The organism is Kitasatospora sp. NPDC058184 (genome assembly GCF_042883725.1).
Classification (GTDB): Bacteria; Actinomycetota; Actinomycetes; order Streptomycetales; family Streptomycetaceae; genus Kitasatospora.
This window is the reverse complement of sequence record NZ_JBHVVE010000025.1, coordinates 1-57,671: the sequence shown is the minus strand read 5'-3', so window position 1 is coordinate 57,671 and position 57,671 is coordinate 1. Positions and strand designations below refer to the sequence as shown.

The window sequence follows — 57,671 nt, the reverse complement described above, 5'->3', positions numbered from 1 at the left end:
TGGCTGATGGCACCAAGGCGGTCGTCGACACGTCAGCAGCTGACGCGGCGACGGACGAGGCCGCGCTGGCCGCGGCGATCGACGAGCTCGCGGGCTCGGACGACGCCGGCGAGAGCACCTCCGCGGACGCCCGCGAGGGCGCCCCCGCCGCCCCCACCGCTGCCGCCGCCCCCGGGCGCCCCGACGCGGACGAGAACACCGACCAGGACGGGGAGAAGGGCCGGGACGAGGACCGGGACCGCGACGACGCGCCGACCGCGGGCCCGGAGCCCGCCGCCGGCGAGGAGACCTCGGAGATCACCGCCCCGCTCTCGGTCCAGGAGCTGCGCGCCGAACTGGCCGCCGGGTCCCCCCGGAAGAAGCCCGCCCCCGAGCCCACCCGCCCCGCGCGCCGCCCCACCGACCCGCAGCCCACGGTCGACCCGCGCGACACCGCCACCCTCCCGCGCACCCTCCCCGCCCCGCAGCGCCGCAGCGGGGACATGATCGGCCACCGGTACCGGCTGGAGGAGTGCATCTCCCAGACCGAGACCTTCAGCAGCTGGCGCGCCGTCGACGAGAAGCTGCGCCGGGCGGTCGGCGTCCACCTGATGGCCTCCGGCCACCAGCGGGCCCGCAAGGTGCTGGCCGCGGCCAAGTCCGCCGCCCTGCTCGGCGACCCGCGCTTCGTCCAGGTGCTGGACGCCGTCCACGAGGGCGAGCTGGTCTACGTCGTGCGGGAGTGGCTGCCGCACTCCTCCGACCTGGCCAGGCTGCTCGCCAACGGCCCGATGGAGCCGCACGAGGCGTACCAGATGGTCCGCCAGGTCGCCGACGCCGTCGCGGCCGCCCACCGGCGCGGCCAGGCCCACCTGCGGCTCACCCCGCGCTGCGTGCTGCGCACCGACAGCGGCCAGTACCGGATCAACGGCATCGCGGTGGACGCCGCCCTGCGCGGGCTGCCCGCCGAGGACGCCGAGGACGCCCAGCGGGCCGACACCCGCGCGATCGGCGCACTGCTGTTCGCCGCGCTCACCCACCGCTGGCCGTACCCGGAGGACCGCTACGACCTCCAGGGCCTGCCCAAGGGCCTCCAGAACGCCGCGCCGGACCAGGTCCGCGCCGGGGTCCACAAGGGCCTGTCCGAGCTCGCCGCGCGGGCCCTGTTCGACCAGCCGCCGCACCACGCCCAGCCGATCACCACCCCGGAGGAACTGGTCCGGGCGATCGCCAAGCTGCCCAAGATCCGCCAGCCCGCGCCGGAGCTGCCCGCCTTCCCGGCCCCGCCCCGGCACAACACCCACGCGCTGCCCACCGCGCCCAACCCGACCCGGGTCGCCGACACGACCGTCTCCCCGCTGCCGGCCTCCTCCCGCCCGGCCCCCTCCCGGCGCACCCGCACCCGGCGGCGGCTGCGCCGGGTGGTCAAGGCCACCGCGTGGACGGTCGCGCTGGGCGCGATCGGCGTCGCCTCCTGGCAGTTCGTCGACAGCCTGCGCCACACCGGGGCGGCCACCGCGTCCCCGCTGACCTCGGCCAGCAGCACCGCGCCGAGCCCCCAGGCGAGCACCCACAACCCGGTGTCGATCGCCATCAAGGAGGCGCAGTCGTACAACCCGCTGGGCGACGGGCCCGAGGGCACCGAGAGCATCGGGAAGGCGATCGACAACGACGCGAACACCTCCTGGACCACCGGCTGGTACGTCGACCAGCTCGGGCCCAAGCCGCCCGCGCTCAAGTCCGGCACCGGTCTGCTGATCGACCTCGGCTCACCGCAGCCGGTCTCCTCGGTGAGCGTCCTGTTCTCCGGCGGCGAGCAGTCCGCGGAGCTGCGGGTGCCCACCGCGGCCGCCGCCGGCAACCCGCTGCAGGCCAAGCCGGACGCCTTCACCGTCGTGGGCAAGAAGACCGGGACCAATGTCGAGTACGCCCTCGACTCCCCGACCACCACGCGGTACCTCTTGATCTGGCTGACCGGTCTGGCGAAGGATGCCGACGGCAAGTACCGGGGCCACGTCGCCGAGGTCAAGGTCTCCGGCTGACCCGGGGCGGACGGCCCCGGCACGACGGCACGACGGCAGAGGGGGGTGACGGTGGCGGACGACGACGCGGCGCTGCTCGCCCGGCACGTCGCCGGCGACCCGGCGGCCTTCGGCCTGCTGGTGGACCGCCACCGCGACCGGCTCTGGGCGGTCGCCCTGCGCACCCTGGGCGACCGCGAGGAGGCCGCCGACGCGCTCCAGGACGCCCTGGTGTCCGCCTTCCGCGCCGCCGCCGGCTTCCAGGGCCGCTCGGCGGTCACCACCTGGCTGCACCGGATCGTGGTCAACGCCTGCCTGGACCGCGCCCGGCGCAGCGCCACCCGGCGCACCACCCCGCTCGACGATGACCCGCAGCGGCTGGACACCCTGGTCGGCACCGCCGAGCCGGCCGACTCCCCGGTGGTCCGGGCCGAGCTGCACCGGGAGCTGACCTCGGCGCTCGCCGAACTGCCCGCCGAGCAGCGGGCCGCCCTGGTGCTGGTCGACATGCAGGGCTACCCGGTGGCCGAGGCCGCCGAGCTGCTGGGCGTCCCGGTGGGCACGGTGAAGAGCCGCTGCGCGCGCGGCCGGGCCCGGCTCCTCCCCCTGGTCCGGCACCTGCGCGAACCCGATGTTTCACGTGAAACACCGCCCGCCCCCGGCTCGGCCCCGCCGCGCCGGGACACGCCCGGGAACCCGAAGCGCCCCGGCTCCGTCACAGGGACGGGGCCGAGCACCGGCACAGGGACGGGGCAGAGCACCGGTCGGACGATGCTGGAAGGAGACGTGAGCACCCGATGAACGCCCATCCCTCCTTCCCCGACCCCGCCGACGACCACCCCCCGGTCGAGCAGCTGGCCGACCTCGCCGAGGGCCTGGTCGACTCCCCTTCCACCGTCGAGGCGCTGCGGCGGCACCTGGACGGCTGCGCCGAGTGCCGGGAGACCGTCGACGCGCTCGCCGAGGTCCGGGCCCTGCTCGGCGACGTCGAGACCCCGCCGATGCCGGCCGACGTCGCCGCCCGGCTGGACGCGGCACTCGCCGCGGCCGTCGCCGAAGCCGCCGGGAGCGCCGGCGAGGCCGTCGAGCGGCCGCAGGAGGCCCCCGCGGCCGACCGTCGACCCGAGGCCCCGGCCCGGCCCGTACGCACCGCCACGGCGCCCCTCACGCCGTCCTCCGCCCCGCTCTCCAGGCCCGCGGGGCGTCCCGCCGGTCGGCCCGGCCCGGTCGGCGGCCCCGGCCGCCCCCGGCGGCGGCGGTTCGCCCTGCTGGTCGGCACGACCGCCGCCCTGGCCGCCCTCGGACTCGGCGGGGCGCTGCTGCTGCAGCCCGACGACCGGTCCGGCACGGTGACGGCGAGCGCGGGCGGCACCCCGACCGCCACCGCCGACAGCCACGACGCCCGGGCCCCGCACACGGCCGCCGGCACCGACTACCGCGAGGACGAACTCGCCACCCAGGTCCAGCGGTTGCTGGCCCGCTCGGAGAACGTCCCGGGGCTGCGGGCCACCGGGCCCGCCATGTCCGAGGGCGCCCTGCCCGCCGCCGGCGGCCGGCCGGAGTCCGACCCGCCCTCCCCCGCGGGCTCCCCCACCGGCTCCCCCACCGCGCCGGGCTGCCCGGCCCCGGCCTCCGGCACCCCGCTGGCCACCGACCGGGGCACCTTCCAGGGCGCCCCGGTGGACGTCCTGGTCTACCCGCTGCCCGGCCGGCCCGGTTTCGTCGACGTCTACCTGCGCTCCCCCGACTGCGGCCCGACCGTCCTGCACCAGGCCGTTCCCAGCCACTGACCGGCGGTTTCCATGCGATCCACGCCAACTCCGCCACGCCGCTTCCGGACTTCGGGCGGCTGGTACTGATCCGCCTGGGAATGCGAGACACTGGTCAGTCGTTGTCCCGGGCGGCGGAGCAGGACCGCCCTCCCCGCAGCAAACGCGGGTCGCGATGCGAACCAGGAGAAGCAGTGAGCGACGTCCGTAACGTGATCATCATCGGTTCCGGCCCGGCCGGGTACACGGCCGCGCTCTACACGGCCCGTGCCTCCCTCAAGCCGCTGGTCTTCGAGGGGGCCGTCACCGCCGGTGGCGCGCTCATGAACACCACCGAGGTCGAGAACTTCCCGGGCTTCCGGGACGGCGTCATGGGCCCCGAGCTGATGGACAACATGCGCGCCCAGGCCGAGAAGTTCGGCGCCGAGCTGATCCCCGACGACATCGTCGCGGTCGACCTCACCGGTGACGTCAAGACCGTCACCGACTCCGAGGGCAACGTGCACAAGGCACGCGCCGTGATCGTCACCACCGGCTCCCAGCACCGCAAGCTCGGCCTGCCGAACGAGGACAAGCTCTCCGGCCGCGGCGTCTCCTGGTGCGCGACCTGCGACGGCTTCTTCTTCCGCGACCAGGACATCGCGGTGGTCGGCGGCGGCGACACCGCGCTGGAGGAGGCGACCTTCCTCTCCCGCTTCGCCAAGAGCGTCACGATCATCCACCGCCGGGACTCCCTGCGCGCCTCCAAGGCGATGCAGGAGCGCGCCTTCGCCGACCCGAAGATCCGCTTCGAGTGGGACAGCGCGGTCGAGGCCATCCACGGCGACCCGAAGCTGACCGGCGTCACCCTGCGCGACACCACCACCGGCGAGACCCGCGAGCTGGCCGTCACCGGCCTGTTCATCGCGATCGGCCACGACCCGCGCACCGAGCTCTTCAAGGGCCAGCTGGACCTCGACGCCGAGGGCTACCTCAAGGTCGACGCCCCCTCGACCCGGACCAACATCCCGGGCGTGTTCGGCGCCGGCGACGTCGTCGACCACACCTACCGCCAGGCCATCACGGCCGCCGGCACCGGCTGCTCCTCCGCCCTGGACGCCGAGCGCTACCTGGCCGCGCTGGACGACCTGGAGGCCAAGGCCGCCGCCGTCGCGGTCTGAGCCCATCCCGCTCCACCCGCGGGGGTGTTCCACGTGAAACACCCCCGCCCCGGCCGGGCAGAAACAGAACGGGCCCACCCGTTGTTCTCCTGGCAGCAGCCCCCTCCGTCCGAACCCCGAGGAGTTCCCGTGGCCGGCGCCACCACCACAGTCACCGACGCGACGTTCGAGAAGGACGTCCTCGAGAGCGAGAAGCCCGTACTGGTCGACTTCTGGGCCACCTGGTGCGGCCCGTGCCGCCAGGTCGCCCCGGTCCTGGAGGACATCGCGGCCGAGCACGGCGACAAGCTGACCATCGCCAAGCTCGACGTGGACGCCAACCAGGCGACCGCCGCCAAGTACGGCGTCATCTCGATCCCGACCCTGATCGTCTACCAGGGCGGCGAGCCGGTGAAGTCCATCACCGGTGCCCGTCCGAAGGCCGCGCTGCTGCGCGAGCTGGCCGACTTCATCTAGGTCTTCCGGTCGTCGACCGCGCGGAGGCGGGGCTCCCCTCGGGGGGAGCCCCGCCTCCGTCGTTCCCGGCCCTCGAAGGGCGTCTCCGGCCCCTCGAAGGGCGTCTCCGGGCCCTAGAAGGGCAGCACCGGCTCCTTGCGCCCGCCGCCCAGCAGCCGCTCCAGCGCCCCCTCCACGTCGCCCCGCCAGGAGAGCGTGGTCCGCGCCTCCAGCCGCAGCCGCGGGTAGCGCGAGTGCGGGCGGACGGTCCTGAAGCCGACCGCGAGCAGATGGTCGGCCGGCAGCACGCAACTAGTCGGCGCCCGCCCGGAGGAGCCGAAGGCCTCGATCGCCCGCACCCCGCGGCCGATCAGGTCCTTGGCCACGGTCTGCACCAGCACCCGGCCGATCCCCTGGCGCTGGTAGCCCGGCAGCACCCGGCTGACCATCAGCTGGACGGCGTCGGGCGAGACCGGACTGGTCGGGAAGGACTGCGAGCGGGGGACGTAGGCGGGCGGCGCGTACAGCACGAACCCGGCGGGCCGGTCGTCCACGTAGACGATCCGGCCGCAGGAGCCCCACTCCAGCAGCACCGTGGAGATCCACCCCTCCTTCTCCAGCTCCGGCTTGCCCGACTCCACCGCTTCCTTCGCACTGACCGGGTCCAGCTCCCAGAACACGCAGGAGCGGCAGCCGGCCGGCAGGTCCCCGAGGTTGTCCAGCGTCAGCGGAACGATCCGCCGTCCCATGGCCGCACCTCCTCCTCCCTCTCACGGTCGAGCATTCCCCCACGAACGCCGATGGGTGCATGTTTCACGTGAAACAGCGCTCACGTGGAACACGCACCCATCGGGTCGTCGCCCTCGGCCGGCCGGGCCGGCTCAGCCCTGCGACAGCCGCAGACCGTCCTCCCCCGGGGCCATGCTGTCCAGGATCCGGTTCAGGTCCTCGACCGAGCCGAACTCCAGCACCACCTTGCCCTTGCCCAGCCTGCCGCCGCGCTGCGACACCTCGACCTTGACCCGGGTGTCGAAGCGGTCGGACAGCCGGCTCGCCAGGTCGTTGAAGGCCGGGGAGTTCAGCTTGCCCGCCTTCGGCGCCTGGCGCCTGGGCTGCTCCGGCTCCTCCGAACGCATCAGCACGACGAGCTCCTCGACGTTGCGCACCGTGAGGCCCTCGGCGATCACCCGCGCGGCCAGCCGCTCCTGCTGCTCCGGGTCCGACAGGCCGAGCAGCGCCCGGGCGTGCCCGGCCATCAGCGTCCCGGCCACCAGCCGGGTCTGGACGGAGGGCGGGAGCTTCATCAGCCGCAGGGTGTTGGAGACGTGCGTCCGCGAGCGGCCGATCCGATCGGCCAGCTCCTCGTGGGTGCAGGAGAAGTCCCGCAGCAGCTGGTCGTAGGCGGCGGCCTCCTCCACCGGGTTCAGCTCGGCGCGGTGCAGGTTCTCCAGGAGGGCGTCCAGCAGCAGCTTGTCGTCCTCGGTGGCCCGGACGATCGCCGGGATCCGCTCCAGCCCTGCCTCCCGGGAGGCGCGCCAGCGGCGCTCGCCCATGATCAGCTCGAAGCTGTCCACGCCGACCTGGCGGACCACGATCGGCTGGAGCAGACCGACCTCCTTGATGGAGGTGACCAGCTCGGCCAGCTTGTCCTCGTCGAAGACCTCACGCGGCTGGCGCGGATTGGGGGTGATCGCGTCCAGCGGCAGCTCGGCGAAGTACGCGCCGGCCGGCTGCGCCTGCTCGGCCCGCTTCTCGGCCGCCGCCCTGGCCGCCACCGTGCCGCGGACACTCGGCAGCGGCGTCACCGGGGCCGGTGCGGGCACGGCTGCCGCAGTCTTCGCCTCCACCCCGCCGTCCACCGGCGCGGCGGGGCGGATCAGCGCCTCCAGCCCTCGACCCAGACCAACCCTGCGAGCACTCACTGATGACCCTCCGTCGTACCGTGCTGTGCCACCGGGGCGCCGTGCCCCTGCTGGCCGTCCCGCTGCTGACCCACCAGTGAGCCGCCCGGGCCCACCGCACGCTGCGCGAGCTCGCGGGCGGCCTCCAGGTAGGAGAGCGCCCCGGTCGACCCCGGGTCGTAGGTGAGCACCGTCTGCCCGTAACTGGGCGCCTCCGAGATGCGCACCGACCGCGGGATCGCCGTGCTCAGCACCTCTTGGTGGAAGTGGGTCCGGACCTCCTCGGCGACCTGGGCGGCCAGCCTCGTCCGGGCGTCGTACATGGTGAGCAGGATGGTCGACACGTGCAGTGCGGGGTTGAGGTGCGCGCGCACCAGCTCGACGTTGCGCAGCAGCTGGCCGAGGCCCTCCAACGCGTAGTACTCGCACTGGATCGGGATCATCACCTCCTGGCCGGCGACCATGGCGTTGACCGTCAACAGGCCCAGCGAGGGCGGACAGTCGATCAGGATGTAGTCGAGCGGCTGCTCGTAGGCGGTGATGGCGCGCTGGAGCCGGCTCTCCCGGGCCACCAGGGAGACCAGCTCGATCTCGGCGCCGGCCAGGTCGATGGTGGCGGGGACGCAGAACAGCCCCTCGACGTCGTGCACCGGCTGCACCACGTCGGCCAGCGGCTTGCCCTCCACCAGGACGTCGTAGATGGACGGCACCTCGGCGTGGTGGTCGATGCCGAGCGCCGTGGAGGCGTTGCCCTGCGGGTCGAGGTCGACGACCAGGACGCGCAGGCCGTGCATGGCGAGGGAGGCGGCCATGTTCACGGTGGTGGTGGTCTTGCCCACCCCACCCTTCTGGTTGGCGACCACGATCACCCGGGTGGCGGCCGGCCGGGGCAGTCCCTCACCCGCTCGGCCGATCGCCCGGACCGCGGCCTGGGCGGCCCGCGCGATGGGCGTGTCATCGATCTGGTCGACGGTCTCCGAGTCCTGCATGGGGGTCAGTGTTTCACGTGAAACCGGAGCGGCAACAGTCGCCGCCCGGTCACGGCGGAGGATGCCCGAGAGCAAGGAGCGACGTTTCACGGGAAACACCATGCCCGCTATGCCGGAAATCTGACGTTGCGACACTCCGGTGTCCCGGCGTCGACCCCACCGACACCTGAACGACGACGGGCGGACGTTCCCCCCTCGCAGGAGGCCCGTCCGCCCGTGGTCGTCAGGTGCCCGACGTCACGCCCGATCAGCGTCCGCGGCGCCGTCCGCCCCGGCCGCGCTCGCCGTTCCGGACGCTCGCGGTGCGGCCCGCCCGGGCCGCCTTGGCGCGCCGGGTGGCCGCCTTCACCCCGCCGGGGCTCTCCCCCGCCTTCACCTGGACCACCCGGGTCGAGGTCTCCAGGGTGCCCTCGCCGACGGCGATGACGCTCCACTCGACCGCACCCAGCTTGGCCAGTCCGGCCCGCGAGTCGGCCAGCTCCTGCTCCGCGCTGTCCCCCTTGAGCGCCAGCATCTGCCCGTGCGGGCGCAGCAGCGGCATGCCCCAGCCGGCCAGCCGCTCCAGCGGCGCCACCGCCCGGGCGGTCACCACGTCCACCGCGAGCTTGCCGACCATCTCCTCGGCGCGGCCGCGCAGCACCGTGACGTTGTCCAGCCCCAGCTCCCGGACGACCTCCTCCAGGAAGGTGGTCCGGCGCAGCAGCGGCTCCAGCAGCGTCACCGAGACGTCCGGACGGGCCAGCGCCACCGGGATGCCCGGCAGCCCGGCCCCGGAGCCGACGTCGCACAGGGTGATGCCGGAGGGCAGCAGCTCGGCCAGCACCGCGCAGTTCAGCACGTGGCGGTCCCAGAGCCGGGGCACCTCGCGGGGCCCGATCAGCCCGCGCTGCACGCCCGCGGTGGCCAGCAGCTCGGTGTAGCGGACCGCGGCGTCGTAGCGCTCCCCGAAGACCTCCCGGGCGGCAGCCGGTGCCTCGCCAGGGTGCTCCAGCTCGGTGGCCGGCCCCTCAGCGGCCGGGTCCACGTCCGCCCCCGGCCGGCCGGCAGCCGCGTTCTCCGTGTCCATCTCGACCTCTCCGATCCCCGGATCCACCGACCCGCTCAACGCACTGTTTCACGTGAAACATCCCAGAAGGGACGACGACCCCGCCCGCACGAGGCGGACGGGGTCGCGTCCGGTGAAGCTCTCCGGCCGCCGCGGCGGCCGGTCGTCGACCTGTCGGCCTCAGACCGGCAGCACGACCACGAACCGCTGGGGCTCTTCGCCCTCGGACTCGCTGCGCAGGCCGGCCGCGGCGACCGCGTCGTGGACGACCTTGCGCTCGAAGGGAGTCATCGGCCGCAGCTTGACCTGCTCGCCGCTGCTCTTGGCCTGCTCGGCGGCCTGGGCGCCGAGCACCGCCAGCTCCTCGCGCTTGCGGGCCCGGAAGCCGGCAATGTCCAGCATGAGGCGGCTGCGCTCGCCGGTCTCCCGGTGGACAGCCAACCGGGTCAGCTCCTGGAGGGCCTCCAGCACCTCGCCGTCCTGGCCGACCAGGCGCTGCAGCGCACGGTCGTTGCCGTCGCTGACGATGGAGACCAGGGCGCGGTCGCCCTCGACGTCCATGTCGATGTCACCGTCGAGGTCCGCGATGTCGAGCAGACCCTCCAGGTAGTCCGCCGCGATGTCGCCCTCCTGCTCCAGGCGGGAGATGAGGCTCTCGTCGGCGCTGGCGGCGGCCTCGGCCTCGACGGCGGAGGTGGTGCCTTCCGTCACTGATGGACTCCTTCGGAGATGGGCCCGTCTGTCGGGCCGGGGACGAAGCTCTTCGCGGCGGTCACAACGGGCTCGGGACCGGTCAGGACTTCTTCTTCGGCCGCTGGCCGCCACCGCGCTTCGGCTGCTGCCGGGTGCCCTGCTTGGTACCGGCGGGCTTCGCCGCGGCCTGCTTGGCGGCCGCCGGCTTGGCACCGGAGTCGGACGGCACGCTGTCGGACGGAGCCGTGTCGGCGGCTTCCTCCGCCTGGCTGTCCTTGTCCGGCTCGCCGGTCGGCTGTCCGACACCGGCCTGCTGGCGCTGGGCCTTGCTCTGCCGACGGGGCTGCTGCCGGCGCACCTGCACCGACTCCTCGACCACCGCGGCGGCGCTGGCCGCCTCGCTGACGGCCGCCTTGGACGGGGGCAGCATGCCCCAGAGCGCGCCCTTGATCTCCGTACCGTCCGGACGCAGCCGGCCGGCCTTCTTCAGACGGGCCTGACGCTCCTCGAAGGCCTTGCTGCCCGGGGTCGGGTTGTTGTGGATCACGACCAGCTGCTGGCCCATCGACCAGACGTTGGTGGTCAGCCAGTAGACCAGGACACCGACCGGGAAGTTGATGCCCATCACGGCGAACATGATCGGGAAGACGTACATCAGCATCTTCTGCTGCTGCATGAACGGCGTCTTCACCGAGAGGTCGACGTTCTTGGTCATCAGCTGGCGCTGGGTGACGAACTGCGACAGCGACATCAGGATGATCATCACGGCGGTGACGATCTTGACGCTGGTCTCGGGGCTGCCCACGAAGGTCGCGGAGAGCGGGGCACCGAAGATGTGCGCCTTGCCGGCGCTCACCAGCAGGTCGCCGTGGATGACGCCGATGTCCTGGCCCTTGGCGACCTTGGCGAGCACCCCGTAGAGCGCGGTGAAGAACGGCGCCTGCACGATGATGGGAAGGCAGCTGGAGAACGGGTTGGTACCCGCCTCCTTGTACAGCTTCATCATCTCTTCGGACTGGCGCTGCCGGTCGTTCTTGTAGCGCTCCTGGATGGCCTTCATCTTCGGCTGGATCGCCTGCATGGCCCGGGTCGCCTTGATCTGCTTCACGAAGAGCGGGATCAGGCAGATCCGGATGACGACCACCATCGAGGCGATGGCGAGACCCCAGGCCCAGCCACCGTCCGGGTTGAAGATGTGGCTGTACAGCGAGTGGAACTGGACGATGATCCAGGACACCGCTGTGTACAGGGGATTCAGGAAGGAGAAGGTCACCGGTCAGGCTCCTTGGACAGGTGGATTGGCCGCACGGGGCCAATGGTCGCCGGGCCCTCGGGGTCCGGACCGGCGGGGGTGGCGGTCACCGGGTCTCCGGTGGCGGACCGGCTCTTCAGCCAGTCTCGCAACCGCCGGTGCCACACCGGATGCTTGCGCGGCGGGACATGATCGACCCCACCGGGCGTCCACGGATTGCAGCGCAGGATGCGCCACACGGTCAGCCCGCCGCCCTTGACCGCTCCGTGCACCTTCACGGCCTCGTAGCCGTAGTGCGAGCAGGAGGGGTAGTAACGGCAGACCGGACCGAGCAGTGGGCTGATGGTCCACTGGTAGACCCTGATCAGACCCATCAGCAGGTACTTCATCGACCTGCTCCCGTCGGCGCCGTGGCGGCGGGCTCCGTCCTCAGCAACCGCTTCAGTGCCGCGTCCAGGTCACGTTCGAGGTCCTGGTACGAGGCGGTCGCGGCCTGGGGCAGCGCACGCACCACTATCAGGCTACCGGCGGGCAGCCTGGAGAGACGATCACGAACGAGATGGCGCAACCGGCGCTTGACCAGGTTGCGAACGACCGCCGGGCCAACGGCCTTGCTCACGACGAAACCCGCACGCGCCGAAGGAGTCCCCTCGGCGACGTGCGGGCGGGAGTCGCTGGTCCGGTCGGTCTGCCCCTGCGGGTCACCGTCTCTGCTGAGATGGACGACCAGAAGGGGCCGGCCGGCCCGGCGACCGCGTTTCACCGCGGTCGCGAAGTCCTGGCGCCGCCGCAGCCGATTCTCGGAGGGCAGCACAACAGACTCTGGCGCGGATCAGGCGGACAGGCTGCTGCGGCCCTTGCCACGGCGGGCGGCCAGGATGGCGCGGCCGGCGCGGGTACGCATACGCAGCCGGAAGCCGTGGGTCTTCGCGCGACGACGGTTGTTCGGCTGGAAGGTGCGCTTGCTCACTCGGGGGCTCCTGAGGTGAATCGTAGGATGACGGGGAATCGCTTGGCCGTCACCGTGCGTCCGCGTGATCTCCCCTGATTCGGAAATCCGGCCCATCGCCCCAGTTCGGCTGGGGTTTGAGGCAATCCACGGCGCCCGTGCTGCGCGCCTTATGGAGCGGGTGGACCCGCGGACATGCGGCAGCGGCCATCGACAACTCGACCTGGTTACGGTACGCGGGACGGGGCACGGGGGTCAAACCAGCCGTCTCTCGCCCGTCTTACCCACAGCCTGTGGACAACGACTTGATCCGTCCCTGTTCGCTGACTACCGTTGCAGAACTTGTCTGGTTTGTTCTTGGAAAGCGTGCACCAGTGGCTGATGTCAACAGCGACCTCGTCCCGGTCTGGGCCAGGGTCGTCGAGCGGCTGGTCGCCGACCCCGATGTCGGGGAGATGGACAAACAGTGGGTGCAGCGCACCCAGCCGATGTGGATGATGCACGACACCGCCCTGCTGGCGACCCCGAACGAGCGGGCCAAGCAGGTGCTGGAGGGCCGGCTGCTGCCGCAGCTGACCGAGGCCCTCAGCCGTGAGCTCAGCCGCCCGGTCCGGATCGCCGTGATGGTCGACGCCAACGCGGTGCCGACCACCCCCGCACCCGCCCCCCAGGCCCCCGCCGAGCCCTACCCGGGCCCGGCCGAGGACGACGCCCCCGGCTACGGCGGCCAGGGCTACCAGCAGCCGTACGAGCACGGCCAGCCCTACGAGCAGCCGCAGCCGTACGAGCAGGGCCAGGGGTACGAGCAGGACTACGAGCGCCCCCGCTACGACACCGGCGGCTACGAGCAGCGCCAGGCCCCGTACGGCGGCCCCGGCGGCGGGCCCGGCTGGCAGGGCTACCAGGAGCAGCCGCCCGGCTACCGCGACGCGGAGGAGCCCGCGTCCCGTCCGGCGCCGCGGCCCGTCCCCGGCCCGCCCGCGACCACCCAGGGCGACCTCTTCGGCGGCGCCTACGGCCCCGGCCCGAACGAGCAGCCCCGCACCGGCGCCGGCCGTCGGGCCGGCGGCTCCCGCCCCACCGGCGGCCGCCCGGCCGAGAAGGCCGCCCCGGAGCGCTCCGCCGAGCGTCCCGGCGTCCCCGGCGTGCCCGCCCCGCCCGGCGCTCCCCCGGCCGGCGGCTCCCGCAAGGACGAGCCGGCCGCCCGGCTGAACCCCAAGTACCTGTTCGACACCTTCGTCATCGGCGCCAGCAACCGCTTCGCGCACGCGGCGGCGGTGGCGGTCGCCGAGGCCCCGGCCAAGGCGTACAACCCGCTCTTCATCTACGGCGAGTCCGGGCTGGGCAAGACCCACCTGCTGCACGCCATCGGGCACTACTCGCGCAGTCTCTTCCCGGGCACCCGGGTGCGCTACGTGTCCTCGGAGGAGTTCACCAACGAGTTCATCAACTCGATCCGGGACGGCAAGGCGGACACCTTCCGCCGCCGCTACCGGGACATGGACATCCTGCTCGTGGACGACATCCAGTTCCTCGCGAGCAAGGAGTCCACGCAGGAGGAGTTCTTCCACACCTTCAACACCCTGCACAACGCGAACAAGCAGATCGTCCTCTCCTCGGACCGGCCGCCCAAGCTGCTGACCACGCTGGAGGACCGGCTGCGCAACCGCTTCGAGTGGGGTCTGATCACCGACGTCACCCCGCCGGAGCTGGAGACCCGGATCGCGATCCTGCGCAAGAAGGCGATCCAGGAGCAACTCAACGCTCCCGCCGACGTATTGGAGTTCATCGCCTCCCGGATCACCCGCAACATCCGGGAGTTGGAGGGCGCGCTGATCCGGGTGACCGCCTTCGCCAACCTCAACCGGGCCCCGGTGGACCTGGAGTTGGCCGGGATCGTCCTCAAGGACCTGATCCCGGGCGGGGACGAGGACGCCGGCCCGGAGATCACCGCGCAGGTCATCATGCAGCAGACCGCCGCCTACTTCGGCCTGGGCGTGGACGACCTCTGCGGGTCCTCGCGCAGCCGGGTGCTGGTGACGGCCCGGCAGATCGCGATGTACCTCTGCCGCGAGCTCACCGACCTCTCGCTGCCGAAGATCGGCGCGCAGTTCGGCGGCCGCGACCACACCACGGTGATGCACGCGGACCGCAAGATCCGCTCGCTGATGGCCGAGCGGCGCTCGATCTACAACCAGGTCACCGAACTCACCAACCGCATCAAGAGCTAGCCGGAGCAGGCACGGCGGGGCCCCGGGTCCGAAGACGGGCCCCAAGGGCGTCAGGAGCGAATCCTGACGCCCTTTCTCGTGTCCACAGGTGTGCGTCGCGCGCCGGCTGGGCAGGGATGCCCTCGACGGACGGTCCGCCAGTCCACAGCCCGCGCCGAACAACTGACCGGTGATTCGAAACCCGGGGGCGCGCAAGGCCGTTGTCCACAGGACGGGCCCCTCCGCCGCCGTCCACAGGGTGGGGAGTGCGGAGTTATCCAGAATTCGTCCACAGGCCCGTCGCCGCTACGCTCTTCCGCGCAGGTCAGGTGCCTGTGGACTTGTGCACAACGGTTATCCACAGGGTGTGGACAATTGACGGGTCCACAGTGGGCCGTCCGGGTTATCCACCGGTTGTCCCCAGGGGAGGGCCGGTTATCCCCAGGTTGTCCACAGCGGCGTCCACAGTTCGACAACCGTGGGCTGGCGTTCATACCCTGGTGTGAAAGGCGTCACGTAAAGTTGACCGGCGCCCGTGGATAACCGGGCCCGGATCTGGGGACAGCCCTGGGGATAACCTGTGGATACCCTGCGTGCCCTGTGGGTAACGCTCGGCTGTCCACAGCGCGGCCTGCCCGTCCACAGCCGCCGTCCACACCCGCTGTGGACAAAATTCGGGCTCTGACCTGCGGAAACAGGGTTATCCACGGTTTCCACAGGCCCTACTACTACCACTACACATTTAGACCCCGGACTTGCTTTCAAAGTGGGTGGGCCCCGAATCTGTGGACAACCGGGCCCCGACAACAGTTCGGGTCGCTTCCGCCCGTCTGCCCCGTCTGTCGGCGGAGTACGTCAGACTGTCCTTGCGACTGGAAGCGGAGTGACCGAGCTCGGTGGACAGCCGAACCGACGATCAAGATCAGACGAACCAGAGTGCGAGCGGGAGCGCTCGATCCAGGAGGCGGTTACCGGTGAAGTTCCGGGTGGAGCGTGACGTCCTCGCGGAGGCGGTGGCCTGGGCTGCCCGCAGCCTCCCGGCACGGCCGCCGGTGCCGGTGCTGGCCGGCCTGCTGCTGACCGCGCAGGAGGGCAGCCTGGCGCTGTCCGGCTTCGACTACGAGGTCTCGGCCCGGGTCGAGCTGGAGGCGGACGTCGAGGAGCCCGGCACCGTCCTGGTCTCCGGCCGGCTGCTGAACGACATCTCCCGCAACCTCCCCAACCGGCCGGTGGAGATCTCCACCGACGGCCAGCGGGTCAGCGTGGTCTGCGGCAGCTCCCGGTTCACCCTCCCCACCCTCCCGGTGGACGAGTACCCGGCGCTGCCCCAGATGCCGACCGCCACCGGCACCGTCTCCGGCGACGTCTTCGCCTCGGCCGTCAGCCAGGCCGCGGTCGCCGCCGGCCGGGACGACACCCTCCCGGTGCTCACCGGTGTCCGGGTCGAGATCGAGGGCGACCGGATCACCCTGGCCGCCACCGACCGCTACCGCTTCGCCGTCCGCGAGCTGCTGTGGAAGCCCGAGCAGTCGGACATCTCCGCCGTCGCGCTGGTCCCCGCCAAGACCCTCCAGGACATCGCCAAGTCCCTGGGCAGCGGCGACAACGTCTCCATCGCGCTCTCCTCGGGCGGCGCGGGCGAGGGCCTGATCGGCTTCGAGGGCGCCGGCCGCCGGACGACCACCCGGCTGCTGGAGGGCGAGTTCCCCAAGTTCCGCAGCCTCTTCCCGACCGAGTTCAACGCGATCGCCGCGATCCAGACCCAGCCCTTCCTGGAGGCGCTCAAGCGCGTCTCGCTGGTCGCCGAGCGCAACACCCCGGTCCGCCTCAACTTCGAGGAGGGCGTGCTGACGCTGGAGGCCGGTTCGGGCGACGACGCCCAGGCCACCGAGCGGATCGAGGCCTCCCTGGAGGGCGACGCCATCTCGATCGCGTTCAACCCGGGCTACCTGGAGGAGGGCCTCAAGGCCATCGACTCCCCCTTCGCCCAGCTCAGCTTCACCACCCCGACCAAGCCCGCGCTGCTCAGCGGCAAGGTCTCGGTGGACGCCGAGGAGGACAAGGCCTACCAGTACCTGATCATGCCGGTCCGCCTCTCCGGCTGATCCCGCCCGTCCTTCGTCCACAGGCTGTGCACACCCGCTGTGCACAGCCTGTGGCCGTCTCCCCCGGCCGGCCCCGACCGCAGCCGGGCGGGGCCGCTCCAGCGCGTAGGCTCAAGGAGTGCGGCAACGGCGCCGCCGGCAGGCACGTCACCACAGGTAAGGACTTGGTCATGGAGCTCGGCCTCATCGGTCTCGGCAAGATGGGCGGCAACATGCGCGAGCGGATCCGCCGCGCCGGCCACACCGTCATCGGCTACGACCGCAACCCTGACATCTCCGACGTCGAGAGCCTCCAGGAGCTCGTCAGCAAGCTCCAGGGCCCGCGCGTGGTCTGGGTCATGGTCCCGGCGGGCGCCGCCACCCAGGCGACCGTCGACGAGCTCGCCGAGCTGCTCTCCCCCGGCGACGTGGTGGTCGACGGCGGCAACTCCCGCTGGACCGACGACGTCAAGCACGCCGAGGCGCTGGCCGCCAAGGGCATCGGCTTCGTGGACTGCGGCGTCTCCGGCGGCGTCTGGGGCCTGGAGAACGGCTACGCGCTGATGTACGGCGGCGACGCCGAGCACGTCGCGAAGGCCCAGCCGGTCTTCGACGCCCTCAAGCCCGAGGGCGAGTTCGGCTCGGTGCACGCGGGCGCGGTGGGCGCCGGCCACTTCGCCAAGATGGTCCACAACGGCATCGAGTACGCGATGATGCAGGCCTTCGCCGAGGGCTGGGAGCTGCTGGAGGCCGCCCCCGAGGTCACCGATGTGCGCGACGTCTTCCGCAGCTGGCAGGAGGGCACCGTCATCCGCTCCTGGCTGCTGGACCTGGCCGTCCGCGCCCTGGACGAGGACGAGCACCTGGACAAGCTGCGCGGCTGGGCCGCCGACTCCGGCGAGGGCCGCTGGACCGTCGAGGCCGCGATCGACCACGCCGTGCCGCTGCCGGCGATCACCGCCTCGCTGTTCGCCCGCTTCGCCTCCCGCCAGGAGGACTCGCCGCAGATGAAGATGATCGCCGCGCTGCGCAACCAGTTCGGCGGCCACGCGGTCGAGTCCAAGTAACCAGCAGGTCCTCCCCAAGAAGGCGGGCGCAGTCCACAGCCATGCACGTCGCGCACCTGTCGCTCGCCGACTTCCGGTCGTACGCCCGGGCCGAGGTTCCCCTCGACCCGGGCGTGACCGCCTTCGTGGGGCCCAACGGCCAGGGCAAGACCAACCTGGTCGAGGCGATCGGCTACGTGGCCACCCTGGGCAGCCACCGGGTCGCCACCGACGCCCCGCTGATCCGGCTGGGCGCCGAGCGGGCGGTGGTCCGCACCTCGGTGGTGGACCGCGGCCGGTCCACCCTGATCGAGCTGGAGCTCACCCCGGGCAAGGCCAACCGGGCCCGGATCAACCGCTCCGACAACGTCCGCCCGCGGGACGTCCTGGGCCTGCTGCGCACCGTGCTGTTCGCCCCCGAGGACCTCAGCCTGGTCAAGGGCGACCCGGGTGAGCGGCGGCGCTTCCTGGACGAGCTGCTGACCGCCCGGGCACCCCGGCTGGCCGGGGTGCGGCAGGACTACGAGCGGGTGCTCAAGCAGCGCAACGCCCTGCTGAAGACCGCCGCGATGGCCCGCCGGGCCGGCGGCGGCAAGGGCGCGGACCTGTCCACCCTGGAGGTCTGGGACGGCCATCTGGCCCGCGCCGGCGCCGAGTTGACGGCCTTCCGGATCCAGCTGGTGGCCGCCCTGCAGCCCCTGGTGGCGGCCGCGTACGGGCAGCTGGCCCCCGGCGGCGGCGAGACCGCCCTGGAGTACCGCAGCTCCTTCGAGGGCGAGCTGCCGACCAGCCGTGAGCAGGCCGAGGAGCAGCTGCTGAACGCGCTGCAGGCGGTCCGCAAGCAGGAGGTCGAGCGCGGTGTCACCCTGGTCGGCCCGCACCGCGACGAGCTGGGGCTCAAGCTCGGCCCGCTGCCCGCCAAGGGCTACGCCAGCCACGGCGAGTCCTGGTCGTTCGCGCTGGCGCTGCGGCTGGCCTCGTACGAGCTGCTGCGCGCCGACGGCGGCGAGCCGGTGCTGATCCTGGACGACGTGTTCGCCGAGCTGGACGCCGCCCGCCGGGACCGGCTGGCCGAGCTGGTGGCCGGCGGCGAGCAGGTGCTGGTGACCGCGGCGGTCGCCGAGGACGTGCCGAAGGCGCTGGCCGGCGCCCGGTTCGCGGTCTCCGACGGCGCGGTGCGCCGGGTCGACGCCTGACCGCGCCCCCGCGCCCGCACCGCTGCACACCCCTCCACCCGCACCACCACACCGCCGTCACCGGACCGCGACCGCTTCCGCGCACCGCGCGCCCCCGCCCCGGCCCGAGGGGCCCGGCGGCTCCCGTAGGCTGGACGGCTCGGCGGGCGCGCGACCGCGACCGTTGTCCACAGGCTGGGGAAAGGAGATCGCCGTGAGCGAGCCGGCGGAGCACTCCCCCGAGCCCGGTGCCCCGGCGCCGACCGGTGCCGACCTCGCCCGCTCCGCGCTGCGCGCGGCCCGGGCCCAGGCCCGTCAGCGCGGCGAGCAGGTCCGGGAGAAGCGCGAGGCGAAGCGGCACGGCCTGCGCAGCGGCGCCCGCTCGGACGGCCGCGACCCGGTCCCGCTGGGCGCGGCGCTCAACCGGCTGCTGACCGAGCGCGGCTGGGAGTCCTCGGCCGCCGTCGGCGGGGTGATGGGCCGCTGGCCGCAGATCGTCGGCCCGGACATCGCCGCGCACTGCCACCCCTCCTCCTACGACGAGGCCGCCGCGGTGCTCACCGTGCAGTGCGACTCCACCGCCTGGGCCACCCAACTACGCTGGCTGGCACGGCAGTTGGTGGCCCGTCTGAACCACGAACTGGGCCACGGGACGGTCCGGACCATCAAGGTGCTCGGCCCCGCGGCGCCCGCCCGCGGCTACGGCCGGCTGCGCGCGCCCGGGAGCAAGGGGCCGGGCGACACCTGGGGCTGACCGGGACCTCGGACGGCCGGCGGGGGCACGGATCGGATGGCGATCTTCCGGAACCCCTGACAGCCCTTCCAGGCGCCCTGGGCCCCCCGGGCGAGTATCGGGACATGTCCCGAGGGGATTCAGGGCGGCATATCTGCCCTCAAGGGCTGCCAAACGCCCATCTCTGTCAGTCGTACCGGTAGACTGAAAGCCAAACACTGTTGCTAGTGGCAACCGAGTCGAAACGCTGTGGTCGCACGCCCGCCCGTACGGGGTGGGCATGCGACCCGTGCTGTGCCAGAGAGGGCGCTTCGTGGCCGATTCCGGCAACCCCAGCCAGACCCCAGACCAGTCCGAGCAGGCTTCCTACACCGGTAGCAACATCCAGGTGCTGGAAGGCCTCGACGCCGTCCGCAAGCGCCCCGGCATGTACATCGGTTCGACGGGCGAGCGCGGCCTGCACCACCTGGTGCAGGAGGTCGTGGACAACTCCGTCGACGAGGCGATGGCCGGGCACGCCGACACCATCGACGTCACGATCATGGCCGACGGCGCCATCCGCTGCGTCGACAACGGCCGCGGCATCCCGGTGGACATCGTCCCCGGCCAGGACAAGCCCGCCGTCGAGGTCGTGCTCACCGTCCTGCACGCCGGCGGCAAGTTCGGCGGCGGCGGCTACGCCGTCTCCGGCGGTCTGCACGGCGTGGGCGTCTCCGTGGTGAACGCGCTGTCCACCCGGCTCTCGGTGGAGATCCACCGGGACGGCCACATCTGGACCCAGGACTACAAGATGGGCGCGCCGACCGCCCCCCTGGTCAAGGGCGCGGAGACCGACCGCACCGGCACCACGGTGACCTTCTGGGCCGACGGCGACATCTTCGAGACCACCGTCTACTCCTTCGAGACGCTCTCCCGGCGCTTCCAGGAGATGGCCTTCCTCAACAAGGGCCTGTCGATCTCGCTGACCGACGAGCGCCCCGAGCACGCGGACGAGGAGGGCAAGCCGCTCACCGTCACGTACAAGTACGACGGCGGCATCGCCGACTTCGTCGCCCACCTCAACTCCCGCAAGGGCGAGGTCGTCCACCCCTCGGTGATCGACTTCGAGGCGGAGGACAAGGACAAGGCGATCTCGGTGGAGATCGCGATGCAGTGGAACTCCTCCTACACCGAGGGGGTCTACAGCTTCGCCAACACCATCCACACCCACGGCGGCGGCACCCACGAGGAGGGCTTCCGCGCCGCGCTGACCGGCCTGGTCAACCGCTACGCGCGGGACAAGAAGCTGCTCCGCGAGAAGGACGACAACCTCTCCGGCGAGGACATCCGCGAGGGTCTGACCGCGATCATCTCGGTCAAGCTCGGCGAGCCCCAGTTCGAGGGCCAGACCAAGGACAAGCTCGGCAACACCGAGGCCAAGACCTTCGTCCAGAAGGTCGTCCACGAGCACCTCAACGACTGGCTGGACCGCAACCCCAACGAGGCCGCGGACATCATCCGCAAGTCCATCCAGGCCGCCACCGCGCGCGTCGCCGCCCGCAAGGCCCGCGACCTGACCCGCCGCAAGGGCCTGCTGGAGTCCGCCTCGCTGCCGGGCAAGCTCTCGGACTGCCAGTCCAAGGACCCGTCCGAGTGCGAGATCTTCATCGTCGAGGGTGACTCCGCCGGCGGCTCGGCCAAGCAGGGCCGCGACCCGCGCACCCAGGCCATCCTGCCGATCCGCGGCAAGATCCTGAACGTCGAGAAGGCCCGGATCGACAAGGTCCTCCAGAACACCGAGGTCCAGGCGCTCATCTCGGCCTTCGGCTGCGGCATCCAGGAGGACTACGACGAGTCCAAGCTGCGGTACCACAAGATCGTCCTGATGGCCGACGCCGACGTCGACGGACAGCACATCCGCACCCTGCTGCTCACCCTGCTGTTCCGCTTCATGCGGCCGCTGGTCGAGTCCGGGTACGTCTACCTCGCCATGCCGCCGCTGTACAAGATCAAGTGGGGCAAGGACGACTTCGAGTACGCCTACTCCGACCGCGAGCGCGACGCGCTGATCGCGGCCGGGGTGGAGGCCGGGCGCCGGCTGCCCAAGGACGACGCGATCCAGCGCTTCAAGGGTCTCGGCGAGATGAACGCCGAGGAGCTCCGGGTCACCACCATGGACGCCGAGCACCGCCTGCTGCTCCAGGTCACCCTGGAGGACGCCGCCCGTGCCGACGAGCTGTTCTCCGTGCTGATGGGCGAGGACGTCGAGGCGCGCCGCTCCTTCATCCAGCGCAACGCCAAGGACGTTCGCTTCCTGGACGTGTGACGCCTGCACCGCAGGCCCCGCACGTTCCAGTCCGCGTGAAAGGAAACTGACCACCAGTGGTCGACGACAACCGTCCCGAAGGCGAACAGCCCGAGACCCCCGCAGCCGAGGGCACCGCCCAGGTGACCATGCGGATCGAGCCGGTCGAGCTCGAGACCGAGATGCAGCGCTCCTACCTCGACTACGCGATGAGCGTGATCGTCAGCCGGGCGCTCCCCGAGGTCCGCGACGGCCTCAAGCCGGTGCACCGCCGCGTGCTCTACGCGATGTACGACGGCGGGTACCGGCCCGAGAAGGGCTACTACAAGTGCGCCCGCGTCGTCGGCGACGTCATGGGCAACTACCACCCGCACGGTGACACCTCGATCTACGACACCGTGGTCCGCCTGGCCCAGCCGTGGTCGCTGCGGATGCCGCTGGTGGACGGCAACGGCAACTTCGGCTCCCCGGGCAACGACCCGGCGGCGGCGATGCGCTACACCGAGTGCAAGCTGATGCCGCTGGCCATGGAGATGATGCGCGACATCGACGAGGAGACCGTCGACTTCGCGCCCAACTACGACGGCCGCTCGCAGGAGCCGACCGTCCTGCCCGCGCGCATCCCCAACCTGCTGGTCAACGGTGCCACCGGCATCGCGGTCGGCATGGCCACCAACATCCCGCCGCACAACCTCCGCGAGGTCGCCTCCGGCGCGCTCTGGTACCTGGAGAACCCGGAGGCCTCCGCCGAGGAGCTGCTGGACGCCCTGGTCGAGCGGATCAAGGGCCCCGACTTCCCGACCGGCGCGCTGATCGTCGGCCGCCGCGGGATCGACGACTACTACCGCACCGGCCGCGGCTCGGTCACCATGCGGGCCGTGGTCGAGGTCGAGGAGATCCAGGGCCGCCAGTGCCTGGTGATCACCGAGCTGCCGTACCAGGTCAACCCGGACAACCTCGCGCTGAAGATCGCCGACCTGGTCAAGGACGGCAAGATCGCCGGCATCGCCGACGTCCGGGACGAGTCCTCGTCCCGCACCGGCACCCGCCTGGTGGTCGTGCTCAAGCGCGACGCGGTCGCCAAGGTCGTGCTGAACAACCTGTACAAGCACACCGAGCTGCAGACCAACTTCGGCGCCAACATGCTGGCCCTGGTCGACGGCGTGCCGCGCACGCTGTCGCTCGACGCCTTCATCCGGCACTGGGTCAACCACCAGGTCGAGGTCATCGTCCGGCGCACCACCTTCCGGCTGCGCAAGGCCGAGGAGCGCGCCCACATCCTGCGCGCCCTGCTGAAGGCCCTGGACCTGATCGACGAGGTCATCGCGCTGATCCGGGCCTCGGCCAGCGCCGACGCCGCCCGCACCGGCCTGATGGGCCTGCTCGACATCGACGAGCTCCAGGCCAACGCGATCCTGGAGATGCAGCTGCGCCGACTGGCCGCCCTCGAGCGCCAGCGGATCATGGACGAGCACGACGAGCTCCAGCGCAAGATCGACGAGTACAACGCGATCCTGGCCTCGCCGGTCCGCCAGCGGGAGATCATCTCCGAGGAGCTCACCGCGATCGTCGACAAGTACGGCGACGAGCGGCGCTCCACCCTCATCCCCTCCGACGGCGACCTCTCCATCGAGGACCTCATCGCCGAGGAGGACATCGTCGTCACGATCACCCGTGGCGGCTACGTCAAGCGGACCCGCTCCGACCTCTACCGCTCGCAGAAGCGCGGCGGCAAGGGCGTGCGCGGTGCCCAGCTGAAGCAGGACGACATCGTCGACCACTTCTTCGTGACGACGACCCACAACTGGATCCTGTTCTTCACCAACAAGGGCCGGGTCTACCGCGCCAAGGGCTACGAGCTGCCGGACGCCGGGCGCGACGCCCGCGGCCAGCACGTCGCCAACCTGCTGGCCTTCCAGCCGGACGAGCACATCGCCCAGGTGATGGCCGTGCGGACGTACGAGGACAAGCCGTACCTGGTCCTCGCCACCCGGGCCGGCCTGGTGAAGAAGTCCGCGCTCAAGGACTACGACTCGCCGCGCTCCGGCGGCCTGATCGCGATCAACCTGCGCCAGGACGAGGAGGGCCAGGACGACGAGCTGATCGGCGCCGAGCTGGTCTCCGCCGAGGACGACCTGCTGCTGGTCTCCAAGAAGGCCCAGTCGATCCGCTTCACCGCGACCGACGACGCCCTGCGCCCGACCGGCCGCGCCACCTCCGGCGTCAAGGGCATGGCCTTCCGCGAGGACGACGAACTGCTCTCGATGAACGTCGTCCGTCCGGGCACCTACGTCTTCACCGCCACGGACGGCGGCTACGCCAAGCGCACCGGGGTGGACGAGTACCGTGTCCAGGGGCGCGGCGGCTACGGCACCAAGGCGGCGAAGATCGTCGAGGGCCGGGGCTCGCTGGTCGGCGCGCTCGTGGTCGACGAATCCGACGAGATCATGGCGATCACCCTCTCGGGTGGGGTGATCCGCACGAGGGTTTCCGAGGTTCGTGAAACCGGACGTGACACCATGGGCGTCCAACTGATCAACCTCGGAAAGCGCGACGCGGTCGTGGGCATGGCCCGCAACGCGGAGGCCGAGGACGAGGAGACGGCGGAGGACGAGGTGGCGGGTACCGAGTCCACCGAGACGGCCGAGGGAGCGGAGACGGCGGTCGACGGAGACGTCGAGGCCTGAACCGAACCGCAGACCGGTGCCGCCGCGTCCAGAGTATGGATGCGGCGGCACCGGACGCCGACCAGTTCCGGGCAATCCCGCCGGGCGCTGGATGACGAGTGACGAAGCAGGGCGGCGCCGCCGTCCTGGTGGGAAGTGCGGGAGGACCAGGTGAGTGGAGCCACGGGTGCTGCGGGAGGAACCTCCGGCGGCCGTCCGGGCGCGCAGGGCGGGGGTGCGTACGGCGTTCCGCAGCCGCCGACCGAGCACTCGGCCGCGTCCACCTCGCTGATGCCGCCGGCCGGTGGAGCGGGCCAGAGCGGTGCGACCTACGGGGGGCAGACGCCCGCGCCGCCGAGCGGCCAGGCCGGCTTCTCGCAGCCGACCACGTACGCCAAGGGGCAGCCGACCCCGGCCCGGGGCACCCGGAGCCCGGGCCACACCCCGGCGGGCGGGACCCCGGTCGGGGCGACCCCGGCCGGCGGCACCCCCACCGGGGCGGCGCGCCGCCCCGCCGGTGCCCCCGCGGCCGCGACCGGGGGGGCCGGCCTCGGCCGGACCCGCAAGGCCCGGCTGCGGGTGACCAAGGTGGACCCGTGGTCGGTGATGAAGGTCAGCTTCCTGCTGTCGCTGGCCGTCGGCATCATCATCATCGTGGCCGCGGCCGTGCTGTGGATGACGCTGGACTCGCTCGGCGTCTTCGACTCGCTGACCAAGACCCTCAAGGACGTCACCGGCTCGGACAGCAGCGGCGGCCTCAACCTGATGGACTACGTCGGCTTCGGCAAGGTGATGACCTTCACCACGCTGATCGCCGTGGTCGACGTCGTCCTGCTGACCGCCCTGTCCACGCTCTCCGCGTTCATCTACAACGCGGCGGCCGGCTTCACCGGCGGTGTCGAGCTCACCCTGGCCGAGGAGGACTGATCCCGGCCGGATCCTGACGCTCGCTCAGCTCCCCGTCCACGGACGGAATGCACGGGCCCCACCCGCTGTTGCAGCGGGTGGGGCCCGTCGGCATTTCGGGTGACAGCCGGCCGCCCGCGGCGTGCCACCCGGAAACCGGGCGGCCGCGGTGGGACAAGCTGGGTGCCGCCCGTCCCGCGCCTGGGAGTGCCGCAGGCCGCCCCCGGTCCGCCCGACCGGGTCAGCTGAGGTTCCGCAGGACGACTGGACGGAGGCGCGCGGTGGCGAAGCTCGCAGGTCAACTGGTCGAAGCCCTCGAAGGGCTGTTGGGGGTCCCGGTACCGCTGCGGGTACAGGCCTGGGACGGCAGCACCGCCGGGCCGCCGGGCGCGCCCACCGTGGTCCTGCGCAACCGCCGGGCGCTGCGCCGGCTGGTCTGGCAGCCGGGCGAGCTGGGCCTGGCCCGGGCCTACGTCGCGGGGGACCTGGAACTCGCCCCCGGCACCGACCTGTACGAGACGCTCTCCGCCGTCGCCCGCTTCGCCGAGCGGCCGGAGGTCCGCACCCTGGCCCTCGGGCCGCGCGAGGCGCTCGGCCCCAAGGGCCGCCGGGTGCTCGCCGCCGCGCTGCGGGCCGGGGCGGTCGGCCTCGAGCCCGAGCCGCCCCGCGAGGAGGTCCGCAGGGCCCCAGGGCGGCTGCACAGCCGCAGCCGCGACCGCGCGGCCATCAGCCACCACTACGACGTCGGGAACGACTTCTACCGGATCGTGCTGGGCTCCTCGATGGTCTACTCGTGCGCCTACTGGGCGCCCGAGGCGAAGAGCCTGGAGGCGGCCCAGGAGGCCAAGCTCGACCTGATCTGCCGCAAGCTCGGCCTGCGCCCCGGGATGCGCCTGCTGGACGTCGGCTGCGGATGGGGCTCGCTGCTGCTGCACGCGGCGAAGCACTACGGGGTCACCGCGGTCGGCGTCTCCATCTCCACGGAGCAGGTCGCGCTGGCCCGCGCCAGGGTCGAGGAGGCCGGGCTGTCCGACCGGGTCGAGGTCCGGCTCCAGGACTACCGGGAGATCACCGACGGGCCCTTCGACGCGATCTCCAGCGTCGGGATGGCCGAGCACGTCGGCTCCGAGCAGTACCGGGTCTACGCCGAGGGCCTGTACCGGCTGCTGGTGCCCGGCGGCCGGCTGCTCAACCACCAGATCGCCCGCCGCCCCGACATCCCCGGGGTGCCGCACCGCACCAGCCCCTTCATCGACCGCTACGTCTTCCCGGACGGCGAGCTCTCCCCCGTCGGGTCCACGGTGGCCCGGCTGGAGGAGGCCGGCTTCGAGGTCCGGGACGTCGAGTCGCTGCGCGAGCACTACGGGCTGACCCTGCGCGAGTGGGTGGCCAACCTGGAGGCGCACTGGACGGAGGCGGTCCGGCTGGTCGGCCGCGGCCGGGCCCGGGTCTGGCGGCTGTACATGGCGGCCTCCGCGCTCGCCTTCGAGCAGAACCGGATCGGGATCAACCAGGTCCTCGCCGTCCGCAGCACCGAGGAGGGCGCGGCGGGCCTGCCGCCGACCCGCGAGGAGTGGCTGCTGCGCCCCTCCGTGGGCGCGCCGCAGCTGGTCGCGGGGGGTGCCGCCGCAGCCCCGGCCGACCCGGATTTGGGAGATCGGCCGTCGGTCCGCTAATCTTTCAGTGCGGCAAGGGCCTATAGCTCAGACGGTTAGAGCGCTTCCCTGATAAGGAAGAGGCCACAGGTTCAAGTCCTGTTAGGCCCACCACCGCGAAGGGCCCGGAGTGATCCACTCCGGGCCCTTCGACAGTTCTTGAGATCGGGCGGGGCCGTGGATCGGCCGGCATCCGGTACGATCTCTCATCGGTGAGGGCCTATAGCTCAGACGGTTAGAGCGCTTCCCTGATAAGGAAGAGGCCACAGGTTCAAGTCCTGTTAGGCCCACCTCCCCGAAGGGCCCGGAGTGATCCACTCCGGGCCCTTCGACGTTTCCCGCCGCGCTGCCTCCGCGCGTCCCGCCGCGTTCCCACCGCGTTCCCGCCGCCGGACCGGGAACCGCGCGCCCCTCCCGACGGTTCTCGGGGGAGGGACGGTGGAGGGTTGGTGACGGCATGGCGGTGTTCTGGGCGATGAGCATCCCCGGACTGGTCTGCGCCCTGGTGGTGCTGGCCGCGCTCGATCAACTGGCACTGCGGGCGCGCCGCGCCCGCTGGGTGCCCTGGCGGGGGACGGGCCGGGAGGGGCAGATCTCGGCCACCGGGTTCGAGCAGCTGCACGCGCAGTTCGCCGCGGGCAAGCAGCACGAGCTGGACGAACGTCGCAGCACCCTGATGCTGCGGGACGAGGAGGGCGAGGGGGCGCCGCCGCGGACCAGGGTGGACCTGGCGAACGGCACCGCCGTGGTGGTGGCGCCGGGCCGCCCGGCGGACGGGACGGCGGGCGGACCCGCGGACGGCTCGGCGGGCCGGGTCTGATCCGCGGGCGCGCGGGACGGTCCGGGCACGGTCGGACCGCCCGCCAGGAGGTGCGGCGTCAATCCTGGGACCGGACCGCCGGGTTGGCCGCACCGGTGGCTGGTCACGATTGGGACACCGGTGTGTATCATCGGCCGCAAGGGCAGTCTGGCACCCGGCCGCCCGTTCGCGCTCGAAACACAACTGGACTCGTCGGCCCGGTCAGTCCGGCCGGATCCGGCTCTTGAGTCCACCAACGCAAGAAGGACGAGGTCCCGCGGTGAAGAAGCTTCTCCTGGTCGCCCTGGTCGCCCTCGGCGGCTTCTTTGTCTACCGTCAGGTCCAGGCGGACCGCGCCGAGCAGGACCTGTGGACCGAGGCCACCGACCCGGTCCCGGCCGGTCGCTGAGCCCCCGGCGATCTGACGATCGACGAACTCCGGAGGCGCCCGTCGGCGCCTCCCGGGCCGGCCGGCCCGGTCGACGAACCGGACCGGCCGACCCCTTGGAACGGCACCGTTCCGGGGGGACGGCGCTGGGAATCGCGCCGGAAACCGGTACGCTAGTGCCCGTTGGCACGCGCGCGGTGCCGTCGAGGGGCATTAGCTCAGTTGGTAGAGCGCTGCCTTTGCAAGGCAGATGTCAGGAGTTCGAGTCTCCTATGCTCCACAGCCCACAGCAGTAGCCGATCGGCCGCCGACCAGGATCCTGGTCGGCGGCCGATCGGCGTTTCCGGGCGCTCGCCCGTACGGTCAGCGCGACCCGGGGCCGTCCTCGGCGGCGGGGCCGTCCTTCCCGGCGGTCGGGGACCCGTCCGTCGACTCGGCGACGGCCTCCGGGCCGGAGCCGTTCACCGGCGTGGAGGCGGCGTGCGCGCCGGCCGGCCGGGGCTCCTGCGGGGCCGGGGGCTCGACCAGCCACTCCGGGTTGCTGTGCCGGCGCCACCACTGCCAGGCCACGATGCCGCCACCGATCGCCAGCAGGCCGGCCACGGCGAGGCCGGTGGCCAGGCGGTTGCACTGCTCCTTCCTGGCGTTCCGGGCGGCCAGCTCGCTGATCTCGGCCGAGCTGACGTTGCCCTGGAGGGCGGTCAGCGCGGCGGCGCCGCGGGCCTGGGCCTCGTGGGCGACCGGGCCGACGGTGGCGCGGGCCTCCTCGACCGCCTGGGCGACCCTGGGGCCGACGGTGGCGCGCGCCTGGTCCGCGGCCCGGGCGGCGGACAGGCGGGCCGCCAGAGCGGCCTCCTGGGCCCGGTGGAGGGCCTTCAGGGTGTTCTGCTGGGCCTCCGGCGGCAGGTTGGCGAAGGCCTGGCCGAACTGGGGGGCGAGGTGCCGGTCGTACTGGCAGCGGAGGTGGTGGGCGGCCTGTGCGGCCTTCGGACCGAAGGCGTCCAAGGCGGGGCCGAGGCGCTGCTTGGCGCCGTCCGCGAACTGTGCGGCGGTGTCCCGGGTCCTGGTGGCCGTCTCACGGGCCGAATCCGAAAAGCTCACGAGTCTCTCCTCCTGGGTGGTGTCCTTTATGCACATATCCACCTGAATGCTGATCATGCATGCTGATTTGTCCGGAGGCATGTCGGGGTGGGCCGTACGCGGGGCCCCTGCCGGGGCGGGCCGGATGGGGCGGGCGTGAGGACAGGGCCCCCGGCGGGGCGGAGAAAGCCGGGTCCGGCTGTGGGGGAGCCGGTCCGGGGGCGGGGGCGCGGCAGTAGGCTGGCGGTTTCGGAGGTCGTGTACGGGAAGGGGACCCGCTGATGCTCCCGGACGAGCCGAGGCCGTCGGTCGACCGGTCCCCGGAGGCCGGACCGCCCGACTGCTACCGGCACCCGCAGACCCCCACCGGGGTCTCCTGCACCCGCTGCGAGCGGCCGATCTGCCCGCAGTGCATGGTGACCGCCTCGGTGGGCTTCCAGTGCCCCGAGTGCGTCGGCAACGGCCACACCGGGTCGCGGCAGGCGACCACCCGGTTCGGCGGGGCCCTGGCCGCCGACGGCGGGCTGGTCACCCGGGTGCTGATCGGGCTCAACATCGTGGTCTGGGTGCTGGCCGCCTTCGTGCTCACCCCGCGGCTGGGCCAGACCTGGTCGCTGTTCAGCGCCGGGCGGGACATCCTCGGCGGCCCGGCGGGCATCGCCGACGGCCCGGACCAGTGGTACCGGCTGCTGACCGCCACCTTCCTGCACCTGGAGTGGTGGCACGTCGGGATGAACATGCTGGTGCTGTACTGGCTCGGCCCGTCGCTGGAGGAGGCGCTCGGCCGGCTCCGCTTCCTGGCCCTCTACCTGGTCTCCGGCCTGGGCGGCAGCACCTTCGCCTTCCTGGTGGCCGGCGGCTGGATGAACTCGGTGGGCGCCTCCGGGGCGGTCTTCGGGCTGATCGGCGCCACGATCGTGCTGCAGCTGCGGAACAAGGGCCCGCTCGGCCCGGCGATGGCGTTCCTGGTCTTCAACCTGGTGGTCACCTTCTCCCGCCCGGGCGTCGACTGGCGGGCGCACGTCGGCGGCCTGCTGCTCGGCTCGCTGACGGCGGTCGGCCTGATGTACGCCCCGCGCGAGCGCCGCGGCCTGGTGCAGGGGCTGACGGTGGCGGGCGCGGTGGCGGTCGAGGCGGGGATGCTGCTGGCCGGGACGGCCCTCTACGGGGCCTGACCCCTCGGACGTTTGTCCACAGCGGGTGCGGGGTTGTGCACAGGCTGTGCGACCACCCGGGTGTGGACTGTTGTTCTACGCGTGTCCTGCTGTGCGGTTCTCCTGTTCCCGGGGAGTTGTGCACAGCTGTGGACGGGCCCGCCGGGGAAAGTTATCCACAGGCTCGGGGGACTTTTCCCCAGTGTGGATAACCATGTGGATAAGCCCGACAGTCCGATGGTGGGGATAACCGACCGGATTCCGGTGCGCTCCCGCCCGGCTCCGGGCACGCCTGACCGCCGCCCCGGGACGAGCGATCCGGAGCGGCGGGAAACGGCTCGAAGCCGAGCCTCAGGACGGGCGGAGCGTCACTTCCACTGGGTGGAGACGCCGAAGCCGGCGGCGATGAAGCCGAAGCCGACCAGGATGTTCCAGTTGCGCCAGCTCTCGACCGGGTAGGTGCCGCTGGTCACGTAGTAGGTGACGATCCACACCAGGCCGATCAGGAACAGCGCGAGCATCAGCGGCGCGACCCAACCACGGCCCGAACTGATCTTCACCGCGGCCGTGGTCGGCGGGGTGTAGTCGGACTTCTTGCGGAGTCGAGACTTCGGCACGAGGAGCTCTCCTGTCGATGCGCTGTGAGACCGCGCAGGGTGCAGCGGGTGGAATCGGCCGCGGTCGGCTGTGGAGAAACGTCCTGGGGACCGCTCCGCCACATGCCACCGGCGTCCGTTAGCGTAGTGGCTCGGCGGGTCTAGAGGAGATAAGGGTACGGTGACTAATTTGTCGATTCCCCCTGAGCCGGCCCGTACCCGCCGTTCCGGCACCCGAATTGTCGGACGTGCCCTGACCTGCGCCGTCTTCGCGCTCGCCGGACTGCTCTTCTACATCAGCGCGCAGACCGCCCGCGGCACCGACCTGCGGACCGACAACTCGTTGCTCAGCCTCGGCGACGTGGTCCGCCAGCGCAGCGCCCAGAACCAGCAGGCGCAGTCCCAGCTCGCCGACCTCCAGGCCCGCGCCCAGCAGCTCACCGAGCAGCAGGGCCACGACCCCGCCAACGCCGCGCAGCTGGGCGGCCTGCGCTCCGGCGCGGCCCTGGAGCCGCTCCAGGGCGGCGGCCTGACCGTCACCCTCAACGACGCCCCGCCGAACGCCACCGCGCGCATCCCGGGGGTGCCCGAGCCCGGCGTCAACGACCTGGTCATCCACCAGCAGGACATCCAGGCCGTCGTCAACGCGCTGTGGCGGGGCGGCGCCGAAGGGGTACAGGTGATGGACCAGCGGCTGATCTCCACCAGCGCCGTCCGCTGCGTCGGCAACACCCTGCTGCTCCAGGGCCGGGTCTACTCCCCGCCGTACGTGGTCAGGGCGGTCGGGCGGACGGACACCCTGCGCTCGGCCGTCGAGGCGGACCCGACGGTCCGCAACTACCTCCAGTACGTCCAGGCGTACGGGCTGGGCTGGAAGGTCCAGGAGAGCGGCGAGCTGAGCCTGCCCGGCTACTCCGGCACCACCGAGCTGCGTTCGGCGGGCGGCCAGCAGTAGCGGACCGGCCCCGCGGGCGCGCATGGCGGGTCTACTCTTTAACCCAGTCCGCTACGTCGAGGGAGCACCATGTACGGCTGGATCTGGCGTCACCTCCCGGGGAACACCCTGGTCCGGGCCGTCATTTCGCTGCTCCTCGTGCTGGGGATCGTCTACCTCCTCTTCACCTACGTCTTCCCGTGGGCGGAACCGCTGCTCCCCTTCGGCGACGTCACAGTGGACGGCGGCGACGGCGCCGCGACCGGCTGAGCCGGCGGGCCCGGCACTCCCTTCCCGCACCGCACCCCACGGAGACCACGCGCGCATGACGACCCGGCCGACCACTCCGCCCCGCATCCTGGTGGTGGACAACTACGACAGCTTCGTCTTCAACCTGGTCCAGTACCTGTACCAGCTCGGCGCCACCTGCGAGGTGGTGCGCAACGACGAGGTGACCGTCGAGCACGCCGTCCGCCGCTCCGGCGACGAGGGCTTCGACGGGGTGCTGCTCTCCCCCGGGCCCGGCGCCCCGGAGGAGGCCGGGGTCTGCATCGAGATGGTGCACCACTGCGCGCGGATCGGGCTGCCGGTGTTCGGCGTCTGCCTGGGCCTCCAGTCGATCGCGGCCGCGTACGGCGCCGTGGTCGGCCGGGCGCCCGAGCTGCTGCACGGCAAGACCTCGCCGGTCGAGCACGAGGACGGCGGGGTGTTCGAGGGCCTGCCCTCGCCGCTGACCGCGACCCGCTACCACTCGCTCGCGGTCGAGCCGGCCACCGTGCCGGCCGAACTGGTGGTCACCGCGCGCACCGGGAGCGGCGTGATCATGGGGCTCAGGCATCGTGAACTGCCGGTCGAGGGCGTGCAGTTCCACCCCGAGTCGGTGCTCACCGAGGGCGGGCACCGGATGCTCGCCAACTGGCTCGCGGAGTGCGGCTTCCCGCAGGCGGTCGACCGGTCGGCCGGGCTCGCCCCGGTGATCGGCCGGGGCTGACCGGCGTGACCTCGCTGCGTCCGGAGGGGCGTTTCCAGCCGGAGGCGGACCCGTACGGCACCGCGCAGCAGTACGGCGGGCCCCGGTACCCGGGCCAGGGCGACGGCACCGGCGGTGCGCCGTACCGGCAGGGGATCCCGGTGCAGACCGTGCCCGAGGACGCCTGGGGCGTGTACGAGCAGGCCCAGGAGCCCATCGTGGACGGGCCCGAGTACCCCTGGCTGCCCGACCAGACCCTCCAGCTGCGGCTGCCCCTGGACCTCGGCGCGCCGGCCGCCGAACCGGCCCCCACCGGTGGCCGGGCCGAGCGCCGCCGCGCCGCCCAGGGCCGCACCTCGCTGCGCTCCGGCAGCGGCCGGCGCCGGTCGAACGGCCGCGGCGCCGGGCGGGTGCGCCCCCGGGAGTCCGTGCTCGTGGTGGCCGCCCGGAGCGTCGGCGAGCTGTGCATCACGCTCGGCGTGGTGATGCTGCTCTTCGTCGCGTACCAGCTCTGGTGGACCAACGTGCAGGCCGACGCGGCCGCCGACGGGGCCCGCAACCAGCTGGAGCAGCAGTTCAACGCGGCCGTCGCGCCCGTCCAGCCGGGGCAGCCGGCCCCGGCGCCGGACAAGCCCGAGGTGTTCGAGCCCGGCAAGGGCTTCGCCATCATCTACCTGCCCAAGCTGGGGCTGAAGTTCCCGATCGCCGAGGGCACCTCCAAGTCGGGGGTGCTCGACAACGGCCTGGTCGGCCACTACACGGGAACCGGGATGCCGGGCGACAAGGCGGGCAACTTCGCGCTGGCCGCCCACCGCAACACCCACGGCGAGCCGTTCCGGTACATCAACCAGCTCGGCAAGGGCGACAAGATCGTGGTGGAGACCGCGGCCGGCTACTACACCTACGAGGTCACCGGGGGCATCCCGGAGACCTCCCCCAACAACGTGAGCGTGATCAAGCCGGTGCCGAACGGCGCGGGGTACGCCGGTCCGGGCCGCTACATCACCCTGACCACCTGCACGCCGGAGTTCACCTCCAAGTTCCGCCTCATCGTCTTTGGCAAGATGATCGAGGAACGGCCGCGTGCCCAGGGCAAGCCGGCCGCGATCACGGGCGGGTAGCCGCCCGGCCGCCCGGCCCGGAGGGGGAGCACCGCAGATGCAGGACGAGAGCGCGCGATCGGCCGAACCGGCGCAGGAGGCCTTCGCCCCGCCCGAGCCGCGGGCCGGGCGGGGCCGGAGCCGGGCGCTGGCCGCGCTCGGGGTCTTCGGCGAGCTGCTGATCACCATGGGCCTGGTGCTCGGCCTGTTCGTGGGCTACTCGCTCTGGTGGACCAACGTGCAGGCGGACCGCTCGGCCTCGGCGGCCGCCGACCGGCTGCGCGGCAGCTGGGCCGCGGGCCCGCGCCCCGGCCCCGGGGCGACGCCCGGCGCCGCCCCGGCCCCCGGCGCGTCCGCTGCTCCCGGCGCCCCCGGTGCCGAGCCCGGGTCCGTGCCGAAGCAGTTCGCGGCCGGGGACGACGTCGGCTTCCTGCACGTCCCGGCGATGGGCCGGGACTACCAGGTGCTGATCCGGATGGGCACCTCCACCGAGGTCCTGGACGACGGCGTCGCGGGCGTCTACGAGCAGCCGTACCGGGCCGCGATGCCGTGGGACCAGCAGGGCAACTTCGCGCTGGCCGCCCACCGGGACGGCCACGGCGCCAAGTTCCACGACCTGGACGCCGTCCACCGGGGCGACGCCGTCGTGGTCGAGACCCGGGACAAGTGGTACGTCTACAAGGTCGACAGCACCCTGGCGGAGACGTCCAAGTACGACACCGGCATCGTGGCGCCCGTCCCGGCCCGCTCCGGCTACGAGGGCCCCGGCCGCTACATCACCCTGACCACCTGCACGCCGGTGTACACCTCGCGCTACCGGATGGCCGTCTGGGGGAGCCTGGTGCGGGTGGACGACATGGACGCCAAGCGCACCCCGCCGCCGGAGCTGCGGCACTCCTGAAGCCGCCCACGGGCCTCCTGGAGCCCGTACGGAACGCCCGAGGGCCCGCCGCGTTCGTCGCGGCGGGCCCTCGGGCGTGCTCCGTGCTGCTCGTTCCCCGGCTCAGCCGAACCAGGGGAATACCGGAGGCCTAGTGGTCCCCTTTGGGGGGTGTGGTGGTGGGGTCGCTCCCTTTCGGGGGCTCGGCCGCCTTGGTGTAGAGCTGGATCTGGGTGTTCGGGTCGACCTGGGTGCCGGCCGGCGGGTTGCTCTGGAGGATCGTCGCGTTCGGGTCCGGGGGACCGCTGACCACGACGTAGGTCAGGCCGAGCGCCTTCAGCTGGTCCGCGGCGGCGCCCAGCTTGACGTTCGCCAGCGGCGGGACCTGGGGCTTGTCCTGCGCCTTGAAGATCGTCAGCGAGATCTTGCTGTTGGCCGGGGCCTTGGTGTTGGCCGGGATCGACTGCGAGGCGACGGTGTTGACCTTGCTCGGGTCGGGGGCCGGGGCGGTCTTCGAGACGTCCACCTGGAAGCCGAGGCCCTGGAGGGTCGCCTGCGCGTCCTCCTTCTGGGCCCCGGCCACGTTCGGGACGGTCACCTTGGCCTTGCCCTGCGACACGGTCAGCTTGATCGGGGCGCTCGGGTCGACGGCCGCGTTGGGCGCCGGGTCCTGGGCGGTGACGGTGTCCTGCGCGGCGGTGTCGTCGTCCTTGTACTCGGTGGTCACGTTGGTGAAGCCGAGGTCGGCGAGCGCCTTGGTGGCCTGGTCCTTGGGCTTGCCGACCACACCGGGGACCTGCGCCTTGGCCGGGCCCGAGGAGACCTGCACCGTGATGGTGGAGGTCTCGGCGACCTGGGTGCCGGACTGCGGGGTCTGGGTGCAGACCTGGTCCTTCTTGATGTTGGTGTCCGGGCAGGCGATCTTGTCGCCCTCGGTCACCACGAGCTTGGCACCGGCCGCGGCGGCGGCCGTCTTGGCCTCCGCCAGGGTCTTGCCGACCAGGTTCGGCGCGGTGACCTTCGCGGTCTCCTTGGTGCCCTTGTCGGCGAACATCGCCTGGGCGACGAAGAAGGTGCCGACCAGGACCAGCACGGCGGCCACCGCCAGCACGATCCAGGAGGTGTTGCTCTTCTTCGGCGGGTCCTCGCCCCGCCGGCCCCCGCCGCGGCCGTAGCCGTCGTCGTAGCCGTCGTTGCCGCCCGCCTGGCCGGCGTAGGTCTGGCCGTAGCCGTCGTCCTGGTAGCCGCCCTGCTGCCCGTAGCCGGGCTGCCCGGAGGCCTGCGGCAGGACGGTGGTCGGGCCGCCGGGCTGCTGCGGCAGCACGTTGGTCTGGCCGTACGGGTCGTGCTGCTGCGGGTAGCCGTTCTGGTCGTAGCCGTAGCCGCCCGGGCCCATGCCGTACGCGGCCTGCTGGGCGGCGGCCACCGGCAGGCCGTCGAGGAAGCGCTCGATGTCGTCGCGCATCTCGTCGGCGCTCTGGTAGCGGTAGTCGCGGTCCTTGGCGAGCGCCTTCAGCACGATCGCGTCGACCTCGGGGCGCACCTCGGGGTCGAAGACCGACGGCGGCTGCGGCTCCTCCCGGACGTGCTGGTAGGCCACCGCGACGGGCGAGTCGCCGACGAACGGCGGGCGCACGGTCAGCAGCTCGTAGAGCAGGCAGCCGGTGGAGTAGAGGTCGGAGCGGGCGTCGACCTGCTCGCCCTTGGCCTGCTCGGGGGAGAGGTACTGGGCGGTGCCGATGACGGCCGAGGTCTGCGTCATGGTCATCCCGGCGTCACCCATCGCACGGGCGATGCCGAAGTCCATGACCTTGACGTTGCCCTGCCGGGTCAGCATCACGTTGGCCGGCTTGATGTCGCGGTGCACGATGCCGGCCCGGTGCGAGTACTCCAGGGCCTGGAGGATGCCGATGGTCATCTCCAGCGCGCGCTCGGGCAGCAGCCGGCGGCCGGAGTGCAGCAGCTCGCGCAGCGTGGACCCCTCGACGTACTCCATCACGATGTACGGGATGGAGATGCCGTCGATGTAGTCCTCGCCGGTGTCGTACACGGCGACGATGGCGGGGTGGTTCAGGGACGCCGCCGACTGCGCCTCGCGGCGGAACCGGGCCTGGAACGACGGATCCCGGGCCATGTCGGCCCGGAGCGTCTTCACAGCGACGGAGCGGCCGAGTCGGGTGTCATGGGCGAGGTACACCTCGGCCATGCCGCCGCGTCCGAGGACGCCGCCGAGCTCGTACCTGCCGCCGAGGCGACGAGGCTCTTCCATAGTTCCGACCCTCTCCCTCACCCGCCGGTGAGGTTGTGACGTAGGTGTCCCCGCACGCTCTGGGTGACGCCGCGCGGTCCGCGACCGGTTCTCCGGCCGGGCCGTGCGGTGCCTCGCGGGCGGCAACGGGCACACCCGCTGCTGGCGGATACGCTACCGGTCGGACCGCAGCGGACCGGAGTCAGCCGTCGGCCGATACCAGACCGGTATCCGGACGGGGCTGCCCATCGTGACATTCCCCTCACCCCGGACCCGCGCTCCTACTTGCCGAGTGCGGCCTGCATCACCGCCTTGGCGATCGGGGCGGCGAGGCGGCCGCCGCTGATGCCGTCGCGGTTCTGGGAGCCGTCCTCGACCACCACCGCGACCGCGACCGACTGGCCGTCCGGGGTCTTCGCCCAGGAGGTGAACCAGGCGAACGGGAGCCCGGCGTTGTCCTCGCCGTGCTGCGCGGTGCCGGTCTTGCCACCGACCTGCAGGCCGGGGATCTTGGCGTTGGTGCCGGTGCCGTTCTCGACCACCGAGACCATCAGGTCCTGCATCTTCTGCGCGGTGGCCGGGCTCATCGCCTGGGAGAACTGCTTCTCGGTGTGCTTGGAGACGGTGGTCAGCGTGGCCGAGCGCTCCTGGTCGACCATGTACGGCTGCATCAGGCTGCCGTTGTTGGCGATCGCGGCGGAGACCATGGCCATCTGGAGCGGGGTGGCGCGGGTGTCGTGCTGGCCGATCGAGTCCTGGGCGGTGCCGTCCGGGCTCGAGCTGTCCGGGAAGACGCTCTTCTCGGAGCGGACCGGGGTGTCGATCGTGCTGTTGAAGCCGAACTTCTCGGCCTGCGCCCGCATCCGCTCCTTGCCCAGGTCCGCGCCCATCTTGGCGAAGACCGTGTTGCAGGACTGGTCCATCCCGGACTTGATCGTGGCGTTCTCGCAGCGCTCGTTCGGGCTCTCGTTCTTCAGCTGGGTGGTCGTGCCGGGCAGGACGTACGGCTCCGGGGTGTCCGTGGCGTCGTCGATGCTCTGGTAGCGGCCGTTCTCGAACGCCGCGGTCGCGGTGACCAGCTTGAAGGTCGAGCCGGGCGGATAGGTCTCCTTCAGCGCCCGGTTGAGCGTCGGCTTGTTCGGGTCCGCGTCGAGGGCCTTCCAGGCGTTCTGGTCGGCCGTCTCGCCGCCGGCGAAGGTGCCCGGGTCGTAGGACGGGGTGGAGACCAGGCCCAGGATCGCGCCGGTCTTCGGGTCGAGCGCGACCACCGCGCCCTTCTTGTTGCCCATCGCGTCGAAGGCGGCCTTCTGCACCTTGGCGTTGATGGTGGTGACGACGTCGCCGCCGCGCTTCTGCTCGCCCGTCAGCATGTCCAGGGTGTTGCGGAAGAACAGCCGGTCGTCGGTGCCGGAGAGGATGCCGTCCTCCAGGTTCTCCAGCTGGCTGGAGCCGTAGGCCTGGGAGGAGTAGCCGGTCACCGGGGCGTACATCGGGCCGTCGACCCAGGACCGCTTGTACTTGTAGCGCAGGCCGTTGACGAAGTCGGACTTCGTGACCGGCTGGCCGCTGACGATGATGTTGCCGCGCGGGTGGGCGTACCGGTCGTACAGCTGGCGCTTGTTGTTCTTGTTGGTGGCCCAGGACTCGGCCTGGACGCCCTGCACCCAGTTGGTGCGCACCATCAGGGCCAGGATCAGGACGAGGCAGAAGATCGATACCCGGCGGATCGGCTTGTTCATCGGGCTGGTCCCTCCTGGCCCTCGGTGGCCGGGGCCGGTTCGGCCCCCGGTCGGCGGGCGCTGTCGCTGATCTTCAGCAGGATCGCGACCAGCGCCCAGTTGGCGACCACGGACGAACCGCCCTGCGCGAGGAACGGCATGGTCATACCGGTGAGCGGGATCAGCCCGGTGACACCGCCGGCCACGACGAACACCTGGATCGCCATCGCCGAGGAGAGGCCGACGGCGAACAGCTTGCCGAACGGGTCGCGGGCGGCGAGCGCGGTGCGCAGGCCGCGCTGCACCAGCAGGGCGTACAGCAGGAAGATCGCCATCAGGCCGGTCAGCCCGAGCTCCTCGCCGAACGAGCCCAGGATGAAGTCGCTCTTGGCGGCGAAGGCGATCAGCCAGGAGCGGCCCTGGCCCAGGCCGGAGCCGGTGACCCCGCCGGAGCCGAGCGCCATCAGCGACTGGCCGATCTGCTCGGTGGCGCCCTTCGGCGGGTTGGCGCCGAAGGCGGCCATCGGGTCGAGCCAGGCGTCGATGCGGACCTTCACGTGGCTCGCGGTCGAGGCGACCGCGACCGCGCCGCCGACCGACATCAGCAGGCCGAACAGGATCCAGCTGGTCCGCTCGGTGGCGACGTAGAGCATCACCACGAACAGGCCGAAGAACAGGAAGGACGTGCCCAGGTCGTTCTCGAAGATCAGGATCAGCAGGCTGAGCAGCCAGATCACGATGATCGGGCCGAGGTCGCGGCCGCGCGGCAGGTACAGGCCCATGAACCGGCGGCTGGCCAGCGCCAGGGCGTCCCGCTTGACCATCAGGTAGCCGGCGAAGAACACGGTCAGGACGATCTTGGCGAACTCGCCCGGCTGGATGGAGAAGCTGCCCATCCGGATCCAGATCTTGGCGCCGAAGTCCTCCGCCCGGGACGGGAAGAAGGCCGGCGCCGCGAGCAGGACCAGGGCCACCACCATCGAGATGTAGGTGTAGCGCTGGAGCACCCGGTGGTCCTTCAGCAGCACCATCACCCCGATGAAGCCGGCGATCCCGAGGGCCGACCACATCAGCTGGTTCTCGGCCGCCGGGTAGTTGCCCCGGAGCAGCTTGCCCGCCTTGTCCAGCCGCCAGATCATCACCACCCCGAGGCCGTTGAGCAGGGTGGCGATCGGCAGCATCAGCGGGTCCGCGTACGGCGCGAAGCGGCGCACCAGCAGGTGCGCGACCAGTGCCAGGGCGCCCATGCCGAGCCCGTAGCCGAGCATGCCCGCGGGCAGCTTGGCGTCCATCGCGAGGCCGACGTTGGCGTACGCGAGGACCGGCAGCAGCACCGCGAAGACCAGCAGGGCCAGCTCGGTGTTGCGCCGGTTCGGTGCCTCCTGCGGGGAGATCGTGGTGTTGCCCCGCCGACGGGGGATCGTGCGTTCGGCCGCCGCCCGGCGTCGGCCGGACCGGGTGGTTTCCTGGCTCAGGTCGTAGCTGCTCACGTGGTGACCGCTCCCTGACGGCCGGCAAACCCGCTCGGGGCGGTCCTATGTCGGATCACGGACGTCACTGCTTCGGGCAGGAGTTGGCCCGGCTGAGTTCCTCTTCGGTCAGTGGGGGGGCCTGGTCGCCCTGCGCGCCGGTGGCCGGAGGGGTCGCGTTCGGCGCCGGGGCGGGTGCCGTCGGGGCGGTCGGCGAGGCCGGGGGCGCGGTGGTCGGCGTGGTGGCGGCCGGACCGCGGTTCTTCTCGGTCGGGGTGGGCGTGCTGGCCAGGTACGCGGCCTGCGTCGCCTGGGTGGCGGGCGGTACGGCCGGGGCCGTCGCCTTGGCGGCCTTCTGGCAGAGCTGGACCCAGCCGTCGAGCTCGTTGACCGTCGACTGGGCGTCCTTCATGCTGCCGACCGAGATGGTCTTCTTCACGTGGACCTGCTGGTCCTCGGGCAGCCACTTCAGCTGGATCCTGCTGTACGAGGAGTGCACCGAGGACAGGCTCACCCCGGCCAGGTTCTGGTTGATGCCCTGGTAGATCGCGACGTGGTCGTCCTGGGTGCCGACGTAGTACTGGTCCTGGGTCCACTGGTAGCCGAAGTAGCCGGCGCCGCCGAGCAGGCCCAGCGTGACCAGGGCGGCCAGCGAGACCGTCAGGCCCTTGCGCTTGCGCCTCGAGGGCCGCTCCTCGTCGAAGTCCTCGGTGCCGTACACCGAGGGCTCGCCGGAGCCGGGGCCGTACTCGCCCTCGTAGCCCTCGGCGGGACCGAAACCGTTCTGCGCGGGGCCGAAGCCCTCCGCGTAGCCCTCGGCCGGGCCGAAGGCGCCCTGCGGGCCGCGGCCGAGGCCGGCGGCGCGGCCGGCCGGGGTGTCCGCGATCGAGCGGTCGGCGGCGGCCGAGGACGGCGGGGCGTCGGCGACCGCGCCGACCACCACCGGGACGTCGTTGAACTGGCCGCTCATGGTGTCCGTGGCGCCGACGTCGATGACGTCCGCCACGATGCAGGTGATGTTGTCGGGACCGCCGCCGCGCAGCGCGAGCTGGATCAGCTCCTGCACGGTCTGCTCGGGCGCGTAGTAGCTGCCGAGGGTGTCCTGGAGGGTCTGGTGGCTGACCGGGCCGGAGAGGCCGTCGGAGCAGATCAGGTAGCGGTCGCCGGCCCGGACCTCGCGGATCGACAGGTCGGGCTCGACCTGGCCGCGGCCGTCCAGCGCCCGCATCAGCAGCGAGCGCTGCGGGTGGGTCTCGGCCTCCTCGGGCGTGATCCGGCCCTCGTCGACCAGGCGCTGCACCCAGGTGTGGTCCTGGGTGATCTGCACCAGGGAACCGTCGCGCAGCAGGTAGGCGCGGGAGTCGCCGACGTGCACCATGCCCATCCGCTGGCCCGTCCACAGCATGGCGGTGAGCGTGCAGCCCATGCCCTCCAGCTGCGGGTCCTCCTCGACCATCTGCCGGAGCCGGTCGTTGGCGCCCTGGACGGCGTCGCCCAGCAGGGTCAGCAGGTCGGGGCCGGGCACGTCCTCGTCCAGCCGGACGATCGAGCCGAGCACCTCGGAGGAAGCGACCTCGCCGGCCGCGGCGCCGCCCATGCCGTCGGCCACGGCCAGCAGCCGCGGCCCGGCGTAGCCGGAGTCCTCGTTCCCCTCCCGGATCAGTCCCTTGTGGGAGCCGGCGGCGAAGCGCAGCACCAGGGTCATGCGACCTGTGCCCCCCTCTGGGTCATGGACGGGATGCTGTCCCTCATGCGCTACTACTTCCGCAGTTCGATGACGGTCCTGCCGATACGGATCGGCATGCCCGGCTGGAGCGGAGTGGGCGCGGTCAGGCGCTGCCGGTCCAGATAGGTGCCGTTGGTGGAGCCTAGATCCTCGACCGTCCACTGCCCAGTCTGATCCGGATAGATCCTGGCATGCCGGGAGGACGCGTAGTCGTCGTCCAGCACGATGGTGGAGTCGTGCGCGCGGCCGAGCGTGATGGTCTGGCCCTGGAGCGCCACCGTGGTGCCGGCCAGCGAGCCCTGCACCACGACGAGCTGGGTCGGACCGCCGCGGCGGCGCCCGCCGCCGCCCTGGGTCTGGGCCGCCGCGGGGCCGGCCTGGGTCGGCGCCGCGGCGCGTGCGGCGGTCGAGGTGGCCGCGCCGCCGCCGGTCGTGGCGCTCGCGCCCCGACGGGAGGAGCGCGGGTTCACCTTGGTGCCGAACAGGTCGCTGCGGATCACCTGGATCGCGACGATGACGAACAGCCACAACACGGCCAGGAAGCCCAGCCGCATGACCGTGAGGGTCAGTTCTGACATGACCGTCCCGCCAGTCGGTGAGCGAGGCGCGCGAACAATTCGGACACTACCCTTCGACCTGCCGGTAGACGATGGTGGTGGAGCCCACGACGATTCGCGAGCCGTCGCGGAGCGTAGCGCGCTGGGTGTGCTGTCCGTCCACCACGATGCCGTTGGTGGACCCCAGGTCGAGCACCATCGAAGGGGTGCCGGGCCGGATCTCGGCGTGCTTGCGGGAGACCCCGGGGTCGTCGATCCGCACGTCCGCCTCGGTCGAGCGGCCGAGCACGCAGGCCGAGCCGGTGATCTGGTGGCGGGCGCCGTTCACCTCGATCCAGCGGCGCGTCCCGGCGCCGCCGTGGCCCGCGCCGGGGAACGCCCGGACGTTGCCGCCCGCGGGCGCCGGCTGACCGGGGGGCATCGCGGGGGGCGCGGCCGGCGGCGGGGGCGCGTTGTACTGGCCGGCGCCGGGCTGCTGCCACGGTGCGCCGGGGGCCGGGGCGGCCGGCGCACGGTCGTAGCCGGGCTGCGGCGGCGCGTACTGCTGCTGCTGCGGGGGCTCCTCGGCGGCGAGGGTGCGGCTGCGCACCCGGTACAGCCCGGTGTCCAGGTCGTCGGCCTTCTCCAGGTTCACCTGGAGCGGGCCCATGAAGGTGTACCGCTGGGCCTCCGCGTACTCGCGGACCATGCCGGCCAGTTCGGTGCCGAGCTGCCCGGAGTAGGGGCTCAGCCGCTCGTGGTCGTGCGGGCTCAGTTCGACGATGAAGTCGTTCGGCACGACGGTGCGGTCGCGGTTCCAGATGCTCGCGTTGTTGTCGCACTCGCGCTGCAGCGCTCCGGCGATCTCCACGGGCTGGACCTCGGACTTGAACACCTTGGCGAAGGTGCCGTTGACGAGACCCTCGAGCCGCTGCTCGAACTTCTTCAGCACTCCCATGGGGCACCCCCTTCCAGGGTTCGTTCGCCTGCCTGCCGGCCGGATCCCGCCCGGGACCCGGTCGCGCCTCCTACTTGCGGTACTTCCGTACTGATCGTATCCACGCCGGGCCCTTCCGTACGGTTCCCGGACCGTGTGGTGCCCGGGGGTGGGCTCGGACACACAGGGTGACGCATGTCGGGTACGGCACGCCAGGTGTGCCCGTCGGAGCACCCTTCCGGCAGTCGCACGGGCGTGCGTCGGGCATCGGTTCGGGTGCCGTGGGCCTCCCCGGACAACGGATTCGGAGCAGCCCCCCAGGTCGTGCTAATGTTTTCCATGTCGGAAGGGCCGCCCGAAAGGGAGGCCGGTCCAGGAAGCGCGAAGTACCGATGGTACCGAGTGGTTCGGAAGACCGGTCGGCAACGAGGACAACACCCATGCGCGGGTGGCGGAATAGGCAGACGCGCTGGATTCAGGTTCCAGTGCCCGAAAGGGCGTGGGGGTTCAACTCCCCCCTCGCGCACAGCGAAGCCCCGCAGATCTACGGATCTGCGGGGCTTTTTTGTCGTCCGCTCCCCGGTGGCGTGGATTTCGGGGGCGGGCGGGATCAGCCGCGGCTGGCCGGGAGTTCGGCGCGGACCTCGAAGCCGCCGTCCTGGGTCGGCCCCGCGGTGAGGGTGCCGCCCAGCAGCTGGGCGCGCTCGCGCAGGCCGACCAGGCCGTGGCCGCCGCCCGGCAGGGTCTCGGCCGGCCGCACCGGCGGGGCCTCGTTGCGGACCTCGACCCGCAGCCGGCGGCCCTTCGCCCGGACCCGGACGTGCACCGCCGCCTCCGGGGCGTACTTGGTGATGTTGGTGAGCGCCTCCTGGACGGTGCGGTAGGCGGCCCGCTCGACCGCCTCCGGCCACGGGCGGTCGCCGGGGACCAGCTCGGTGTCCGCGGCCAGGCCGCTCTGCTCGATCAGCCGGGGCAGGTCGGCCAGCCGGGGCTGCGGGGCGAGCGGGGCGTCCGGCAGTCCGCCGGTGCCGCGCAGCACCCCGACCATCTGCCGCAGCTCGTCCAGGGTCCGTACGGACAGTTCGCGGATGGTGCGGGCGGCGGTCACGGCGGCCGGGTCGGGGCTGCTCACCTGGAGCGCGCCCGCCTGGATGCTGATCAGGCTGACCTGGTGCGAGACCACGTCGTGCATCTCCCGGGCCAGCCGGCCGCGCTCGCTGATCAGCACCCGCTCGGCCAGCAGCCGGCTCTCCCGCTCCTGGCCGCGGGTCAGCTCGTCCAGCCGGGCGGCCAGCTCCCGCCGGGTGCGGGCGAGCAGACCGGTGGCGGCCGGGCCGGCCGCCAGCATCACGGCCTGGATGGCGTCCAGCGCGGTGGCGCGGCTGAGGTCGAGGACGTCCTGGGGCAGCGGCCAGTGGAAGAACTCGACCAGCGCGAACAGGACGCCGCAGGGGATCACGACCCGGGGGCGGGGGCGCTCGGCGGCCACCGAGTAGACGGCCGTGATCGGGGCCAGCCAGATCTCGTCCACCCAGCTGCCCGGCATGGTGAGGAGCAGTGCCACCACCGGGAAGCGGCGGCGCCAGAACAGGGCGACGGCGGCCAGCGTGGACAGCGCCACCTGCCACCAGGCGGCCTCCCGGGCCACCAGGGCGGCGTCCAGCAGGCCGTACAGGACGGGCAGCAGCAGCATCAGCCAGGGGGCGGTGCACCAGGCCGGCAGCCGTCGGGACGGCAGTTGGTCGGCGGTCGTCATGCCCCGTCGCCGGGCTTGGGCCGGACCAGACCGGCCCGGTGGGCCAGGACGGCGGCCTGGACCCGGTTGGCGGCGCCGAGCTTGCCGAGGATCGCGCTGATGTGGTCCTTGACCGTGCCGGTGCCGAGGAACAGCCGGTCGGCGATCTCGGCGTTGGACAGGCCCTCGCCGAGCAGCGAGAGCACGTCCAGCTCGCGGCCGGTGAGGGTGCGGGCGAGCGCGGTGGCCTCGGCGTCCGGGCCGCCGCCGTCCACGTAGCCGCCGATCACGGTGCGGGTGACGGTCGGGGAGAGGATGTTGCCGCCGGCCGCGAGTACCCGGACGGCGTGCACCAGCTGGTCGGGGGCGGTGTCCTTGAGCAGGAAGCCGGCCGCGCCGGCCCGCAGCGCGGTGCCGATGTACTCGTCGGTGTCGAAGGTGGTGAGCATCGCCACGGCGGGCGGGTCGGGCAGGGCGCGCAGGCGGCGCAGCACCGAGATGCCGTCGAGGTCGGGCATCCGGATGTCGAGCAGCACCACGTGCGGGCGCAGCCGCTGGACGTGCTCCTCGGCCTGCCCGCCGGAGCAGTCGCCGACCACCTCCAGGTCGGCGGCGGAGCCGACGATCAGCCCCAGGCCGGAGCGGACCAGGATCTCGTCGTCGACGATCAGCACGCGGGTGGTGGTGATGGTGCCTCCTCGGTTCGGGCGGCCGGGTCGGGGCGGTCCGCGTGGGTCGTTTCGAGGGTAGGGGTAGGCGGGGCGGGGTGCCGAACGTGCGGCGGGCGGTCACCCCCGCCGTTCGGCGGGGGTGGGAATCCGCTACCCGGTTCACGCAATTCTCAGGCTGGGTGGGGAAACATGGAGTTGGCTGACTCTTTTCCGGCCGCTTCTCCATTTCGGGCGGTCGGCCGGGCGAGGTCGCCGGTCAGTCCGTCGGGCCCGAGCGGGCGCCCGGCGCCGGGCCGTTCGCGGATGCGCCCCACCATCTGATCGTTTGGAATTGAGCTGTGTCGTCCACTGTGAAGTCGGAGCCGTCCGCCACGTCCCCCGGGCCCCGGCCCGTCGACGAGCCCGGGCGCTGGCGTCCGAGGGCCGCCGCGGCCTCCGTCTGGTACCTGCGGCTGATCGCGCTGCTGAACGTGGCGACGGTCCTGCTGGTGCCCTTCCGGAACCAGGTCAGCGAGCACAACGAGGGTGAGTACTTCACCCCGTACCTGATGACCTCCGGGCTGGCCAGCGCGGTGCTGTCGGTCTTCCTCGCGATCGCGATGCGGCGGCGCAAGCGGGCCGCCTGGATCTTCAACACGGCGCTCGGCGGTCTCTTCGCGCTGCTCTACCTGGCGTTCATGCTGGTGCCGGACGAGCGCTTCAACAGGCACCCGCTCAACTACTTCTCCACCGTCCTGACCTGCCTGTTCGTCCTGGCGCTGCTGGTCGGGCGGAAGGAGTTCACGTCCAAGGGCGACAGCTCCAACCCGAAGACCGCGGCGGCCACCTTCGTCGGCGGGCTGGCGTTCGGCGGCGGGGTCGGCGCGCTGCTGGTCTGGATGACCAACGAGCTCTCCGGCGCCGGCTTCTGGGACCTGTTCCGGTACTCGGTCGGCCGGATGATCACGATCACCCCGACCGAGCACCTGCGCTCGGTGATCGCCGCGCCGACCTGGGTGAACGCCGCGATCAACGCGATGGGCGCGGTGCTCTTCCTGCTGGTGCTGTACGTCGCCTTCCGCAGCCCGCGCGGCAAGGAGCTGCTCACCGCCGAGGACGAGGCCAGGCTGCGCGGCCTGCTGGACAAGCAGGGCGAGCGGGACTCGCTCGGCTACTTCGCGCTGCGCCGGGACAAGGCGGTGGTCTTCTCCCCCAGCGGCAAGGCGGCGGTCACCTACCGGGTCATCGGCGGCGTCTCGCTCGCCTCGGGCGACCCGATCGGGGACCCGGAGGCCTGGCCGGGCGCGATCGACGCCTGGCTGTCCGAGGCCCGCGAGCACGCCTGGGCGCCGGCCGTGATGGGCGCCTCCGAGGAGGCCGGGGTGATCTACGCCCGGCACGGGCTGGACGCGCTGGAGCTGGGCGACGAGGCGATCGTCGAGCTGGACGAGTTCTCGCTGGACGGCCGCGCGATGCGGGTGGTCCGGCAGGCCTACAACCGGGTCAAGCGGGCCGGGTACACGGTGCGGATCCGCCGGCACGAGGACATCTCCGAGGCGGAGATGGCCGAGCTGGTGGCCAAGGCCGACGAGTGGCGCGACGGGGCGACCGAGCGCGGCTTCTCGATGGCGCTCGGCCGGCTCGGCGACCCTGGCGACGGCCGCTGCGTGATGCTGGAGTGCCACGACGGGGACGGCGAGCTCAAGGCGCTGCTGAGCTTCGTGCCGTGGGGCCCGGACGGGCTCTCGCTGGACCTGATGCGCCGGGCCCGGGACACCGAGAACGGCCTGATGGAGTTCATGGTCATCGAGCTGCTGCAGCGCGCCGACGAGGTCGGGCTGAAGCGGGTGTCGCTGAACTTCGCGATGTTCCGTTCCGTCTTCGAGCGCGGTTCGCGCCTCGGCGCCGGCCCGGTGCTGCGGCTGTGGCGCTCGATCCTGGGATTCTTCTCGCGCTGGTGGCAGATCGAGTCGCTGTACCGCGCCAATGCCAAGTACCGCCCGATCTGGGAACCGCGTTACCTGCTCTTCGAGAAGAGCAGCGAGATTCCGCGGATCGGTATCGCGAGCGCGCGCGCCGAGGGTTTCATCGTCGCGCCGAGCCTGCCCGCCCTGTTCCGCCGCCGGCACGCCCGGGCCGCCGTGGTGGCGCCGCGGGTCCCGGTGGCGGCCCGGGACGGGAAGGGGTAGCCCTCCGTCGGGGGGCGGAGGGGACCGGCCGGTCGAATTGGGGGGCTGATGGGGGGATTGCCTCCCCCCAGAGGATGACCCGACTCCCCATCCGTGCCGATGTGGCTTTGTTAACTGGCTTCTAATGTTGGAGTAGTAGAGCGTTCGGGGATTCGGAGAAACTGTTGTGATGCACAGGACCCACGCGGGGGGCGTGCGAAAGGGGCCGCTGGCAATCGCCGGAGCGGCCGCTGTCGCCGAGTGGGGAACGCTGTTCGCGACGGTCCGGGACGCGGTGGTGCGAAAGAAGTTCGCCGCCGTTCCCCTGGCCACCGTCGCGACGTTTCTGATCCTGCTGTTCAGCGTCGTCCAGCACCTGCCGGGCGGCGAGCGTTTCGTGAACAACATCGGGGTGGTGCGGGCGGCGCTGCCGCTGGACGTCTCGCTGCTGCGGACCCCGCTCTCGCTGTACGTGCCGGCGCTGGACCTTCCGGTCTGGGGGGCGCTGGCCCAGGTGTTCGTGGTCTTCTCGATCGCCGAGATCGTGCTCGGCCGGCGGATGACCCTGGTGGTCGCCTACACCTGCACCCTGGCGGGCACGCTGTTCGCCCGGGTCGGCGTGGCGATCGGGCCGCACCACCTGTTCGGCTTCCCGAAGTGGGTCGCCTACGTGCGGGACACCGGGCCCTCGGCCGCGGTGGTGGCGCTGGCGATCTGCATCGCGTTCCGCTGCCGGGCCTGGCTCACCGCCGGCCTGGTGGTGGCGGTGATGATCGGCGAGGCGGTCGTGCTGCCGAACCTGGCCGGTCTGGAGCACGTGGTCGCGGTGATCACCGCGCTGCTGATCGCCGTCTCGGTCGAGGTCTTCGGGGACTTCTGGCCGCGGGTGCTGGCCGGGGTCGGCGCCGCCGCCTCGGTGGCCGCGGCCGCCTCGCGGGAGGTCGCGGTGGAGGCCCGTCGACGCACCTCGGCGGGGGCCGTCATCCCCTGACGGGCGCCGACCGCGCTCAAGCCGGCCGCGTACGGGTGTCCGTACGCGGCCGTTCGACGTCCGGGGCCCGTCGGTGCGGCCGTCAGGCGTGCGGGAGCGGGAGCTCGAACCAGACCACCTTGCCCACCGCCTTGCGGGCGGTGCCCCAGCGTTCGGCGAGCTTGGTGACCAGGGTGAGGCCGCGGCCGGTCTCGCCGAGCTGCTCGGCCGGCTCCAGCGAGGGCAGGTTGTGGTTGTCGTCGCTGACCTCGACCAGCAGTTTGTCCACCCGGATCAGCTGGAGCTTCACGGTGTCCCGGGCGACCCGGACGGCGTTCGTCACCAGCTCGCTGACCAGCAGCTCGGTGGTGTCGCTGAGCGCCTCCAGGTGCCAGCCGGCCAGCTGCTCGCGGACCAGCGAGCGGGCCCGGCCGACCTCGCGGTGGTCCACGGTGAGGTCCCAGGTGGCCACCTCGGACGGGGCGACCCCGTCGAAGCGGGCCACCAGCAGGGCGACGTCGTCCTTGCGGTCGTCCGAGTGCAGCCGGCGCAGCACCACGTCGCAGGCCTGCTCGGGGCTCTCCCGGGGGTCGATCAGGTTGCCGCAGAGCGCGGCCAGGCCGGCTCCTATGTCCCCGCCCCGGACCTCGACGAGGCCGTCGGTGCAGAGCACTAGCATCGAGCCGTCCGAGACGTCGATGGTCTTGGCGACGAACGGCACCCCGCCGACGCCGATCGGCGCGCCGGCCGGGATCTCCAGCAGCTCGCCGGTGCCGTCCGGGTGCACCAGGACGGGCGGGACGTGGCCGGCGCTGGCCAGCTCGCAGGTCCGGTTGATCGGGTCGTAGACCGCGTACAGGCAGGTCGCGAGGTGGTCGTCGCCGAGCTTGTGGGCCAGGTTGTCCAGGTGGCGCAGCAGCTGGCCGGGCGGCAGGTCCAGGGCGGCGAGGGTCTGCATCGCGGTGCGGAAGCGGCCCATCGCGGCGGCGGAGTGGATGCCGTGGCCCATCACGTCGCCGACCACCAGGGCGACCCGGCTGCCGGGCAGCTGGATCGCGTCGAACCAGTCGCCGCCGACCTCGGCCTTGGGGTCGCCGGGCAGGTAGCGGTGGGCGATCTGCACGCCGGGGATCTGCGGCGGGCGGGTCGGGATCATCGAGCGCTGCAGGGTGGTGGCGACCCTGGCCTCGGCGCGGTGCAGCCGGGCGTTGTCCAGCGACAGCGCGGCGCGGACGGCCAGCTCCTTGAGCGTCGCGGCGTCGCTCTCGTCGAAGGGCGCGCGGTCCGGCAGCCGGAGCAGCTTGAGGATGCCCAGCACGGTGCCGCGGGCGGAGAGCGGGACGACCAGCATCGAGCGGCCGGTGACCACCGGGGTCAGCCGGGCGTCGCCGAGTGCGATCGCGTAGTCGACCGCGACGTCCGGGCTGACCACCGGGACCAGCACCGGCTGGTTCAGCTGGAGGGCCATCCCGGGCGGGGTGCGGCGGGGCATGCTGACCAGCGAGCCCTCGGAGAGCACGTGGTCCCAGACGCCGCCGGTCTCGTTGTAGACCAGGGCGACCCGGCGCAGCATGGTGTCGTCGTCCGGGCGGGCGGCCGGCAGCTCGGAGTCCGAGATCAGTCCGTCCACCAGGTCCACGCAGGCGAAGTCGGCGACCCGGGGGACCAGCACCTGGCAGAGCTCGTGGGCGGTGAAGCCGAGGTCCAGCGTGGTGCCGACCTTGCCGCCGACCTCGTTCAGCAGGGCCAGCTGCTCGCCGGCCTGCCCGTTGGTGAGGAACGGGCCGAGCCGGCCGCCGGTCGGGCCCTCGCCGCCCGCGGGGGCGGGGACCGGGACGGTGGCGGGCGGGGCCTGGTCGGTGCGCAGCGGCGGACGGCCGGTGGCGGACGGCTCGACGGTGGCGTGCTCGATGGCTGCGGCTCCTGCGGTGGGCGGGGGTACCTCCCGGCCGGAGGCGGGGGGAGGGACGGACGGGCCGGCGCCCGCCGAGCCGCCGCCGACGGCGGCCACCGGCCGGACGGCGGAGGGGGCCGCGGGCTGGGCGGCGGGGCGGTCCGGGGTCTCGCGCTGGACGGGCAGCGGGCCGGGCGGACGGCGGCCGGGCGCGCCCTGCTCGGGCTGCGGCGGCGGGCCGACCCGGGCGACCCGCTGCTGGGGCGTCGGGTAGCGGCGGCCGAGGCCGGCGGCCGCCTGCGCCCTGCCGGTCTGGGCGTCGGCGGGCAGCACCGGCAGCACGGTGGCCGGGTCCAGCCGCAGGGCGGGCAGTCCGCCCCGTTCCAGCGCGGCCAGCAGCGCCGCGCGGTGGGCGGCGGGCAGCAGCCGGACCAGCGGCTCGGGCACCGGCAGGCCGGCCGGGGTGAGCGCCGCGGCCAGGGCGTGGAAGCCGCCCCGGACGCCGGGCGCGGCGGCGAAGGGGAGCAGCCGCTCGCCGAGCGCGAGCCGCGGCCCGGTGGCGCGCAGCGGGCGGGCGTCGGCGGCCAGCGCCAGCAGCCCGCCGACCGGGCCGGGCAGCGGGTACGCCCACCAGAGCACGTCGCGCTGGTGCTCCTCGCGGTCGGTGACGGTCAGCCTTCCGATCCAGGGGCGGCCGTCGGCGGTCCGTTCGGCGAGGGTGTCGAACGCGTCGCAGGGGCGGCGGACGGAGCAGCGTTCGAGCACCCGCGACTCCAGGGCGGGCAGCAGGCCGGAGGCCGGGCGGTCGTGGGCGACGTCGGCGCGGTGGCCGAAGAGCTCCTCGGCGGCCCGCCCCCACTGCGCGATCCGGCCGGACCGGTCGACCAGGACGGGGGCGAGCCGGACCAGGGCGGCCACCCCCGTCGGGTGGTCGCCCGGCGCGGTTCCGTCGCCCGCCGGCCGCGGTGTGGAGTTGGACTCGGCCACCATGGATTCGCTCTGCTCCCGCCTGGCCGCCGCGCCCGGGGCGGCCGTCTCTCCGGAGGAAGGCACGCTGTGCGGATACCAGCGAAGCACGGACCGGGCCGGGCTCGACACCGAAACGGGGAGATTCCTCAGGATCGGTTGCGTGTCGCGCGCCGCGCGCCGGTCCGTACCCCCGGTTCACCCGGACGGGGCCCGCGATCACGGCGGTAGGGTGGCAGGCCGGACCGCCCGTACGAGTGGTCCGCAGGACGCCGCCGGCCGGACGAGACAGAGGCGAGAAGTTGAGCGCGCAGAGCCCCGCCCGCTGGACGGACCCGGAGCAGCAGGCACTGGAGGAGCGGGTCGCCGCCGCCGAGCTGGCCTGGCTCAGCATGGACGTGGACGTCCAGACGCTGCGGGTCGAGATCGACAACTTCGCGCTGATCCACCACCAGCTGCTCGGCCCGCTCTACGCCCGGCTGGACGAGCTGGACGCGCTGGTCGCCGAGGCCGTGGCGGCCCGCACCGGCCTGCCGGAGGACCTGCGCCGGGCCGCCGAGGCGCGCCGGCAGGTCGACGAACTGCCCGACCTGGACGCGCTGTTCGACTCGGTGCGGGAGCAGACCGGCCAGGACGGCGAGCCGGCCCCGCCGCCGCCCGCCGCGCCGGAGCGGGTGCGGCCCGGCAAGGAGGCCCAGCGGATCTACCGCGAGCTGGTCCGCCGCGCCCACCCCGACCTGACCACCGACCCGGGCGAGCAGCAGCGCCGGGCCGCCTTCCTGGTCCGGGTCAACGAGGCCTACGCGTACGGGGACGCGGGCGCGCTGGGGGCCCTGGCCGCCGAGTGGTCCACCGCGCCGGAGGCCGCGCCCGCCGTCGACTCCCCCGACCGCTCGGACTGGCTGCGCCGCCGGCTGGACTGGCTGACCGCCAAGATCGCCGAGACCGCCGCCGAGCAGGTCCGGCTGGAGCAGACCCCGATGGGGCAGCTGCTCGCCCTCGCCCCGCAGGACCCGGACCGGCTGCTGGAACAGCTCGCCGAGGAGCTGCTGGCCAAGGCCGCCGGGCAGCAGGCCGAGCTGGCGCGGCTGCTCGGCGGCCCGGCCCCGGCGGACGGCCCGTCCTCCGGCGCCCACGGCACGGCGCCGGTGGGCGACAATGGCACGCACCCGACCGAATCCCAGGAGAGCCACACGATGTTCCCGCAGATCCCCTCCGCCGACGCCGCCGCCGTGCCCGCCGACGCCGCCCTGCTGGACGTGCGCGAACAGGACGAGTGGGACGCCGGCCACGTGGACGGCGCCCTGCACATCCCGATCGGCGAGGTGATCGCCCGGCTCGGCGAGCTGCCGGACGAGAAGCTGTACGTGCTCTGCCGGGTCGGCGGCCGCTCCGCGCAGGTCGTCCAGTACCTGGTGCAGCAGGGCCGGGAGGCCGTGAACGTGGACGGCGGGATGTACGCCTGGCAGGGTGCGGGCCGTCCGATGGTGAGCAGCACCGGCCAGGAGGCCTTCGTCCTCTGACGGCCCCCGCCCCACGGCCCTTAGGGCAGGATGGGCGCGCGCGAGCGCGCCGGCACCGGGCCGGCGGTGCCCGCCGACCGGTCGGGGGAGGCCATGACCGAGACGACGGACCGGCCGGCTGCCGGACGGGCCTGGTCCAGGCCCGCGCAGCTGGTCCTCGGCTTCGCCGGGGCGGTGCTGGCCGGCGGCACCGGGCTGTTCCTCGCCGCGGTCTTCCTGCACGTCGCGCCCGCCAACTCGGTGTCCCGGCAGTACCGGGACGAGGTCGACGGCCTGGTGTACCCGGAGTTCGAGCAGAACTGGAAGCTGTTCGCGCCCAACCCGCTCCAGCAGAACGTGAGCGTGGACGCCCGGGTCCGCACCGCCGCGCCCGCCGGGGCCACCCGTACCGGGGACTGGATCGGGCTGACCGCGCAGGACATCGCCGCGATAGGGGGCAACCCGGCGCCCAGCCACGTCGACCAGAACCTGCTGCGCCGGGCCTGGGACTTCTACGACGGCACGCACAACCCGCAGGACGAGAGCCCGGCCTCCCCGCGCGGCCGGCTCGCCGAGCAATACCTCAAGCGGATCGCCCTGCAGCGGATCGGCCGGGAGGCGGACGGCGAACGGGTCCTGGAGATCCAGTTCCGCTCGACCGCGGTCACCGTCCCGCCGCCGTCCTGGAGCGGCGAGCCCGCGCCGGCGGCGCCCCGGGTGCGGGAGCTGCCGTGGTGGCCGGTGGCGGACGAGGACTACCGGGGGCTGCTCGGATGAACGAGGCGACGGTACGGGCCGACGGGGCGCTGCCGCCGGGTGCGGCGGTGCCGTCCGGCGGTGTGCCGCGGCAGGCCGGGGCCGGGCGGGCGGCGGAGCCCGGTGCGGTGCGGGAGACGCGGCAGGCGCGCGGGCCGCGGGCGCCGCTCGGACGGGCGGCGGAGGCCTTCACCGGGCGGGTGCTCGGCCGCCACCAGGCCGCGGTGGTGCGGATCGGCTTCGGGCTGGTCTGGCTGGCCTACCTGCTGCGCGAGTGGCCCCACCGGCGGGTGCTGTACGGCGACCGGTCCCCCTGGTCGACGGAGCTGGCCCAGCGGCTGCTGGCCGACAACGGGGCGCTCACCGTGCTGCCCTGGTTCGGCGGGCGGCTCTGGTTCGAGCTGGTCTACCACCTGGCGGTGCTGGCCGCCCTGGCCGTGCTGCTGGGCTGGCGGACCAGGGCGAGCACCGTGCTGTTCCTGGTCACCGTGCTGTCCCTGCAGAACCGCGACGTCTTCCTCGGCGACGGCGGCGACAACGTCGTCCACCTGATGGCGGTCTACCTGGTCTTCACCCGCTGCGCCGAGGTCTGGTCGCTGGACGCCCGAAGGCCCCGGCCGGGGCGGACCGGGGTGGTGCTCTGGGCGGTGCTCGGAGCCGTCCTGGCGGCCTGTCAGTTCGGCGGCTTCGCGGGCGACACCCTGACCTGGACCGACCGGGCCTTCCCGTACCTCGGCTGGTCGCCGCTGTTCTGGGGGCTCTGGGCGGTGGCCGGGCTCTGGTGGGCGCTCGGCCGGCTGCGGCCGGACGGCGAGCCGCGGGCGGTGCTCGACGCGCTGGCGACCATGGTGCACAACTGCGCGATGCTGGTGATCGCCGTCGAGGTGGTGCTGATCTACGCCACGGCCGGCTGGTACAAGGTGCAGGGCTCGCGCTGGCAGGACGGCACCGCGCTGTACTACCCGCTGCACCTGGACTACTTCGCCCCCTGGCCGGGGCTGTCCGCGCTGGTCGGCTCGGCGCTGCTGCCGGTCTTCCTGGTCTCGTACGGCACCGTGGTCCTCCAGGTGGCGTTCCCGTTCACGCTGGTCAACCGGCGGGTCAAGAACGTCCTGCTGGCCGTCATGGTGCTGGAGCACGCGGGGATCGCGGTGGTGCTCGGGCTGCCGGTGTTCTCGCTCGCGATGATCGCGGCGGACGCGGTCTTCCTGCCGACCGGGGCCCTGCTGTGGGTGGCGGCGCGGCTCCGCCGAAGGTCGGGCCCGGCCCCGGAGATCACGCCCTAGGATGGCGCTATGTCCTGGTTCGCCGCACTTCGTGACACCGCGCGGACCGGGCTCACCCTGGACCGGGCGCTCACCGACCCCAAGCGGGCGGTGCGCGGGGCGGTCGCGGTGGCGCTGGTGCTCTTCCCGACCCTCGCGCTCGGCGGGGTCGCGCTCGCCACCTCGGCCGCGATGGGCGCGTTCATCGCCGGCTCGGCGACCTTCCAGCGCAGCTTCCGGCCCCGGGCCAGCCTCGCCGTCGCGGCCGGGGCCGGACTCGGCATCAGCACCTTCCTCGGCTACCTGGCCGCCGGCGTCCCCGGACTGTTCCCGGTACTGCTCGCGGTGTGGGCCTTCGGCGCCGGGCTGGCCTGGGCGATCGGGCCCACCGCCGGGGTGGTCGCCACCAACACCGTCTCGGTGATGCTGATCGTCGTCCAGCTCCCCGTCAGCACCGTCACCGCGCTCAGCCACGGGCTGGTCGCCGCCCTCGGCGGGGTCGTCCAGGCCACCGTCATCACCGTCTGGCCGATCGGCAGCTGGACCGCCCAGCGGCAGGCCCTCGCCGACACCTACGCCGAACTCGCCGACTACGCCCGGCGGTTGCGGCAGGACCCGACCGCGCACGTGGACCCGGAACCGTTCATGACGGCCCGCCACGCGGCCGCCCTCACCCCCTGGCAGGACCGCCACCGGCCGCCCGAGCTGCGCGGCCTGCGCGGCATCGCCGAGCGCATCCGGCCCACCCTCGCCGCACTCGCCGACCCCAAGGTGGGCGCCCCCGAGGAAGGGCCCGAACGGGACCGGGCCCGGGAGGTGCTGGCGGCCGCCGCCGAGGTCATGGACGCCCTCGCCCGGGCGATCCGCACCGGGGACCCGGTCCGGCTCCCCCGCTCCGCGCCCTCGCTCACCCTGGTCGGCTCCGACGACGGGCCGCGGCTCCAGGGCGCGGCCCGGCGCTCCGCCCGGCGGCTCGGCGGGCTGCTGCGCAAGGCCGCGGACACCCTGGACCGCAACGACGAGGACACCATCACCACGCCCGTGGTCGGGGCCGGCGGGGCGCTGCGCAAGCCCACCATCGCCCGGATGCTGCCGGTCGCGGCGCGGGCCGTCCGGCGGCAGCTGCACGCGCGCTCGGCGATCTTCCAGCACGCCGTCCGGCTCGCCGGGGTGGTCACCGTCGCCTACCTGCTGGCCCGGCTCGTCGGGTTCCACCACGGGTACTGGGCGCCGATGACCGCCGCGATGGTGATGCGGCCGGACTTCGCGCAGACCTACAGCCGGGGCGTCGCCCGGCTGGCCGGGACGGTGGTCGGAGTCGCCGTCTCGACGCTCGTGGTGCAGCTGCTCCACCCCGGGGAATGGGTGCTGGCCGCGCTGGCGGTGGTCTGCATCGGCGGGGCGTACCTCGCGTTCCGCACCGGGTACGCGCTCACCACCGTCGGGATCTCCACGTACGTGGTGTTCCTGCTCGGGCTGCAGGAGGGCAACCCGCTGGTGACGGCCTTCGAACGGGTCGGGCTCACCCTGCTCGGCGGGTCGATCGCGCTCGTCACGTACGCGCTGTTCCCGACCTGGCAGACCGCCCGGCTCGGCGAACGGCTCGCCGAGTGGCTGGCGGCCGCCGGACGGTACGCGGGAGCGGTGATCGCCTGCTACGAGAAGCCGGCGGCGCCGCGCGGGCGGGTCGTGCGGAGCGCGCTGCTGGACTCGCGGGAGGCGCGGTCCGAACTGATCCAGGCGATGCAGCGGGCCGACGCCGAACCGGGACGGCACGAGACCGGACTGGCCGGGGTGAGCCGGCGCCAGATCGACCGGGCCCGGGCGGCGGTCGGGGCGCTCGGGCGGGCGGCCGTGCTGCTGGAGGCCCACCTGCCGGCGGCGGACGCGGAGCCCGTGCCGGGGACCGGGGAGTACGCGGAGGAGCTGCGGCTGGCGACGGCGCTCGCGGCGGCGGCGCTGCTGACGGGGCAGGCGGTGGAGTTCGGGGCGGTGCGGGATGCGCAGGCGCGGTTGGAGGAGGGGTTGGCGGGGGCGCCGGCGGGGGTGCAGCGGGATGTGGTGCGGGCGGGGGTTCGGTTGGTGGGGCAGGCTCTGCGGGACTTGGAGCGGGCTCTGCGGGGGTCTTCTGTGGGGGTGGGCTTTCGGGAGGGTGGGGGGCCGGGGGTGGCTCCGGGGGGGGCCGCTCCGGGGGCTGGATGATTTTCAGACTGCCAACCCTGGAGGTGGGGCGTTCAGATCGTTGGCAGTCTGAAAATCACCCGTCACGCCCCTCTCC

General features: G+C 72.8%; 48 protein-coding genes and 4 tRNA genes (1 of these 52 running past the window's edge). 32 read left to right on the top strand and 20 right to left on the bottom strand.

Annotated elements, in window-relative coordinates:
• The 5 genes from ACFVXH_RS34030 to trxA form a co-directional block, all read left to right on the top strand.
• Nucleotides 1-2,021 carry the 3' portion of a serine/threonine protein kinase gene (locus ACFVXH_RS34030; protein ID WP_387829719.1) on the top strand. Its footprint begins 1 nt before the window's first position, so only the last 2,021 of its 2,022 coding nucleotides appear in the window; its start codon straddles the left edge of the window (only 2 of its three bases are visible, at nucleotides 1-2); its stop codon occupies nucleotides 2,019-2,021.
• Nucleotides 2,022-2,066: 45 nt separating this feature from the next.
• The gene (sigM, locus tag ACFVXH_RS34025) at nucleotides 2,067-2,801 is read left to right on the top strand and encodes an RNA polymerase sigma factor SigM (protein WP_387829717.1); all 735 of its coding nucleotides are present in this window, start codon (nucleotides 2,067-2,069) and stop codon (nucleotides 2,799-2,801) included.
• Entirely contained in the window at nucleotides 2,798-3,790 is a 993-nt protein-coding gene (locus tag ACFVXH_RS34020; RefSeq protein ID WP_387829715.1) for a hypothetical protein, read from the top strand. Before sigM ends, ACFVXH_RS34020 begins: the two co-directional genes overlap by 4 nt.
• Nucleotides 3,791-3,963: 173 nt before the next feature.
• The gene (gene trxB, locus ACFVXH_RS34015; RefSeq protein ID WP_049655859.1) at nucleotides 3,964-4,929 is read left to right on the top strand and encodes a thioredoxin-disulfide reductase; all 966 of its coding nucleotides are present in this window, start codon (nucleotides 3,964-3,966) and stop codon (nucleotides 4,927-4,929) included.
• A 129-nt stretch (nucleotides 4,930-5,058) separates the two neighbouring features.
• A complete protein-coding gene (gene trxA / locus ACFVXH_RS34010) occupies nucleotides 5,059-5,385 on the top strand; it encodes a thioredoxin (protein WP_049655857.1) in 327 nt (108 codons plus the stop codon).
• A 113-nt stretch (nucleotides 5,386-5,498) separates the two neighbouring features.
• Here trxA and ACFVXH_RS34005 read toward each other — a convergent pair whose 3' ends face one another.
• From ACFVXH_RS34005 to rpmH, 9 genes are all read right to left on the bottom strand, one after another.
• Nucleotides 5,499-6,113, bottom strand: a complete 615-nt coding sequence (locus ACFVXH_RS34005) for a GNAT family N-acetyltransferase (RefSeq protein WP_049655856.1) — start codon at nucleotides 6,111-6,113, stop codon at nucleotides 5,499-5,501.
• Between the two features lie 132 nt (nucleotides 6,114-6,245).
• A complete protein-coding gene (locus ACFVXH_RS34000) occupies nucleotides 6,246-7,286 on the bottom strand; it encodes a ParB/RepB/Spo0J family partition protein (RefSeq protein ID WP_074001897.1) in 1,041 nt (346 codons plus the stop codon).
• Nucleotides 7,283-8,254 (bottom strand): ParA family protein, encoded by a 972-nt coding sequence (locus ACFVXH_RS33995; protein ID WP_234348544.1) that lies wholly within the window; start codon nucleotides 8,252-8,254, stop codon nucleotides 7,283-7,285. The genes ACFVXH_RS34000 and ACFVXH_RS33995 overlap by 4 nt, the downstream gene beginning before the upstream one ends.
• A gap of 247 nt (nucleotides 8,255-8,501) precedes the next feature.
• A complete protein-coding gene (rsmG, locus tag ACFVXH_RS33990) occupies nucleotides 8,502-9,320 on the bottom strand; it encodes a 16S rRNA (guanine(527)-N(7))-methyltransferase RsmG (RefSeq protein ID WP_079271995.1) in 819 nt (272 codons plus the stop codon).
• Nucleotides 9,321-9,479: 159 nt separating this feature from the next.
• The gene (locus tag ACFVXH_RS33985; protein ID WP_049655854.1) at nucleotides 9,480-10,010 is read right to left on the bottom strand and encodes a R3H domain-containing nucleic acid-binding protein; all 531 of its coding nucleotides are present in this window, start codon (nucleotides 10,008-10,010) and stop codon (nucleotides 9,480-9,482) included.
• An 82-nt stretch (nucleotides 10,011-10,092) separates the two neighbouring features.
• The gene (gene yidC, locus ACFVXH_RS33980; RefSeq protein WP_049655853.1) at nucleotides 10,093-11,265 is read right to left on the bottom strand and encodes a membrane protein insertase YidC; all 1,173 of its coding nucleotides are present in this window, start codon (nucleotides 11,263-11,265) and stop codon (nucleotides 10,093-10,095) included.
• Nucleotides 11,262-11,633 carry a membrane protein insertion efficiency factor YidD gene (gene yidD, locus ACFVXH_RS33975; protein ID WP_049655851.1) on the bottom strand — a complete coding sequence of 124 codons (372 nt, stop codon included), beginning with the start codon at nucleotides 11,631-11,633 and terminating at the stop codon, nucleotides 11,262-11,264. The genes yidC and yidD overlap by 4 nt, the downstream gene beginning before the upstream one ends.
• A complete protein-coding gene (gene rnpA / locus ACFVXH_RS33970; protein ID WP_049655849.1) occupies nucleotides 11,630-12,058 on the bottom strand; it encodes a ribonuclease P protein component in 429 nt (142 codons plus the stop codon). Before rnpA ends, yidD begins: the two co-directional genes overlap by 4 nt.
• Nucleotides 12,059-12,076: 18 nt before the next feature.
• On the bottom strand, nucleotides 12,077-12,214 hold the full coding sequence (gene rpmH / locus ACFVXH_RS33965; RefSeq protein ID WP_030305394.1) for a 50S ribosomal protein L34: 138 nt from the start codon (nucleotides 12,212-12,214) through the stop codon (nucleotides 12,077-12,079).
• A 353-nt stretch (nucleotides 12,215-12,567) separates the two neighbouring features.
• Here rpmH and dnaA point away from each other — a divergent pair, with 353 nt between their 5' ends.
• From dnaA to ACFVXH_RS33895, 14 genes are all read left to right on the top strand, one after another.
• Nucleotides 12,568-14,424, top strand: a complete 1,857-nt coding sequence (dnaA, locus tag ACFVXH_RS33960; protein ID WP_380777895.1) for a chromosomal replication initiator protein DnaA — start codon at nucleotides 12,568-12,570, stop codon at nucleotides 14,422-14,424.
• A 953-nt stretch (nucleotides 14,425-15,377) separates the two neighbouring features.
• Nucleotides 15,378-16,508 carry a DNA polymerase III subunit beta gene (gene dnaN / locus ACFVXH_RS33955; RefSeq protein WP_387829709.1) on the top strand — a complete coding sequence of 377 codons (1,131 nt, stop codon included), beginning with the start codon at nucleotides 15,378-15,380 and terminating at the stop codon, nucleotides 16,506-16,508.
• A 170-nt stretch (nucleotides 16,509-16,678) separates the two neighbouring features.
• Nucleotides 16,679-17,554, top strand: coding sequence for a phosphogluconate dehydrogenase (NAD(+)-dependent, decarboxylating) (gene gnd / locus ACFVXH_RS33950; protein WP_049654622.1), 876 nt, complete (start codon nucleotides 16,679-16,681; stop codon nucleotides 17,552-17,554).
• A 41-nt stretch (nucleotides 17,555-17,595) separates the two neighbouring features.
• Nucleotides 17,596-18,729, top strand: coding sequence for a DNA replication/repair protein RecF (gene recF, locus ACFVXH_RS33945; protein WP_049654621.1), 1,134 nt, complete (start codon nucleotides 17,596-17,598; stop codon nucleotides 18,727-18,729).
• Nucleotides 18,730-18,922: 193 nt separating this feature from the next.
• Nucleotides 18,923-19,462 carry a DUF721 domain-containing protein gene (locus tag ACFVXH_RS33940; RefSeq protein WP_049654619.1) on the top strand — a complete coding sequence of 180 codons (540 nt, stop codon included), beginning with the start codon at nucleotides 18,923-18,925 and terminating at the stop codon, nucleotides 19,460-19,462.
• A gap of 259 nt (nucleotides 19,463-19,721) precedes the next feature.
• Nucleotides 19,722-21,746 (top strand): DNA topoisomerase (ATP-hydrolyzing) subunit B, encoded by a 2,025-nt coding sequence (gyrB, locus tag ACFVXH_RS33935; protein ID WP_369808323.1) that lies wholly within the window; start codon nucleotides 19,722-19,724, stop codon nucleotides 21,744-21,746.
• 56 nt (nucleotides 21,747-21,802) lie between these two features.
• Nucleotides 21,803-24,412 carry a DNA gyrase subunit A gene (gene gyrA / locus ACFVXH_RS33930; RefSeq protein WP_049654618.1) on the top strand — a complete coding sequence of 870 codons (2,610 nt, stop codon included), beginning with the start codon at nucleotides 21,803-21,805 and terminating at the stop codon, nucleotides 24,410-24,412.
• Between the two features lie 150 nt (nucleotides 24,413-24,562).
• Nucleotides 24,563-25,318, top strand: a complete 756-nt coding sequence (locus ACFVXH_RS33925) for a DUF3566 domain-containing protein (RefSeq protein ID WP_074002160.1) — start codon at nucleotides 24,563-24,565, stop codon at nucleotides 25,316-25,318.
• A gap of 260 nt (nucleotides 25,319-25,578) precedes the next feature.
• Complete coding sequence (locus ACFVXH_RS33920; RefSeq protein WP_074001901.1) at nucleotides 25,579-26,973, top strand: cyclopropane-fatty-acyl-phospholipid synthase family protein; 1,395 nt, start codon at nucleotides 25,579-25,581, stop codon at nucleotides 26,971-26,973.
• Between the two features lie 16 nt (nucleotides 26,974-26,989).
• Nucleotides 26,990-27,066, top strand: a tRNA-Ile gene (locus tag ACFVXH_RS33915).
• A gap of 102 nt (nucleotides 27,067-27,168) precedes the next feature.
• A tRNA-Ile gene (locus ACFVXH_RS33910) sits at nucleotides 27,169-27,242 on the top strand.
• Between the two features lie 167 nt (nucleotides 27,243-27,409).
• On the top strand, nucleotides 27,410-27,772 hold the full coding sequence (locus ACFVXH_RS33905; protein WP_117488751.1) for a DUF6191 domain-containing protein: 363 nt from the start codon (nucleotides 27,410-27,412) through the stop codon (nucleotides 27,770-27,772).
• 259 nt (nucleotides 27,773-28,031) lie between these two features.
• Nucleotides 28,032-28,160: a DLW-39 family protein gene (locus ACFVXH_RS33900; RefSeq protein ID WP_014137031.1), complete on the top strand. Its 129-nt coding sequence runs from the start codon at nucleotides 28,032-28,034 to the stop codon at nucleotides 28,158-28,160.
• 186 nt (nucleotides 28,161-28,346) lie between these two features.
• Nucleotides 28,347-28,419, top strand: a tRNA-Ala gene (locus ACFVXH_RS33895).
• A gap of 83 nt (nucleotides 28,420-28,502) precedes the next feature.
• Here the strand turns inward: ACFVXH_RS33895 and ACFVXH_RS33890 are convergent.
• Nucleotides 28,503-29,240 carry a DUF5324 family protein gene (locus tag ACFVXH_RS33890; RefSeq protein WP_074001946.1) on the bottom strand — a complete coding sequence of 246 codons (738 nt, stop codon included), beginning with the start codon at nucleotides 29,238-29,240 and terminating at the stop codon, nucleotides 28,503-28,505.
• Between the two features lie 260 nt (nucleotides 29,241-29,500).
• Between ACFVXH_RS33890 and ACFVXH_RS33885 the strand changes: the two genes are divergently transcribed.
• Nucleotides 29,501-30,394: a rhomboid family intramembrane serine protease gene (locus ACFVXH_RS33885; RefSeq protein WP_049656798.1), complete on the top strand. Its 894-nt coding sequence runs from the start codon at nucleotides 29,501-29,503 to the stop codon at nucleotides 30,392-30,394.
• 347 nt (nucleotides 30,395-30,741) lie between these two features.
• Here the strand turns inward: ACFVXH_RS33885 and crgA are convergent, their stop codons facing one another.
• Nucleotides 30,742-30,990, bottom strand: a complete 249-nt coding sequence (crgA, locus tag ACFVXH_RS33880; protein ID WP_049656797.1) for a cell division protein CrgA — start codon at nucleotides 30,988-30,990, stop codon at nucleotides 30,742-30,744.
• A gap of 169 nt (nucleotides 30,991-31,159) precedes the next feature.
• Between crgA and ACFVXH_RS33875 the strand changes: the two genes are divergently transcribed.
• The 5 genes from ACFVXH_RS33875 (at nucleotide 31,160) to ACFVXH_RS33855 (ending at nucleotide 34,874) form a co-directional block, all read left to right on the top strand.
• Entirely contained in the window at nucleotides 31,160-31,924 is a 765-nt protein-coding gene (locus ACFVXH_RS33875) for a DUF881 domain-containing protein (protein ID WP_380745407.1), read from the top strand.
• A 69-nt stretch (nucleotides 31,925-31,993) separates the two neighbouring features.
• Entirely contained in the window at nucleotides 31,994-32,173 is a 180-nt protein-coding gene (locus ACFVXH_RS33870; protein WP_049656795.1) for a hypothetical protein, read from the top strand.
• A gap of 55 nt (nucleotides 32,174-32,228) precedes the next feature.
• Nucleotides 32,229-32,894, top strand: a complete 666-nt coding sequence (locus tag ACFVXH_RS33865; protein ID WP_074002166.1) for an aminodeoxychorismate/anthranilate synthase component II — start codon at nucleotides 32,229-32,231, stop codon at nucleotides 32,892-32,894.
• A 5-nt stretch (nucleotides 32,895-32,899) separates the two neighbouring features.
• Entirely contained in the window at nucleotides 32,900-33,994 is a 1,095-nt protein-coding gene (locus ACFVXH_RS33860; protein ID WP_375877800.1) for a class E sortase, read from the top strand.
• 37 nt (nucleotides 33,995-34,031) lie between these two features.
• Nucleotides 34,032-34,874 (top strand): class E sortase, encoded by an 843-nt coding sequence (locus ACFVXH_RS33855; RefSeq protein ID WP_074001949.1) that lies wholly within the window; start codon nucleotides 34,032-34,034, stop codon nucleotides 34,872-34,874.
• Between the two features lie 130 nt (nucleotides 34,875-35,004).
• On the opposite strand, the gene pknB is transcribed toward ACFVXH_RS33855, so the two are convergent.
• The 6 genes from pknB to ACFVXH_RS33825 form a co-directional block, all read right to left on the bottom strand.
• Complete coding sequence (pknB, locus tag ACFVXH_RS33850; RefSeq protein WP_074001950.1) at nucleotides 35,005-37,122, bottom strand: Stk1 family PASTA domain-containing Ser/Thr kinase; 2,118 nt, start codon at nucleotides 37,120-37,122, stop codon at nucleotides 35,005-35,007.
• A gap of 260 nt (nucleotides 37,123-37,382) precedes the next feature.
• The gene (locus tag ACFVXH_RS33845; RefSeq protein WP_074001951.1) at nucleotides 37,383-38,840 is read right to left on the bottom strand and encodes a penicillin-binding protein 2; all 1,458 of its coding nucleotides are present in this window, start codon (nucleotides 38,838-38,840) and stop codon (nucleotides 37,383-37,385) included.
• Nucleotides 38,837-40,240 (bottom strand): FtsW/RodA/SpoVE family cell cycle protein, encoded by a 1,404-nt coding sequence (locus ACFVXH_RS33840; RefSeq protein ID WP_074002167.1) that lies wholly within the window; start codon nucleotides 40,238-40,240, stop codon nucleotides 38,837-38,839. The genes ACFVXH_RS33845 and ACFVXH_RS33840 overlap by 4 nt, the downstream gene beginning before the upstream one ends.
• Nucleotides 40,241-40,373: 133 nt before the next feature.
• Complete coding sequence (locus tag ACFVXH_RS33835; protein ID WP_074001952.1) at nucleotides 40,374-41,993, bottom strand: PP2C family serine/threonine-protein phosphatase; 1,620 nt, start codon at nucleotides 41,991-41,993, stop codon at nucleotides 40,374-40,376.
• A 53-nt stretch (nucleotides 41,994-42,046) separates the two neighbouring features.
• Nucleotides 42,047-42,592 (bottom strand): FHA domain-containing protein, encoded by a 546-nt coding sequence (locus ACFVXH_RS33830; protein WP_074001953.1) that lies wholly within the window; start codon nucleotides 42,590-42,592, stop codon nucleotides 42,047-42,049.
• A 46-nt stretch (nucleotides 42,593-42,638) separates the two neighbouring features.
• Nucleotides 42,639-43,508 (bottom strand): DUF3662 and FHA domain-containing protein, encoded by an 870-nt coding sequence (locus ACFVXH_RS33825; protein ID WP_074001954.1) that lies wholly within the window; start codon nucleotides 43,506-43,508, stop codon nucleotides 42,639-42,641.
• 421 nt (nucleotides 43,509-43,929) lie between these two features.
• On the opposite strand from ACFVXH_RS33825, the gene ACFVXH_RS33820 reads away from it, so the two are divergent.
• Nucleotides 43,930-44,013 (top strand) — tRNA-Leu (locus tag ACFVXH_RS33820).
• A gap of 84 nt (nucleotides 44,014-44,097) precedes the next feature.
• Here the strand turns inward: ACFVXH_RS33820 and ACFVXH_RS33815 are convergent.
• Both ACFVXH_RS33815 and ACFVXH_RS33810 read right to left on the bottom strand, forming a co-directional pair.
• The gene (locus ACFVXH_RS33815; protein ID WP_049657015.1) at nucleotides 44,098-45,243 is read right to left on the bottom strand and encodes a sensor histidine kinase; all 1,146 of its coding nucleotides are present in this window, start codon (nucleotides 45,241-45,243) and stop codon (nucleotides 44,098-44,100) included.
• Complete coding sequence (locus ACFVXH_RS33810) at nucleotides 45,240-45,893, bottom strand: response regulator transcription factor (protein ID WP_234348583.1); 654 nt, start codon at nucleotides 45,891-45,893, stop codon at nucleotides 45,240-45,242. The genes ACFVXH_RS33815 and ACFVXH_RS33810 overlap by 4 nt, the downstream gene beginning before the upstream one ends.
• Before the next feature lie 338 nt (nucleotides 45,894-46,231).
• On the opposite strand from ACFVXH_RS33810, the gene ACFVXH_RS33805 reads away from it, so the two are divergent.
• Complete coding sequence (locus tag ACFVXH_RS33805) at nucleotides 46,232-48,061, top strand: phosphatidylglycerol lysyltransferase domain-containing protein (protein ID WP_079272003.1); 1,830 nt, start codon at nucleotides 46,232-46,234, stop codon at nucleotides 48,059-48,061.
• Nucleotides 48,062-48,230: 169 nt separating this feature from the next.
• On the top strand, nucleotides 48,231-49,031 hold the full coding sequence (locus ACFVXH_RS33800) for a hypothetical protein (protein WP_159028583.1): 801 nt from the start codon (nucleotides 48,231-48,233) through the stop codon (nucleotides 49,029-49,031).
• 82 nt (nucleotides 49,032-49,113) lie between these two features.
• On the opposite strand, the gene ACFVXH_RS33795 is transcribed toward ACFVXH_RS33800, so the two are convergent.
• Nucleotides 49,114-51,957 carry a SpoIIE family protein phosphatase gene (locus ACFVXH_RS33795; protein WP_380777576.1) on the bottom strand — a complete coding sequence of 948 codons (2,844 nt, stop codon included), beginning with the start codon at nucleotides 51,955-51,957 and terminating at the stop codon, nucleotides 49,114-49,116.
• A gap of 215 nt (nucleotides 51,958-52,172) precedes the next feature.
• Between ACFVXH_RS33795 and ACFVXH_RS33790 the strand changes: the two genes are divergently transcribed.
• From ACFVXH_RS33790 to ACFVXH_RS33775, 4 genes are all read left to right on the top strand, one after another.
• Nucleotides 52,173-53,393, top strand: a complete 1,221-nt coding sequence (locus tag ACFVXH_RS33790; RefSeq protein ID WP_063780416.1) for a rhodanese-like domain-containing protein — start codon at nucleotides 52,173-52,175, stop codon at nucleotides 53,391-53,393.
• Nucleotides 53,394-53,486: 93 nt separating this feature from the next.
• Entirely contained in the window at nucleotides 53,487-54,149 is a 663-nt protein-coding gene (locus tag ACFVXH_RS33785) for a DUF5819 family protein (RefSeq protein WP_387829700.1), read from the top strand.
• Nucleotides 54,146-55,414: an HTTM domain-containing protein gene (locus tag ACFVXH_RS33780; RefSeq protein WP_387829698.1), complete on the top strand. Its 1,269-nt coding sequence runs from the start codon at nucleotides 54,146-54,148 to the stop codon at nucleotides 55,412-55,414. The genes ACFVXH_RS33785 and ACFVXH_RS33780 overlap by 4 nt, the downstream gene beginning before the upstream one ends.
• Nucleotides 55,415-55,423: 9 nt before the next feature.
• Nucleotides 55,424-57,595, top strand: a complete 2,172-nt coding sequence (locus ACFVXH_RS33775; RefSeq protein WP_387829696.1) for an FUSC family protein — start codon at nucleotides 55,424-55,426, stop codon at nucleotides 57,593-57,595.
• Nucleotides 57,596-57,671 lie beyond the last annotated feature (76 nt).

Bases quoted from the DNA above. Each gene is read 5' to 3' on its own strand.
- ACFVXH_RS34020 (WP_387829715.1), top strand. From the start codon at position 2,798: ATGAACGCCCATCCCTCCTTCCCCGACCCCGCCGACGACCACCCCCCG.
- ACFVXH_RS34005 (WP_049655856.1), bottom strand. From the start codon at position 6,113: ATGGGACGGCGGATCGTTCCGCTGACGCTGGACAACCTCGGGGACCTG.
- ACFVXH_RS33995 (WP_234348544.1), bottom strand. From the start codon at position 8,254: ATGCAGGACTCGGAGACCGTCGACCAGATCGATGACACGCCCATCGCG.
- rsmG (WP_079271995.1), bottom strand. From the start codon at position 9,320: ATGGACACGGAGAACGCGGCTGCCGGCCGGCCGGGGGCGGACGTGGAC.
- yidD (WP_049655851.1), bottom strand. From the start codon at position 11,633: ATGAAGTACCTGCTGATGGGTCTGATCAGGGTCTACCAGTGGACCATC.
- gnd (WP_049654622.1), top strand. From the start codon at position 16,679: ATGGAGCTCGGCCTCATCGGTCTCGGCAAGATGGGCGGCAACATGCGC.
- recF (WP_049654621.1), top strand. From the start codon at position 17,596: ATGCACGTCGCGCACCTGTCGCTCGCCGACTTCCGGTCGTACGCCCGG.
- gyrB (WP_369808323.1), top strand. From the start codon at position 19,722: ATGCGACCCGTGCTGTGCCAGAGAGGGCGCTTCGTGGCCGATTCCGGC.
- ACFVXH_RS33905 (WP_117488751.1), top strand. From the start codon at position 27,410: ATGGCGGTGTTCTGGGCGATGAGCATCCCCGGACTGGTCTGCGCCCTG.
- ACFVXH_RS33885 (WP_049656798.1), top strand. From the start codon at position 29,501: ATGCTCCCGGACGAGCCGAGGCCGTCGGTCGACCGGTCCCCGGAGGCC.
- ACFVXH_RS33870 (WP_049656795.1), top strand. From the start codon at position 31,994: ATGTACGGCTGGATCTGGCGTCACCTCCCGGGGAACACCCTGGTCCGG.
- ACFVXH_RS33865 (WP_074002166.1), top strand. From the start codon at position 32,229: ATGACGACCCGGCCGACCACTCCGCCCCGCATCCTGGTGGTGGACAAC.
- ACFVXH_RS33855 (WP_074001949.1), top strand. From the start codon at position 34,032: ATGCAGGACGAGAGCGCGCGATCGGCCGAACCGGCGCAGGAGGCCTTC.
- pknB (WP_074001950.1), bottom strand. From the start codon at position 37,122: ATGGAAGAGCCTCGTCGCCTCGGCGGCAGGTACGAGCTCGGCGGCGTC.
- ACFVXH_RS33845 (WP_074001951.1), bottom strand. From the start codon at position 38,840: ATGAACAAGCCGATCCGCCGGGTATCGATCTTCTGCCTCGTCCTGATC.
- ACFVXH_RS33835 (WP_074001952.1), bottom strand. From the start codon at position 41,993: ATGACCCTGGTGCTGCGCTTCGCCGCCGGCTCCCACAAGGGACTGATC.
- ACFVXH_RS33830 (WP_074001953.1), bottom strand. From the start codon at position 42,592: ATGTCAGAACTGACCCTCACGGTCATGCGGCTGGGCTTCCTGGCCGTG.
- ACFVXH_RS33825 (WP_074001954.1), bottom strand. From the start codon at position 43,508: ATGGGAGTGCTGAAGAAGTTCGAGCAGCGGCTCGAGGGTCTCGTCAAC.
- ACFVXH_RS33815 (WP_049657015.1), bottom strand. From the start codon at position 45,243: ATGACGACCGCCGACCAACTGCCGTCCCGACGGCTGCCGGCCTGGTGC.
- ACFVXH_RS33800 (WP_159028583.1), top strand. From the start codon at position 48,231: ATGCACAGGACCCACGCGGGGGGCGTGCGAAAGGGGCCGCTGGCAATC.
- ACFVXH_RS33785 (WP_387829700.1), top strand. From the start codon at position 53,487: ATGACCGAGACGACGGACCGGCCGGCTGCCGGACGGGCCTGGTCCAGG.
- ACFVXH_RS33780 (WP_387829698.1), top strand. From the start codon at position 54,146: ATGAACGAGGCGACGGTACGGGCCGACGGGGCGCTGCCGCCGGGTGCG.
- ACFVXH_RS33775 (WP_387829696.1), top strand. From the start codon at position 55,424: ATGTCCTGGTTCGCCGCACTTCGTGACACCGCGCGGACCGGGCTCACC.